Genomic DNA, 56,137 nt, shown 5'->3' with positions numbered 1-56,137 from the left:
CGGCGACTTCCCGGGCGTTTTCCACAGGAGTTGTGCACAGGACCGGCGGCGTGTCGGCGATTTTCTCCACACAGTTATCCACAGGCCGTCTTGCGGTGCGAATAAGGCGCCCCTAACGTGAGGGAGCGCACTTTCGGGGGGAGTACCGGGTCTGTCGATCCGGCGGGTGTCGGAGGCTGCTGCTGTGCTGGTGCGGGAACGCCGGCGGGGCGCAGTCGTCGCCCGGCGTCGAAAAATGTGCGCACGGCAGAGGTGCGCGTCGAAGCGCTCCGCGGAGCGTGGCAGGACCAGGCGCAACGAACAGCCGGCAGGCGGAAGGGAGTGCGGTGTCGATCGCGGACATCTCGGACGACCGACTCGGGGGAGCACCACGCTCCAGCGAGCGCACCCCGCCTCACGACATCCTCGCGGAGCAGTCCACTCTCGGCGGCATGCTGTTGTCGAAGGATGCCGTCGCCGACGTCATCGAGACGCTGCGCGGCGTCGACTTCTACGTGCCCAAGCACGAGGTCATCTTCGACGCGGTGCTCTCGCTCTACTCGCACGGAGAGCCCACCGACGTCGTCGCGGTCACGGATGAGCTGATCAAGAACGGCGACCTCCAGCGCTCCGGCGGCGTCGACTACCTCCACACGCTCACGTCCATCGTGCCCACCGCCGCCAACGCGGGCTACTACGCGTCGATCGTCGCCGAGCGGGCACTGCTGCGGCGTCTGGTCGAGGCGGGCACCCGCATCGTGCAGATGGGCTACGACGGCCAGGGCGAGGCGGCCGACCTCGTCAACAACGCCCAGTCGGAGATCTACCAGGTCACCGGCACGCAGACCGCCGAGGACTACGTCCCACTCACGGTCGCGGTGGATGCCGCGGTCGAGGAGATCGAGGCGGCCCGCGGCCGCGACGGCATGATGATGGGCGTGCCGACAGGATTCCAGGAGATGGACGACCTCACCAACGGTCTGCACCCCGGCCAGCTGATCATCATCGCCGCCCGACCCGCCCTCGGTAAGTCGACGCTCGCGCTCGACTTCGCGCGTGCCGCCGCGATCGGTCACAACCTGCCGACGATCTTCTTCTCGCTCGAGATGGGGCGCAGCGAGATCGCCATGCGCCTCATGAGCGCCGAGGGCGCCGTGCCGCTGCACACGATGCGCAAGGGGTCGCTCGACTCGCGCGACTGGACGACGATCGCCGCCACCCGCGGCCGCATCAACGACGCGCCCCTGTACATCGACGACAGCCCGAACATGACCCTCGTCGAGATCCGCGCCAAGTGCCGCCGGCTCAAGCAGCGTGCCGGCCTGAAGATGGTGGTCATCGACTACCTGCAGCTCATGACGAGCGGTAAGCGCGTGGAGAGCCGCCAGCAAGAGGTGTCGGAGTTCTCCCGCGCGCTCAAGCTGCTCGCGAAGGAGCTGCAGGTGCCCGTCATCGCGCTCTCACAGCTGAACCGCGGGCCGGAGCAGCGGCAGGACAAGAAGCCCGCGATCAGCGATCTGCGCGAGTCGGGTTCGCTCGAGCAGGACGCCGACATGGTCATCCTGCTCCACCGCGAGGCGGCCTACGAGGCCGACAGCCCGCGCGCCGGCGAGGCCGACCTCATCGTGGCCAAGAACCGTAACGGCCCCACGCGCACCGTGACCGTGGCGTTCCAGGGCCACTTCTCGCGCTTCACGGACATGGCGCCGGCGGTCTGACGCCAGTTGTAGGTTCCACGTGAAGATGGCCGTTTCTGTGTCAACTTGGCCCGCACTTGGCCATTCGGCCAAGTGCGGTGGATGGATTTGGCATCGACGTGATCGGGCGGCTCATCTCCGTCGACCCGGTCTGGCGTGGGGTCGCGGTCAGAGTGGGCTGTTCACATCCAACACGCGAGAATATTTCTGCACATGGATCGCGCGATTGTCGGAGGCGCTGACTAAGATGGGAGTCATGGCAGAGTTTGCTTCTGATCGCCGGACCGGCCGGGTGATGCTCGGCACGGTCCGAGTTGCGCGTGGGTGGACGCAGGGTGCGTTGTCCGAAGCCACGGGGATCTCGCAAGCGGTGCTGTCGAAGGCGGAATCCGGGCTGGTGGAGTTGGACCCCGACCGCCTGGAGAAGCTGAGCGGTGTGCTGCGTGTTCCACCGGTGCTGCTGACGGTCCCGGTGGATGAGGGAGCGGCGCCGTATGTGTTCCATCGCAAGCGCTCCACGTTGCCCCTGTCGGTGGCGAACCGGTTGCGGGCAGAACTGGAATTGCTGCACTTGCAAGTGACGGGGCTCGTCGCGGGAGACACGCCGGTGCGGCTGGTGCGGCACCCGCTTCCGCCCGATGGCTTCGATACTCCGGAGGAGATCGCGCAGGAGGTGCGTGCGTCGATCGGTATCGCGTCCGGTCCGCTGGAAGACCTCGTGCGCTCGCTGGAGGATGCCGGGGTTGTGGTGGTGAAGCGATCGTTGGGGTCGGAGCGGATCGATGCGATGGTGAGCTGGCCGGAAGGACAGCGACCAGTGGTGCTGCTGGGAGATCACATTCCGCCGGATCGGCAGCGGTTCTCGCTGGCGCATGAGCTTGCGCACGCGGTGATGCATCAGGTGCCGTCGGAGACGCAGGAGTCTGAGGCGGATCGGTTCGCGGCGGAGTTCTTGATGCCGGCGCAGGATGTGCGCATGGATCTGGCGGCGGCACCGGTGACGATCCCGGGCTTGGCACGGTTGAAGTCGAAGTGGCGGGTGTCGATCGCGGCGCTGCTGCGGCGTGCGGTGGATCTGGATGTGATCAGCGAGGGCCGTTACCGGCAGTTGAACATCGAGCTCTCCCGCGCCGGATATCGGAGCGTAGAGCCGGTAGCGATCGCCGAGGAACATCCTGGTCTGATCGACCGGGTGGTGCAGCAGCGGCTGAATGAGGGTGAGAGCGTCGCAGAGCTCGCGCGCGACGCGTTCCTGGTTCAGGACGAGTTCGAAGACCTTTACGTGAGGAGCGCAGCATGACCGATCGGGCCAACATCGAGGTGGTCGACAGCTCTCTGGTTTCGCGGACGACGCGTGAGTCGCTCGCCGGTGCCACGCTGGTCGAGCGCACTTTGGGCGGGCGAGTGTTCACGATGGCTGGCGGTGAGACGATGCAGACCGCCCCGCACGTGAACATGGAACACGGCGGCATGGTGTTGTCGGGGCCGACGGCTCTTCAGACCGCCTGGCGCCTGCGGGCGCGGCATCAGGATTTGGTTTTCCTTATCGAGCCGACTTCGGTGCTCGCTCCGGCGACGGCCGAGCGCCCGTTGATTATCGATGAACCGGTGGATGCGCTCATCGCGCCCACGGTGGAGGAGACTCTCCAGGCGCAGCGCGATGCAGGCGCGGCGGTCGCGGTGATCCCAGCGGGGTTTGTGGACGTCGCAGACCCGGGGGCGCTTAAGGCGGTCCTCGCGGCTGCGGACAATATCGACCGCGACGACGTGATCCTCCCGTTGGCCGTCCATCAGAAGTGGTCGACGCCGGATCACATCTCGCAGTTGATCGCGGTCGCCGCGCGGAGCCGTCATCCGGTGGCGTTGGCGCTGGGAGCGAAGGCGGGTGATCCTCTGAATCTCAAGGGGGCGCCGGAGTCGTATCGCCGGTTCTTCGGCGAGGTGAAGGGTGCGGTGCCGTGGCGGGCGGACTTCGCTGGCATCGATGCGTTCGCGTCCGGCGCTCGCGCGGCCGTGATCGGGCAGATCCCGAGCCTGCGGCGCCTGCCGGTGCCGGGCAGCCGACCGTACTCGAGTCGCCCTGGTGATCGCACGCCGCACGTGCTGATGCCGGAGCTGATGCGATTCGCCCGGTCCAGCGAGATGCACCTGAAGTGGTTCGCCAGCGCGACTCCGTGGCCGTGCCCGTGTCGCCACTGTGAGGGACGCGCGGTGGACTCGTTCACCGGCTCCGATGAGGATCGGCTCCGGGCTCACCTGCACAATCTGGCCGCGCTGGACGAGATCGCAGGTATCGTCACCTCGATGGGGACCTCTCAAGTGGCACGGTGGTGGAATCAGCGTCTGGCGGAGGCTGAAGCGGAGCATGTTCGGCTCGCCCAGCACACGGGTGTCATGATCTCGATGCCGCCGACACTTGCCCGGTGGCGGTCGCTGAGCTGAGCGCCTGGCCGTAGATGCGCTCAGCGAACAGCCAGGAGGCGCCAGTGAACCGGGCGGGCTGGAAGGGCGCCGACGCGGCGACGGTCCGCTCGCCGTTGGCGTCGGCCACCGTAACGCCGACACCGTAGAAGGTTGCTTCGAGCAACAATATCTCGTCGAGCCGTCCAGAGGGGACGACGAGTCGACGACGCCCGTAGGGGGCGAATGTCGTCGCCAACTGCAGGGTGCTGCGACGGAACGGGCCGAACACCGATATCAGCCGCACCGTCACGGGAGGCTCCGCTCTTCGGATGAGAGTGGACTGGCTGCGGGCGACGGCGCGCTCTTCGGCGAACCCGCAGCGGACGGCTCGCCGAGCCAGGCGCCGCTCGTACGCATCGAGGCCCGCGAGGGCGGTGGGCTGATCGACGGGGAGCGTCAGCAGGAACCGCAGAGTGTCCAGGTCTTGTACAGACCCCGCCGCGTTTGTGGCGCGGCGGCGCTGGATCTCCGGGAGGTGAAGCTCGAGGTCGACGTGGACGCGATGGGCACCGGTTTGCCAACTCACCCCGGACGTCCCGGCGACGGTCGTGGAGGGGCTAGCTGTCATAGGGGCCTCCGATGCCCAGGGTGTCAGTCACCTCGGACGTGAGTTGAGATGCCGCCTGCCATACGAGATGGTCGCGACGCTGGTAGGCGAGGGTGCGTTCTCCCTCGAGATGGCCCACGACCTCGATGAGGCCGGCGCGTTTGAGTCGTGCGAGCATGCCGTGCACGATGCTCCCGGCCAGGCCCGTGGCCCGTTCGATGGCGGGAGCGTTGAACGTTGCGTCCGGTGCCTGCGAGATCTGCCACATCACGGAAAGCATGTGCTCGCTGCCGAAGACCGCCTTCGACAGCTCGGCCGCGCGGGCAAGGGTTGGCACCTACCCAGTCTAGATCAAATTCAAGATTCATGAAACATGGAGAACGCACCAGTGTGTGCTCTGGACGCCGCACCTTGCGAATTCGGCAGCGGTGGCACGTGGTGGCGCGACGCACGTCGAACACGTCGCTCACCGGTCGTCGCGACCGAGCTGTGGGTCGATCCGGGGCGCCGTGGGTTAGCTGGCGGCTCGATGCTGCGGGATCTCGGGCGCAGCTTCGGCGTACTCGCGGGCGGCGCGCATGTAGGGGTTGTCGCGGACCTGGTACAGCGTGGTCTTCTCCCCGGGCACACGGCCCAGGTACTCGATGAAATGCCTGGACTTCAGCCTCTTGATGAGCGGGTGGATGATCCCGCCGGGCAGTCCGGTGGCGTCGATGATCTGCTTCGGGGAGAACGGTTCATCGCCGTGCCGGGTGATCTCGACCAGCACGGTGTGCATGTAGCTGTTCCCGAAGAGCGCTTTGGAGTCTTCGGGGGCAATCGGGTGGATCGCCGTCATGCTCCGAGTGTCTCATATGCGTCGGACGCCGCCGACTGGTCGGCGGAGGTTTGTTGTGTATCTGACAGGCGCAACATCGAGCTTGGTAGTGAATGTGACATTTACTAGTGATTAGCTGTTTAGTGATTTAGTACAAAGCTGCTCACTTCTTTCTGTGGCGTCGGTGAGTTCCGCTGCGCGGTCGCGGGGCAACAGCATGTGTTCATGCGCACGCACCGCTGTCAGGTTCCGACCGGGGACACGGGCGATGGTGAGCTGCGGGCCGGGGAGCCGGGTCGGGGATGATCGCGGTGGCGTCGACGATCCGGATCCGTATGATGCAGGATCACGTCGACGTCGTTTCGCTGCCGGATGCCCGGTTGGGGGTGTTCGCGGCGGCGGTGCCGTGGCGTGAGTTCCGCTGGTACCGCAAGCAGCGTCACTTCTCCGGCTCGTACTGGTCCGCGACGATGCAGGCGCCCGTGGGGTACGAGTCGCGGCTGGAGTACGCGAACCTGCTGCTGTGCGACTTCGACCCGCGAGTGGACTGGATCCTGTCCCAGCCGTTCCTGATGGAGGGCGACGATCACGGCACGACCCGCAGGCACATCCCGGACTATCTGATCTCGCACACAGACCGGTTGGTGTGCGTTGTCGATGTGAAGCCGGCGGCGAAGCTGCAGGTCCCGGCGGTGCGGGACTCGCTGGACTGGACGCGGCGGGAGGTCGAGGCGCATGGCTGGGAGTACCGGGTGTGCTCCGAGCCCGATCCGGTGCTGCTGGCGAATGTGCAGTTCCTCGCCGGGTACCGGCGCAGCTTCCAGTTCGATCCCGGGCAGGTCGATGCCGCGGCGACCGTGCTGGGAGCCGCTGTGACGTTCGGGGAAGCGGTGCGTGCCGTGACTCCGATCGCGGGAGAGCAGCGGTTCGCCCGTTCCCTCGTGCTGCACCTGCTGTGGACACAGCGTTTGCGCACGGACCTGTCCCACCTGTTGAGCACGACGAGCGTATTGGAGCTGACATGAGCGCACGAGACGACCTTCGACCTGGCACTCCCTCCCTGCTCTTCGAGGAGGCTGGCCCGGAGCGGTCGACGAGATCGGAGCGCGACCGCGAGGCCGACACGGCGCGAGCATGCGAGGCGCTGGGCATCCCCGTGGCCCTGCCGGTGCCCCCGCAGTCACCGAGAGCGGACAAGGAAGCGGCAGCCCAGCTGCTGCGCGCCGTTGAGGAGTACCTGCGGCAAGTGCTCGGTACGCGCGTCGTGCAGCCACCGGCGCGGCATCTTCGCGTGACGGCGGAGAGCGGCTCATCCCTCCGTGACACGGCCTGAGTCCCGGCACCCGATCCCCGACTACTCACTTTGAGAGGAAGCATGATGATGGATAGCTGGATGCTGCGACCTGGGATGGACTTCGTCTACGACGGGGAGGCGTGCACGGTCGCGGAGATCGCTGACGGGGCGGTGATCATCCGCGACCGCACGGGCCGGCACCGCCGACTCCGGATGGTCGACGTGCTGCGCCCCGCCGCCGAGGGCGGCAAGGCCCACATCCCTGGCCACACGCGGGAAAGGGATGCTACTCCGCTGGGGGTGCTGTGGGCGGACGCTACCGACTCCGCGAAGGCACGCACCATGGAGCGCGCCGACCACGTCCGCGAGGTGCTCACCGGATACAAGTCCGGCACTCCGCAGATCCCGCGGGAGGGTGAGCCGCGCCTGGAATACCACCCGCAGCACAGTCTGCGACAGCGGACTGCGGCGAAGGCGACCGAACTCGGGAAGGGCGAACGGACCGTGCGCCGCTGGGTGGCGCAGTACCGGGAGTCCGGGGAGGCGGGCCTGATGGACTACCGGTCCTCCCAAGCCGGAAACGCGCTGACCGGGTTCGACCCGCGGTGGATCGCTACCGCGCAGACGGTCCTGGATGAGCAGACCCCCGAAGCGAAGGTCTCCAAGAAGATCATCATCGACCGGATCAATGCACGCACCGAGCGCGTCCACGGCCCGGGGACAGTGAAGCGCCCCTCGCGCGCGAGCGCGTACAACGCGCTGGCTGAGCTGGATCGAGGCCGGGCCACATTCACCGGCCCCACCAAACGCAAACGGTCGACCGCGAACCGACCCTCCGCACCCTACGGGCGGTTGTCGGCGGTCCGGCCGGGCGAGTACGTGCTGATGGACACCACGCCGCTGAACGTGTTCGCCGTCGCCCCGGTGACCGGGAAATGGGTGTCAGCGGATCTCACGATCGCGATGGACCTGTACTCGCGGTGCATCCTCGGACTGCGGCTCACGCCGGGTTCGACGAAATCGATCGACGTCGCCGGCGTGCTGATGGAGGCGCTGCAACCGTTTGATACGCCCACGGATTGGGGCACGTCCGCTCGCTGGCCGTACCACGGTCTGCCCGACACGCTGCTGGTAGACCCGACCCGTACGAAGGTGTCCCGGTTCACCCGCGCCGGCATCCTGCCGGAGACGCTGGTCGTCGACCACGGCGCCGCCTACCTGTCGGAGCATCTCACCAGCGGGTGCGCCCGGTTGGGGATCTCGATCCAACCCGCCCGGATCTACCAGCCCACCGACAAGAGCCCCGTGGAACGATTCTTCCGCACCCTCGACGACCTGCTGCAAGAGCTGCCCGGCTACAAGGGCGCGGACGTCGCCGGACGCGGCGAGGACCCCGAAGCAGAGGCCGTCTACACGGTGCCGCAGCTGGAGCAGATCATCCGGGAATGGGTAGCCACCGTCTACCACCTTCGTCCCCACAGTTCGTTGGAGGATCCAAACCTGCCCGGGGTAAAGCTCAGCCCCGCGCAACGATACGAACAGGGCCTGGCTGTCGCGGGACAGCTGCGTCTGCCCACCGACCGGAACGTGCTGCTGGAGCTGCTGCCGGTGGTGAAGCGGCAGTTCAACCACTACGGGGTGGAGATCCACAAACTCCGCTACACCGGCGAGTCGGTCGCGAAGTACCGCAACCGGGCCCGGTCGATCCACCGCGACAAGGGTACGGAGTGGCCATTCTTCGTCAACCCCGACGACCTCACCAGAATCTACTTCCACGACCCCGAGGACCACACCTGGCACACCCTCGAATGGGAGCACAAGGGCAGCTTCGACACCCCGTTCAGCCTGGACGCGTTGGAGTACGCGAAGAAGATCGCAATCCGGCAGGGTCGCCCCTCCCAGGTTGACGACGTCGCCGCGCAGCTGCTGGAGGACTGGGGCGCCGGCCGTGGTCTGACGCCATCGGAGCGGCGGATGAGCGCCCGGATGGCCGCACAGCTGAACGACAAGGAACCGGACCCGGACGGGGTGTGGTCGCTACGCACCGTGCAACGGATGCTCGACGCGGAACTGACCGCCTCGTCTGATCTCGGAACCGAGCTCACCGGCTCCGTCCGCGACCCGCGCCGACGCGTCGACACGCCCGAGACCGGTGATGATGACGACGAGGACGACATCGACGAGCCCACCATCCGCGGCGACTACCACTTCGAACCGATGGAGATGCTCCGATGACCAGCCCGACGAGCGCCCCGCAGCAGCCGCCCCGCCAACGGAGCCTCTCCACCTACGAGGGCTGGACAGACTTCGCCGAACGGCCTCCCCGCGCTCGCCCTGAGGAGCTCTCGCGCGCCCAGCTGGAGTCGTTGCCTGCTCGCGATCGCGTCGTCTACGACTTGGAGCGGCGGGTGTGGCACGCGAACATCCTGCTGCGCACACGGCAGGTAGAGGACATCGAACTGCAGCTGGCGGACATCCTCGACTCCAACCTGCAGGACTCCGACCGGGTGAAGTCAGCCGCAGCGATCGACGCCCCGCCGGCGCTCGGGAAGTCGACCGTGGTGAACAACTTCGGCCGCGTGTTCCACCAGCAGCGGATCGCGGAGGCCGGGGGATGGCTGGACGCGGACAGGGACGTGCGGCACCTGCCGGTGTGTCATGTGACGCTGACGGGGCGGCTGACGATCAAGGGCCTGCACATGATGATCCTCGGCTTCTACGCCCACCCCGCCACCGCCGGCATCCTGCACCGCTCCATGGCCGGCCGGGACCTGGCCCGGGCGGCGGCGGAGTGCATCGAACGGCATGACACCCGGCTGGTGATCGTTGACGACCTGCACTTCTTGAACATGCGCACCCGCGACGGGGTCGAAGTCGCCAACCAGCTGAAGTGGCTCGCAAACGAATACAACGCGACGTTCTTGTTCGCCGGCGTCGCCCTCCGCGCCCGCGGCCTGGTGGGTGAAGGGGAGACCGGCCGGGAGGCGGCGATGGCGCAGACCTTCCGCCGATGGACCGTCCTCGGGCTCAGCCCCTTCACGCTTACCCACAAGAGGGGCAGGGAGGAGTGGGACCGGCTGCTATTCGGCGTCGAACAAGCTCTCGTCCTCACCGGTGCTCGCCCCGGGATGCTGGTCGACCTGTCCCGGTACCTGTTCGCCCGCACCACCGGCAACATCGGATCCCTCATGGACCTGATCCGTCGCGGCGCGTCCCGCGCGATCCGCACAGGGCGGGAGGTCATCGATCGGGAACTGCTCGACGACATCCGCATCGATGAGGGCGCGGAGACGGAGCGCCGCGAGCTTGAGGCGAAGCTGGATCAGCAGCTGCGAAACCACCAGGCACGCCGCCGCAAGAACCAGGACGGCGAGGCGGCCGCCGCATGACCACGACGTCGACGATTTCCTATGAGGTGCGGGTGCTGCCGTTTCGGGTGCGGCCGCTGCCTGATGAGCCGTTCGACTCTTGGCTGGAGAAGATGGCGGCCACCTATGGGGCGACGATGAACGAGATGGCCTGCGCGCTCGGCCTCATCGAGCAGCAGGAGGGTGTGGCGGTGTCGGCGACCGCGTGGATGGCGGACAGTTGGGCCACCGCGCTGACTGATGAGCAGGCGTCGCGGCTCGAGGCGTCGACGGGCATTCCGGCGGATCAGTTCCAGGAGATGACGAGAATGCGGTTCGCGCACCATGCGATCCGGTACACCCGGCGGGGGCGGATCAGTTCGCAATGCCCGGCGGCGGGGACCGCGGGACGCTACTGCCCGGAGTGCCTGGTCGATTCGGGTGGCCGGTGGCGGATGTCGTGGCAGTTCCCGTTCGGGTTCGCCTGTTTTCGCCACCGCCGCCTGCTCGTGGACCGGTGCCCCGTGTGTGATCGTCCTGCCCGGTACCGTGCCCACCCGCTCGCGCTTGTTCCCGTTCCTGGCCGGTGCCACAATCCCGTCCAAGGGCCGGGACGGGGCCCGCAAGCGAACCGGTGTCGGGCCGACCTCACGGCCGACCCGACCCGCACTCCAGTGTCGCGGGCGGTCCTGGATGCGCAGCGGGCGTTGATGCGGATCGTTTCCACCGGCGGGGCAGGGTTCGGGATCTATGCGGAGGCGCCGCAGCCGGCGGTCGCGGTGCTGGAAGACACTCGGTTGCTGTCCCGTACCGCCCGGCACGCGATTGCCGCCGGCGATCGCCTCGACATCAGTCCGCTTGGTGAGGAGCTCGTGGCGCTGTTTAGGGCGAGCGAGGATTGGACGACGGCAGTACGGGCACGACCGGATTCTGCCGTCGGGGCCGCCGTCGGCACCACCCTCGCCGTCACCGCACTGGCGAAGCCGGGCAGTGTCGCCGCGCTGCTGCAGGGGCGGCTGGCTCAGAGTTCGTCGTACACGGCGCACACGCCGCAACTGCAGACCCTGATCGCGGCCGCGCTGGGGCGTCGTCGCCGGCCGACGGTGTTCCTGCAGTCCGCACCACCGTCAGGGGTCAGCCCGGTCGAACGAGCGCGAAAGGTACCGGCACAGTTGTGGGGCGAGTGGATCACCCGGTACGCGCCGCAACGGGTCGGCAGTGAGGTGGTGGCGTCGGCGTTGGCGGCGGCGGTGGTGTTCACGGGCACGAGGCTCACACACTCCGCCGCTCTTGCATTGCTCGATCCGCAGGCGCCGGCCCGCCAGGTGACCCATGTGATGCGTGACCTCGGTCGCAGCTCTCATGACGTGGGCACCCTGCACGCGATCCTCCGGCTGGCCGCGTTCCTCGATACGCATGACGTGCCCGTTGACTACGCCCGACGTCGCGCCCTCGACTACAGCGGGATCCTCCTCGAATCCCAGTGGCAGGAGGTGTGCCGGGTGGCGGGGGTATCGGCTGGGGGTGGACGACGATGGCGTTTGGCCCGGGCGCTCCTGCACCGGACACTGTCGGGGAATCCGATCCATTCGATCCCGCCGGAGTGGGATCAGGCAGGGGTGACCGCGCCGGCCGTCGCCCGCTTCGCCGATGGACTGCCGTCAGCGGTGCGGACGGGACTCGACCAGCTCGCCGCGGACTTCCTTCTCGTCAACGGCATCGATGAGCCCGTCACATGGACACCCGAGCCTTCGGACGGTGTCCCGGACGCGCCTGCGGCGTGGGCGCGGAGCCGCCCAGCACGATCAACGGCCGCGGACGTGATGCCTCCCGATGTGTTAGCGCGGGCGTATGCGGCGGGGGCGTCGACGTACGAGATCGCCGCGGACGTGAACGTGTCCCGGCAGACCGTGGGCCGCATCCTCGCCGACACGGGCACCAAGTCGCGTCGCGGACGACCCCCCACCTTCACCCTCGATTCCGATTGGCTACGCGACCACTATGAGACGCAAGGGGGGACTATGGCACAGATCGCGCACCTTGCCGGATGCAGCGAGATGACCATCAACCGGCACCTGCACGCCGCCGGCATCACCGTCCGCCCCCGCGGGAAAGCAGGGACGTCATGACAACTGAGAAGCGAACCTCCCGTCGGCTGCAGCAAGCCGCCAGGGAACGCATGAAGGCGACCGGAGAGAAGTACACCACGGCACTGCAAGCACTCATCGATGCGGCGCCGTTGCCGAGCACATCCTCGCCGACCGCCCCACGCGAGACACTGACATCCTCCCCTGGCGAGGATCATCCTTCTGACGACGCCCGCGCCCCTGGCTGGGCTCGGCGGCGGTATATCTGGGATGACCGCTGAGGGGAGCTGCAGGGTGGTGTCGAACGACGGTGAAGTGTACGAGAAGCCGTGGTCGGCACCGCACCTCGTGCCGCTGTTCACTGAACTCACCGCTGATGAGACAGCGCCGGTGTGGGCGCGCCGCGCCGTGAGGTTCATCCACCGCCACACCCGCGAGCGTGGTCAGCCGCCGACCTTCCGTGAGGTGTTCGCGGAGCTCGCCGCCCACGACCCCGACGCCGCGGAGCGTCAGGAGGCGTGGTCTTCGGCGTCGGTGCGGTACCTGACGATGGTGCACTGGCGGCGTCGCGGATGGATCCGCTTCCGACGGGAACCGCGTACCCTCCGATCAGGTCCCGCGGCAGGCGAACTGTTTACACTCGGGCCCACGCGGTATACGCCGACGCGGAAGTCCCGCGCCTAGACAGTCCCCGGGGGCGAGTCGGGGTGGGCGGAGTCGAACGCGCCGAGGAGTTCTTCCAGCGCGACCCGTAGCTCGTTGTAGCCCATCGTGTAGAACAGCGCGTCGGAGTTTGAGGTTTCGCTGCCGTCGAGGTCGGTAATGGTCTGGCGGGCCTCACGGATTGCGATGTCGAGCCATGGTTCGGCGTCTGGGAGGCCGCGGATCCACGCGTCGATTTCGGTGAAGGGGACGGGCGTGTAGCCGTGGGCGTCGACGCCGACGTGGAACTGGTGCCCGTTCGGTCCGTGGTCGCGGGCGTGGGTGTAGCCGTGTAGGAGTGGGATCCCGTCGTCCCAGCGCGGTCGATGGGTGGTGTGCCGATCCGACTCCTGCGAGTCGCCCTTGTATGGGTAGTGAGAAGCGAGGATCCGATACCCGCGTCGGGTGCCTTCGATGACCTCCGGCAGAATCGTCCAACCGGCCGCTTCGTAGAGCGCCGCGAACCGTTCGATCGCCTTCTTCGACTGCGTCGCCGGTGACACCCGGTCGTGGTTTCCGGGGACCAGGAATCGGCGGCCGTGCAGTTGCGCGGTGATACCGATCGATTCCTCGATCGGGCCGAGCGCGACATCTCCGAGGTGGAGCACCACCTCTGTCGGACTGACCGTTTCGTTCCAGCGGCGGATGAGTTCAGCGTTCATCTCGTCGACCGTTGCGAACGGGCGATCCGCGAGTTCGCTGATCCGCGCGTGGCTGAAGTGGGTGTCCGCGGTGACGAAGTCGACCTGGTCGAAGTCGAACCGCGGATACAGGTTCACGACGACGCCCCTCTCGCAGGTGATCGGTGTCTCGCATGATCTGGTGTCTCTAGCGTGCCAGTAGGCGACGACAGGTATCGCTAGAGCTCGTCGAGATCGATCCCGAACTTCCGAGCGACATCGGCGAGCGGGACGTCCGGGCTGTCGGCGGGACGTTCCCGGGCGATGCGGGCGATCTCCTCCGCCTCGGCCGCGTCCTCCACCGCGGCGATCGCCGCCAGCTGCTCGACCAGCACCTCGACGGGCGTATCGTCGGCGGTCGCGCGGCGTCGGATCTCGGCGGCGGCGTGGCCGAGGGTGTACATCCGCTCCCACGGGTGGTCGCCGTGCCGGTCGATGGCGACAGTGTCGCGAGTGTAGCTGCGCTCGTCGCCGGGGACGAGCCAACTTTCGGTGCCGTCCGAGGTGCGGAAGAAGTCGACGTAGCAGTTCCCGCACGGCATCCGGTACACGCCTGGCTCGGTAGGTGCGGATTCGCTGCTCCGCGCGATCATGTCGCGGATGATCTGTTCCCAGTCGGTGTGGTCGTCTGTGTGCGGCACGGTGGTTCCCCTTCCAGCAGAACAGAGCAGTCTGTCATGCCGATGACGCGGTGTCCACGGCATCGGGGATCAGAGCCCGTCCACGTCGGGGTGTCCTCGAGGTGGTCTGGGATGGTGCCACACGAGCGCTAATCGAGGACAGCGGCCTGGTCGATCGCCAGGTTGATGGTGGTTTGCGCTGTGTGCCATGGAATGCGTTCTTGTTCGAGGCGGAGCGGCGGCTGTCCAGCGTCGAGATATTCCAGCGCGGCACGTTCATCTTGCGTGAGGACTGGTTCGGGTGGGTCTACGCGACCGCTCGGGTCGGCGTTCGCGAGTGGTTCGAACTCCCGGACAGTGTCGGCGTGCATGAGTAGGGAGGCGATCTCGGGCACCCTAGCCCGGGCACGCGACAGCAGTGTGATCCCGGCTCGATCGAGGTCTCCCCAGTACCAGGTGCGTGCGGACCGCAGCCATGGGAGCGCGTCGAGCACGTCGAGAAAGTTGCCAAGCGAATGAATCACTACAAGCCCTGCTCGGTCCTCTATTGGCGTCGCGGCCTCCTTGTTCTCGATGATCAGGACGTCATCGGGGGTGAGGGGGAGGCCGGCGACTTCTTCGACGGGTGCTCGGAGTTGGCGGATGCCGCCCACGAGTCGGCGGTCGGCGGGGTCGGCGAGGATGACGTCGACGTGGTTCGGCAGTCGCCGCAGTCCGAGTAGATCGAGGTCGTTGATGTCGAGTTCAGGGTCGACGGCTTCTGCGCCAAGATCAGCCACCCGGTTGGGGATGTCGGTTCGAAGCAGGCAGATGACGATCGCCTTGTGCCGTCCCAGCCACTTGGTGTGGAGACCTGTGACAGGGACTTGGCGGGCGGTGAGCCCGGATGCGGGGTTGTTGCGGAACCATTCCACGACGCGCAGGAGCAGTTCGAAGTCGTAATCGTCGAGGTCGACAATGCGGGGCAGGATCGGCCGCAGCTGGTCGGTGGAGACGTCGAGGTCTGCCAGTTGGGGGTAGCGGGAAATCGCGGTCTGCCAGTGGTTAGCGGTCGCGGGGTCGAGTCCAGCGAGCGCTGTTGGCCCAGGGATGTCGATGTGTGTGTAGACGACCTGAGCGCCAGCGGCCGTGCGGACGGTCGCGGTTCGCAGGCTGGTAGCGGGGTGCAGGTCGTGCCAGGCACGCCACGCATGTAGCCACGTCCGGACGGCCTCTTCTTGTGCGGGGATGGTTGACGCGGTGGGTGGCTGGAGGGGGAAGGTGATCTGTTCAGGGGAGGATTGTGTGAGCCAGGCGCGCCAGGACGACTTGTAGCGGGTGGTGATAAGACGTTCAACGTCTGCGGGGCTCCTCACGCGGCTTCCTCGATACTGAGCGCTTCGCTGATCGTCATCTCGAAGATGCGCACGCCCTGCGGGTTGGCTGGGTCGGAGTTGATGTATGCGACGGTTTCCACGTGGGACTCGAACGCCGTTGCCTTCTCACGCGGCGCGCCGATGATGAGCTGGAACCCGAGCGCGGACAAGGCGGCGAGGGCCCGTCCGGTGTAGTCGCTATCGGCTTTGACAAATCCTTCATCGAGCACGATCGACGCGTAGGTGGGAGGGGCGTCCGTTCCTTCGCCCAGCCGATATCTCAGGGCTGCGCCGAGGATGAATGCGATGAGTTCCTGCCCCTCCCCGCCGCTCATCCCGGAGACACCGTCGTGCACGATTTCGACGCCGTCGGCTCTCTTCTCGATTGCCTTGAACTCGACGTGTTCGCGCGCGTCGAATACGCGGCGACGCCAGCTCTCGCCGGTTCGGGTGAGGTCGTCGAGGAGGGCCAGTTTGCGGCGCAGCCGGTTGAAGTCGCGTTCGATCTTCTCCGCGTCGCGTTCGATGGATTGGTGGAGGGTGTTGCTGGTGTACTCCGAGATCGTGGAGCGGAACTCGTTGAGCTCACCGCTGGGTTTGTCGGAGACGTCGATCGTGAGGGTGGAGTCGACGCGGAACGCCACACGCTCGAGAACCCTATCGATGGGGGCGAGGCCTCGGACGATTGAGCGGCGATCGTCATCGATCTGGACGAGAAGTCCTCGCAGCTGTGTGTTCATGTCCTGGTCGACCTGCTCGAGCCAGCGTTGCTTGGTGCGGGGGAGGTCATCGGTGAGCAGCTGGTCGTGAATGGAGAGCAGCGCCGGCAGGCTGTCGATGCTCTCGTCGATTTCCCTCTGGTTTCGATCCTCCAGGCCGCGGAATGCACGGATGGTGGCGAGGACAGCGGTCTCGAGTGCTTCGCGTTCCTTCCTGAGTGAGACGAGCTGGTTCTGCAGATCCGTGGCCGCTTGCCCGTAGCTGGCTTCGATTGCCGCACGGAGCGCGCGACCCGTCGCCGTCGTGACATCGACGGGAGGTGCGAGGAATCCGAGTGTGCCGGTGGCCTCGCGTTCGTCGGCGTCCAACACGGCGGAGTCGTCGATGAGAAGAGATGACTCGTCTTCCAGGTCGACCAGCACTCCCCACGCTGCGTTCAGAGTCGTGAGCTTCGTCTCGATCTCGCGTGCGTGCAGCTCCGACTCGGTCATTTCTGTTCGCGCGTCGTCCAGTTGCTTCTGGAGTTCGGTGACTTCGGGGGTGTTGGCCTCGGCGATCTCCTCTTGGAGCTGTCGCACCTGGTCGGCTGCAGGTGCCGTATCGATGGATGACCAGTCGAGTTCTTCGAGGAGTGTCGTGAGGCGCTGTGCCCGATCGCGTGCGTCGTCGCGTGTGGCTTGAGCGGTGTTGGACGCGGCGTCAGCGGGTGCCAGTTCCGCGGTAAGCGACGCGAGGTTCTGCTCAAGGTCGCGGCGTAGATCGGCGGTGTCCCAGCCGATGAACGAGTACCTCTGTACCGAGTCGTCCTTCGCGAACCGTCCGAATGCTGCGGTGCGCATCCCTGCGCGGGTGACGGCGCCGTTGAGGTGTGACGCACGTTTGGTGTCCAGATCCGAGTCGCGTTCCACGAGCTGGTAGGAGAATCGGTCGACGAGCTCGTTGAGTACCCACGGGGCGAACGGTGAGTCCGCCAGTTCGACAATCGCCGGTACGGTGCCGGGTACCGGCTCGCGCTGAGAGCCCTGTTCGCGAACGGGAACGAGCGACACGTGCATCCGGGTGTCATGCTCATTGATGAATCGCCGAACGGTGATGAAGTGTTCCTGATCGACGACGAGATCCTTGGCGACGCCGCGCAGAACACTGAAGACGGCAGCCTCCCATGATTGGTGCTCGGCCTTGATCTGGATGAGTTCACCGAAGAAATGCAGCCGGTCCAGCGGCACGTTGGTAGCTGCGGCGATGTCGGCGCGCAGCTGAGCCGCCTCGGGAGAGATGTTGGATCGTCGGGAGCTGAGTTGATGCAGCTCGTGTGCGACCGACTTCCGTTGTCCGGCGATCATGCCCGCGCGGAGCACCGCAGCCTTGGCCTCGGCGTCAAGAGCGATCTGTTGGGTCTCCAGTTGGGTGCGCATATCGCTGAGGTCGTCCTGCAGAAGCAACAGATCACCCTGCGAGGCGGGCAGGGTGCGGTCGAACTCAGATAGGCGACGGGAGACGGCTGCGCGGTGAATGCCGATCCGGTCCAGGTTGTGCTGGGCGGTGTCGAGTTGGACCTTGAGGAGGGGTGCTTTGTCTCCGCCGGCCGAGGTGAGGCTGAGCAGGAGGTTGTCGAACGTTGTCTTCGCGTGTGTCCTTCGCGTGTTCGCTGCCTGCAGATCTTCGTTGGTCTCTGCCGTCGTCAGGCGATTGTCATCGATCCGTGCGCGCAACCAGTCGAGGAGCTTGTGGGCGTGCCAGATCCGTAGGCGCGCGGGGGTCCCTTCGGCCCGCTCCAAGAGGAGTGAAGTCTTGCGTGTGTGGTCTTTGCCCGCGTGCTGGTACTTCTCGGCGAGCTGAGGGAGGCGGGTGAGGGTCTCCAGCTGGCGTCGGGTGGCTTCGTACTCGTCATACAGACGTGACGCCTCTCGGTACGCCTCGAGCGCGGTTCCCCACCGGTCGAGCGCGAGCGGCTCGGTGAGCACAAACTCCTTGAACAGCGCGTTGATGTTGAAAATGCCTTTGGAGGCCTGGGCGCGGCGCAGCAGGTGCATGGCAAGGCGCTGGGATTCGTCGGACTTGCCCATCTCCATCACGGAGCGCATCTTCGCGTGGATCTTGCTCTGTGAGGAATCGACGAGATCACCGCGGCTGGTGTCGATCAGGCCGCTGAGCGTCGTCTTGGTCAGGGGCGATGAGCCGGAGCGGACACCGGTGAGCCCGTTCAGGCGGTCCAGGTCGAAGTCGCCGGAGACGAACCCGTAGATCGTATTCGCGTTGATCGCGTCGGCGCCGGTGGTGTCGCTGGCAACCCATGCGAGTCGAAACACCGTGACCCGTCGGCCATCGTCATGAGCCCACGTGATCGCAGCGCCGCTGGCGAACCCGTTTGTGCCGGGTGGACGCACGTAGGTGGTTGTGCCGGAGCGTCGGTTCTCGTCACGCCGCCGGTCAGTGAGCCCACGCGCGTACGTGTATACGGTGCGCTCGCGCTTCTGGCCTTTGTCGTCGCGTGCGGCCTGGTTGAACTCTTGCGGGTTGGGAAGGATGACCGAGGCCATCGCATCGAGCAGGGTGGACTTGCCGCGTCCGGACGGTCCGAGGATCGCGGTGCCGGCACGTTCGACATGCATGACCTGTAGGTCGGAGTATCCGCCCCAGTTCAGGACCTGGACCTTCTCGATGCGGAACTGCCCATTGATTAGCATCAGGACTCCTCGTCAAGGAGCTGGGCTGAGTTTTCGGTGCCATTCCCGTCATTTGCGGTGGCGCCTGCCCCGAGCCGGTATGCCGCTTCCAGCCGCGTCAGTTCATCGACACCGACAAGAGGTACCACGACTGGCGAGATCGTGTAGAGGTAGTCGGCGTCAGGGTCCTGGTTGAGCAGCCGCAGATCCTGCAGCTGCCGGATGGCGGCGGTGACGCGACGATCGAACTTCGCCTGGTCGCCGTCGTCATCCTGGCGGTAGGCGCTAAGGAACTCGTCGATCTGAGCCCGGGTGACCACGACGAGCTCGTCCTGGGGGTCGGCGTGGGCGCACTCCTGGCAGAGAAAGATGAGCAGGAACGAGGCGTCGCGACTGAGCGGGCGATCTTTGCGGAGGATGCGGGGAGTGTCCTCCTCCATGATCTGCCGTTTGAATGCGACGCCGTGGTCGTGGTCGATCTCCAGTGTCAGGTAGAGATCTGCGAGGCGGCCGCGGATCTCTTCTTCATACCCACGCAGGATGTCCCACACGGCGCGATTCCTCGTCCGGGTGATGAACCGGTTCGTGAGAAGCACGACGAGCGCGCGGCGGGCACCGTCAGGGAAATCCTCGGGGGCGTCAGGCGCTAGCTCTCCTGTATCGGTGGTGCCGTGTCCGTCGCTCATTCGTGCTCACCGATCATGATGGGTGTGTCGAAGCGTAGATGGGGGAGCGCGACGTGGAGTGCACGTTCCTGCGCGGGCTGGAGTGCGACGCGATCTCTGATGTGGTCTGATACCTGGCCGTAGGTGATGGCTAGATCAAGGAGGGAGACGAGTGCTCCCAGCCGTCGGAAGTCTGGCGGCGTCGCGTCGAAGACTTCGCTGCCGGTCACCGCACCGCGCTCACGGATCAGCCGGTTCACGGTCCGGGCGACGACTCTCGGGCTCGTCCCAGCCGCCAGCCGCAACGCCTCACGATCCGCAGTCGGGAGGTCTGCGTGCGGCGAGATCGCGCGGACCTGAACCTCTTGAGGTCCCCGGTCGATCCAAAACTGGGTCTGGGAGATGTCGGTGGTGTCGATCGTTCCGATGCCGAGCACGTCGCTGTCGATCACCGCGGGGCCGGGGTGCCGTTCGACCCATTCGGCGCCGGCGCTGAGCGCCCGGTCAGCGAGGGCGAGGAGGCGCCGGTGCTTCTCGTGTGTGCTCCTGGTGAGGAAGCGCCGCAGTGACGAGGTCCATTTGACGTAGCTCTGCTGTACGCGAAGTTGCGCGGCGAGCAGGGTCGAGAACATCGTCTCGAGCTGCGCCCGCTCGGTCACAGTCATGTGCTCGCGGGCGAACTCCTGGGAGAGGATCTGATCGATGTCGTCCGGGATGGATTGGGCCTGCTTGGACGTCAACAGCCTCGAAAACCCTTGGTAGGAGCGGCCCTCGGGGGTGTCGCCGAGGAGGTCGTGCTCGTGGAGGTAGTCCTCGACGAGCTCTGCTTTGGTAGGACCGTCGGCCATCGCTCGTCGGGCGACTCGCTGGTGACGGTCCTCGACAAGGGTGCGCAGTTGCCGGAAGTCCGCAGGCAGCGTGCGGGTCATCGCCAAGATCTCACGCAGCTGCTGTTGCTGCTCCTCCACGGTAGACAGCCGGGTCCGACCAGACTTGATGTCGTCCCGCTGCTTCTTGAGCCGGGAGATCTCCCGATCGATCCGACGAACCTGCACGCGCCGGTCGGGGTTGGTCATATCCGCGAGCGTGTGGACGGCATGCGCGATGCTCTCTAACCGAGCCGTGGTGACAGTGGTTTCACCGTCGACGATCTCACGGACGAACTGCAGGGCTCGCAGCGAGTAGGCGGAGAGCCGGTATCGCAGGCGGCCAGCGTCCATCTCCGTTTCCAGCCACCGGTCCTCGACCCACTTTTTACAGTGCTCGGCGGGAGTACGATCTCCCGTCATGCTCGGCAAGGCGTCGATGGTCTCAGCGACCCGCTCATGGAACCACTCCGCGGAGACGGAACCATCGATGGTCCCCAGGTGGGTGGCGAACAGCGGCAGGACCCAGTCGCGACTGTATGCGCCGAGAAGACGAAGAGTCGGGTTGGTGTCGACGGCTTCAGCCAACTGCTGTGGTGTTGCTGTCAACGGGTCCCCCCTGCCGGCCTCAGGTGTCGCCAGTATCTCCTATACCGACGACACGGTGCCGCTTTGGCGGGCGGACGGGGGCTCGAGGAGGGCGAGGATGCGTGCGCCTGGGCACCCTCATCCGCCAGATGCCCTCGGCGGTATGTGGTCGGGGTCGGCAGCCCGGGGTACGTAGCGTTCTTGTCGAGGCCGGGGTCTCCTCCCACCCGAACGACGGCCAATCACGCGCCGGCGCTGAGGTACGCGGCTCTGGCCTCGCTCAACTCTGCCCAGTGCGCCTCGAGGCCGGCCAGAGTGGGGCTGACGTTCAGGGTGGGGAGCGGCTGGGAGTGTCCGTCGATGTAGCGGCAGGCTTCTTCGAACACGCGGTTCACAGTCTCGATAGCGGCAGGCAGGGCGGCCGTCTTGATGTTCGGTAGCGCGGTCATCCGCACGTTGGGCTGGTAACGCTGCGTCACCCCCTGCAGCAGCTCAGTTTCGGTGAACACCTCGCACCAGGCCCGGATCCAGTCGTAGCCGGTGCGTACGAGCGCGGCGCGCGCATCACCCTGCTGGGACTTGGCGGCCTGGATGGTCTCGTTGATGTTCTTCTTCAGATTGCTGATGCTGTCCCAGCGGGGCCCGGTAGCTCGGGTGACCTGCCCCTTGCCGTCCTCGTCGGTGATGTGGAAGTACGAGCATCGTTTGGACGCTGCCATCAGGTTCAGCAGTGTGGTGGCGAAGAAGATGTCGTGGGTGAACACGATCACCTGGGTCGTGTCGGCGAGTGCCGCGACACGCTGCGCGACCTCGTTGATGCGGCGATGATCGAGACTGGAGACCGGGTCGTCGAAGATCACCGGTGCGGTGATGCCGGCGAGGCGTGCTTCGGCGAGAAAGTCCGCCATCGCGAGAACCTTCTGCTCGCCCTCGGAGAGGACCTTCGACGGCTTGTGCTTGCCGGTGAGGACCTTGCGGCGGTGCGCTCGTCCCTGACGGCCCACGAACTCGACTTGAAGTTCGGGTGCACGGAGCGCGGTGCGTTCTTCGGCGAACAGCGCGTCGAAGCTTTCGTTGATCATCTGGTCGCTCGCGGTTTTGGCAAGGCCAGTGACCGCGCGTAGTAGCGCAGGCATGGGCTTGGCGAGCAGTGCGAGGCGGTCGGCTTGTTTCGCGTCGCGCACCTGTTGTTCGATGATCGCCCAGGACCGGGCGAGTTCGGCGGCAGCTTCGAGTTCGACCAGTTCCTTCTTCTTCTCAGCGAGTGTTTCCGCGCGCCGCGCGGCTTGTCCTCGCAGTTCCACCAGGGCGCCGCTGGTGGTCTCGAGTGCTTCGGTGAGGCCATCTGCGTCGGCGGCCACGTGAGCCAGGAGGTCGGCTGTGACGGGGGTGTTGTCGCGGAGGTGGTCAAGGAGCGCGGTGGCAGTGCTGAGCGTGCGTTCCAGCAGTGGCAAGAACACGGGCTGCGGGTTGCTCGTGGCGTGGTCGCGCGCGTAGGCGTCGACATCGCTGGTCCGGATGCCGAACACGGGTGAGGTCAGGGCGCTGAGCCGCCCCTTGGCGGCTTCGATGTCGCCGGCGATCTTTTCCTCGAGGAACTCGGAATACTTTCCGATCAGCGCCCGTGCCGGGTCACTGAGCGGTTGGCGGCAGTAGAGGCACCGGTCTGCGTCGTGCGCGTCGTGTGCGCTCAGGTGTGCTTCGTACTCCTCACCGGCCTGGATGAACCGGGTCCAGGTGTCGTCGGGGGCGGCGGGCAGGTCCGCCGCTTCGAACAGCGCCGCGCGGAAGGCTCGATACTCCTCCTGCAGGTACGCCAGGGCGGTGAGCTCGCTGCTGTACGTGGCGGGGCTGAACCGACCGAGAATCTGTGCGGCCGTGCTCGCCTCGGCTAGGACACGCTCGGCGCGTTGTTGCAGGGTGATCTCGGCGCTGATCGTGTCGGCCTCCAGCGCGGCCACGGTGCGGCGCAGTGTCCCGATGCGGGTATCAGCGTCGGTGTGGTGGTCGGCCATCGCCCTGAGCTGGTCCAGGTCTGTCGCGGCGCCGAGCGTCTCGATCAGCGGGTACACCGACGCCGCTCGCGGGAATCGGCCCAGCAGTCCTGTGGGGCCGGATCGCAGGTCGCTGATTGCCGCATCAATGCGGGCCTGGACGGCCTTGATTCCGGCGATGACGTGGTTGAACAAGGCAAGCGCGGCGGGGACGTACACATACTCGAGGTCTTCGTCGACATGGAAGCTCACCGATGGGCTGTCGAAGATCGAGATGCGCGTGAACGGGGCAACCCCCCGTTGCCCTGTCCAGGCGTACGTCTTCGCTTCCGCTCCGAGTTGGTAGCCGATCGTCGCGGACGGGGATTGCGGCGCCGTCGCCTCGATATCCCCGAGGATGACGTCCGCGGTGCGGCTGGCAGCAAGCGCTTTGAAGATTCTCGAGTACCCGGTCTTGCCGGTGCCGTTCTCACCGAACAGAATGGTGAGGCCCTGATGCGGTTCGATGACCCCACCACCGATCAGAGCGTTCACCCCCGCAACCTCTGACAGTGAGGTCACGGTCAAAGGTTCGAGCGCCTCGTCCTCCCCGTCGATCATCGCGAGCTGATCCTCGGTCGACAGTTCCCGGGCGTCCAGCGCCTTCTCTTGCCGGAACAGCGTGTACGCGTGGTCCTCTTCGTCGGAGTTGAGAGGGCCAGCTCCGGTGAGTACGACGCGCACGATGTACCGCACCCATTCGTCGGAACTGTTCGCCCACGCGCCAAGAAGCTGACGGGGGTCCACCCGTGTGTCCGCTTGCACCGCGTCCGTCATCGACCGACCTCCGTCGCGACAGCGGTGTCCATGGAACGCGCTGCTCACCGCCGACTCTATCGTCGCCCTGACAGGACGCCGAGCTGTGCGTCGCGCGGGCCGCTGGAGTTGGTGCGGGAGATGGGGCACGCTGATCGGATGACTGAACGAAACACCTGGCCACGCAACCGGTCGACGCTTCCTGGCGGTGGCCTGTCGACGCTTCCTGGTGGCGGCTTGTCCACCCTGCCGGGTGACGGGGCCTCTACGCTTCCCGGCGGTGGTCTGTCGACACTCCCAGGTGGTGGCCTGTCGACCCTTCCTGGTGGCGGTTTATCCACGCTCCCTGGTGGCGGTATGTCGACGCTTCCTGGCGGTGGTCTGTCGACGCTTCCCGGGGGCGGCTTGTCTACGCTTCCTGGCGGAGGTCTCTCCTCGCTGCCTGGGGGTGGGCTGTATGACGGTGCAGACCCGAACCCGTACCGCTCGAATCAGCCACCCATGACCCACTTCATCCCCTACCTCCGCCATCAGGGGCTGAACGATGTCGCCGATCTGCTGGCGCGTGCTCACGGGCTGAACCTGTAACGAATCACGAGCTCTGCTTCATCGGAGCGGCCCCACGTTCACCTTGACACTCCACCGGGTACCGTCGAGCTGTGTTCTTGCTGCTTGACGCCAACGTGATCGTCGGCAATCCGCTTCTGCGCGGGCGGCAGTGGGACGCCGTCGCGGATGCGGTCGCTTCCGAAGCGCTCGATCTTTATGTGCCCGAGCTTGCGGTCGATGAAGCCGTGGCACGGTACCGCGACAGTGCAGCATTGCGTGAACGCGAGGCGAAGAAGGCTCTCAAGACATGGCCGCCGAGGTCACGGGAACTCGTCCAGGAAGCCATCAACGCTTCAGAGTCCTTCGCCGCCGAGTACGAGAGTCTTCTGCGGGCGCGCCTCGAACAGATGGGTGCAGAGATCGTCGGCTACCCGGAGGTAGAGCATCGTGAGGTCGCGTTGCGGGCGATCTCACGGTCGGCACCGTTCGACAGGGAGGGCAACGGATACCGTGACGCGCTGCACTGGTACGTCTTTGTCGATCTGCTTCTCACGTGCGAACCCGAAGATCCGCACGCGTTTCTTCTGTCGGCTGACAAGCGTGCGTTCGGACCAGCGCGACGGCGCGAACTCTTGGCCGAGATCGAGAAACTCGATGTGGAGTGGGAGGTGAAGATCCTTGAAAGCATCTCCGATTTCAAGGTTCCCGGGCAGTTCCTCGATGACGAGGGCTCATTGGACTACGAGCAGGAGCGACAGCTTCACGACGCGGTACAGGATGCGGTGCTGGCAGGCGGAACACCCAAGGACTTCACTCACTCGCTGGCAGCGAAGACCGAGTTCGACGTTGCTGATGTGCTTGAAGTCTTGTTACTGGATGTGAACGTGGAAGGGGTGCAGATCGAGCGAAAGTCGCGCGATCTATGGATCAACTACACCGCCCAGGCAACGTGCCTCGTGAAGCTCGAGAGCGTCGAGATCCTCGACGAGGACGCCGGCGACTACGCCACCCATCGGGACACCGCCGTATGGGTCCTGGATCTCAGCGGCAATGCTTACTCGTCAGGGAACCGCATCGACGAGGTCGCCTCCCTGCGTCTCGACACCATCGAAGGAGACGCACCGGCATAGATCGAAGGAGACGCACCGGCATAGATCGAAGGAGACGCACCGGCATAGACAGTGGGCGGGTAGGAGCTACCTCGAGGGCCGCCGGCGCGGCCGCCGCTGTTCAGGTGGGGCGTGCATCTGATCGGCACTCGGCTGTCCTCGCTTTATGTCGGCGGCCTTCGCGGTTCGGCGGTGACGCTCGGCAAGTCATCATGGACTTCGTGTACCGACGCCGAGTGTTCGAGGTTGCAAATGAGCTCGGCGTTGACGTGCGCACCGTGCTCGACGCGCTGCGGAGCCTGGGTGAGGCGGAAGTGCGCCCTGAGGCGCAGCTGAGTGAGTCGCTCGCTCGCAAGGTGCGAGTGCATTTGAATGGTGGCGGGGCTGTGCCGGAGCGGCGGCGGGGTGTGGAGCCAGCGCGCCGCCGGTCGAGGTTTGCTCAAGGCATTCGGGAGCAGCATGACGACGCAATCCGTCGCGTCATCCCCACCATCGCGGCGGGCTTGACCGTTGCCGCTCGGCTGCCCGAGGGTAACGAAGTCATCGTCGCATTCCACAACCGTGACGCCGTCGCGCGGTACGGGTTCTGCACCCTGTCGGGCGGGCCGCTGCCACCCACTGTGCTCAACGCTTCGGATGCACGGAGGCTGTTGGCGCCGTTGCGGGACGTTGACCGCGACTATGTCGCTCGCGGGTGGACGCCACCCAATCTCTACATCGCCTTCGACCTCGCCCATCAACACGTCTGGCTAGGAAGGTCGCTGAAGACGATCGGGCATCCTGGTGAACGATTGGCTGCGGACTCGCTCGTGCGGGTGCCACCCCCTAGCGCCGGTGAACCGCCCCGCATCAACCCTCGCGCACAGCTCTTCACCGCCAACAAAGTGCCGTCCGTCGTCGCGGCGGTCGGCGAGGGGTCGGATCGTCCCGAAGAAGCGTTCCTCCTTCACGAAGAGCTTCTGCGTCTGGCTGTCGACAGCCTCGTCGACGCGGACGTTCTCGATCCGCTGCCCGTGCATATCAACGCGATCTGGTTCTTCGCGCGCCCGATCGTGATGCAGCGGGCGGGCGACAGCGACCGCCATGTCCGCGCGGTCTGGTACCGGCAGGGCGGCTCGATGTGGCGCATACGCACATACGTTGCTGGCGTTGCGGGATCCGGCGCGGTCAATGTCAAACAGGTCGGGCCGCAGCTGTCCGGCCGCGTGCCATTCGTCCCGGTCTGGGATGACACCCGACCGGAACAGAAACTGCTTGCCGCGGTGTGGGCGTTAATGGCCCAGGGCGGCATAACTGAGTCGGAACGCGTCACAGGCGTCGTCGTGCCCAGCGGCGAGCCGCAGGGCGAGCTGACGATCGTGCGCGTGCAAGCGGGCAGCGATCACGTATCCGTCTATCGAGAGGGGAGCGACGGCGAGCCGCCCGATCGTGCGGCCTGGTCGGTTCGCGGCCACTGGCGGCGACAGCCCTACCCCTCACTCGGGCTCGACGACGACGGCCACGTGCGCACCCGACTGATCTGGATCGCGTCGTATGTGAAGGGTTCCCACGGAGCACCAGTCGAACCCAAGGTAATCGTGGTCAGTTCAAGGCCGGGAGAGGCCTGAGGGCCGACACGACCGGCAGTTGAAGGTTCTCGATACGAGATGCCAATTCCACGAGGTCTTTCGAGCGAGTTGCGAATTGCAGTGTCGTGGGGACGTAATCGCCGCCGCCGCCGCTGCCCGCCGCCCGCCGCCGCTGGCGCGCCAGCCAAGGGGCCGCGTGTAGATACGCTCGAAGTGGGCGTATTCTCCGACGAACGGGGCCGCGGTGCGGGAGTCTGGTCTAATCGGTGGATGGTCGCAGCTTCGTTGAAGCCGTTCCCAAAGTCCGTCCGGGTGATCGTGTCGCCGTGATCTCGCCGGCATTCGCCGCCCCAGCGATTTCGCCCGTTCTCCACGAGCAAGCGATGCGGCGTCTGAAGGAGGCGACCGGGTTCATCCCGGTCGAGTACCCCACGACGCGGCAACTCGGCGCGAGCGCGGAAGCCCGTGCGGCAGACGTGAACGCGGTGTTCGCGGATCGGAGCATTCGCGCGGTGCTGGCCGCCATCGGTGGTGATGACCAGATCACTGTCATTCCGCACTTCGATGCCGCCGTGATCGCGGCGAACCCGAAGCCGTTCCTCGGGTACAGCGATAACACGAACCTGCACAACCTTCTTTGGAACCTCGGCGTGCGGAGCTTCTACGGTGGATCCGGTCGACCTCGTCTACCCGTTCACGGGGAGGTGGCTCGTGCAGAACAGTCCGGCGAACCACGACCGACTCTGACCAGTCGCTCGCCTGTGCGCATCACGGAAGCATGACGTCCCCGGTTCGGTTCACCGAGCTCGCTGGGTGGACGCCGCAGCCCTACCGCTCCGTGTTCGTCTGGGTCGCGTTCGAGGAGCGCCTCGTCGCGACCGGCGAGAGGTACGGTCCCGACGATCACGCGGGAGTCTGGACGGCGGACGGGTTCCTGTCGCGGTGGTCCAGTCGGCTCGTCGATCAGGGATGGGAATGGATGGCTCCGCTCATCCGCCGACTCGCGGACGGCGAGGACCCGGAGCACGTGCGCACGGACGCGCTCCATGAGTACGCCGCTCGCCACGACGGCGCGGAACCGAACGTGACCATCTGGAACCTGGGCGTCGACCGACTCCGGTGAGGGCGAGTCAGCCGCGTTGCCGCCCCGCTCGTGGAGCCACGGCATGCGACGTTGGTGCCGTACTTTCCCCGGCGTCGGCGCCTTCCTCGAGGAGGTCGAGAGGCGTAGTTCCGTTTCTGAGCGGGCCAGCGGGAGGCGACGATGCCGCTACCGGCGTGTGGGATCCGGTGCTGCTGGCGATGAGGCTCATTGCGATGTGGGTGGCCGGGCGTAGTCAGGTCTCCATGTTCACGCGTGTCGCGCGCGGTGCCGACGTACTGCAGCGCGGTTGGCGCAGCGGACGCTGCAGTACCGCTGGCGGCCGTTGCGCGTGACGTCTACCACGACGTTGTGGCACGGGTCACCCGGGACTTTGCCGGCGTCGCATCGGTGAAGGCGGTGCATTCCCCGCGTTGTCAGGTGGAGTGCGGTGCCGACGCTGATGACGGCCTCCAGCACATGCGGCAGGGCTTGGTCTTGGTCTCGATAGTGGAGGTGCCAGCCTTCATCATGGTGGTCGGTTAGGCGCGGGTAGGCGGCCGCCTCTGCGAGGTGTTGGTTGAGGAGGTCGGCGCGTCGTTGCGGCAAAGGTTCATCAACGACTTCGAGCCATCGGTCGATTACCCTGCGGACACCGGTGTAGTCGTCCGCTTGCGGATTCGCGAACGGCGTCTGCATCCCATAAGACTCCGCACGGTCGACAATGCCCGCTCGATCTTCGGGCCAGTCGTTTGCCAGTGACGCGGCGAGCAGGACCGCGTACTCGCCGTAAGGGTTGAGATGCATAAGGGCATTACATCACACTGGAACGTGAATCGTTGGAAGGAACTGACTATGACGGTGCTGGGTACTGGACTCCCGTGGGCCGCGGTCGGCGGGATGGGGTTGGCGGCGTTGGTGATGGTGCTCACGCCTGGGCCGAACATGATCTATCTCGTGTCGCGCAGTATCGCTCAGGGGCGAATCGCAGGTCTGGTCTCGCTGGCGGGGACGGGCGTGGGATTCCTCACCTACATGACGATGGCGAACCTGGGGCTCAGTGTCGTGTTCGTTGTGGTTCCGTGGCTCTACATCGGTCTGAAGGCCGCAGGAGTGCTGTACCTCGCCTGGCTCGCGTTCAAGACGTTCCGCCCAGGAGGGACAGGACTGTTCGAACCCGGACCGCTCACCCGCGATACGCACGGGAAGCTCTTCCGGATGGGGCTGTTTACCAACCTGCTGAATCCGAAGGCGGCGGTGATGTACCTGGCGATCATCCCGCAGTTCATCGACACATCGCACGGCAACCCGATTGCGCAGGGGTTCACGCTCGGCACAGTCCAGATCACTGTCAGCGTGATCGTCAACGCAGCAATCGTGCTGGCCGCCGGGACGATCGCAGGATTCATCGGAACCCGCCCGTCCTGGCTCAAGTGGCAGCGCCGCATCACCGGCAGCCTTCTTGCCGCGGTCGCCGTCATGCTGGCCAGGGAAGTTCCCCAGGCTGCCCGCGCGTAGACAACCTGCAGGTGGTCGCGCGCGTGTGGCCAGCGCGCCAGCCATCGCAGCGCCGATGTAACCTGAAATGGACGAATCCGTTCAACCGATTCGTTGCGACATCGACTGATCGCTCTCGCGGCACACGTCGTGAGTGCCACGTGCGCACGAGCGCCGACGACGGCAACCCCGTACATCAGAAGCCGAGGGCGTGGACAGCTGAGCGTGTATGTCAACGGCCGCAGAATGGGAGCGAGATGAACCTGCGGGAAGAGCTTCTGCGTGTCTACGAGGACGCGCGGTCCAACCGGTCCTCCGAGGAGAACGAGACGACGGATCGTGCGGCTGCGGAGCTCTTCGACGCCGGTACGGCAGACCGCGCGAAGGCCGTCGGAGATGTGGCGCCGGTGTTTTCTCTCCCCAGCGCCACTGGCGAAACGGTGACCTTGAGTGATCTGCTTGAGGATGGCCCCGTGGTGCTGAGCTTTTACCGAGGCAGCTGGTGCCCGTATTGCAATCTCGAGCTGCGGGCGCTTCAAGCGAACATCATGGAGTTCAAGGCGCGCAACGCGCGGCTCGTTGCGATCTCGCCGCAGGTGCCTGACGAGTCATTGTCGACCGCTGAGAAACACAGCCTCACTTTGACGTTCTGAGCGACGTGGGGGCCACTGTCTCCCAAAGCTACGGCCTGTCCTTCGTCATTCCTACGGAGCTGGCTGCGCTCTACGAGCGACGAGGTCACGATCTCATCCGTCGAAACGGTGGCGATGGTCGAACGCTTGTGATCCCCGCGACCTATGTGATCAGGCAGAGCGGGTCTATATCGTGGTCGTTCGTGGACAGCGACCACACCAGACGTGCGGAACCGCGGGACATCATCGCAGCGCTCGATGCGATCCGCTGACTGCTGCAGAGGCGACGGACGGAGGAGTCACGCGCCTCTCGTGCGACCGTGCGCGCTGCGACGCAACTCCCGGCTGGTTGTGGACGGAGATCGGTCATGCAGCGCGGCGATCTCCGTTGGCCGCGCACCTCGGCTCGCGAGATCGCGATCAGAACGCGCTCCTCTTCGAAAAGAAGCCTCGAGGAGATGGGGAGAAGCGAAAGCGGGCCAGGGCTGTGGCACGACCTTCACCGCGCTATCCTTGCGCCGCACCGCGGTGCCATCGCGCCGGGGGTACGCGGCCGTCCGCATCGCGCCGACCTCGCGGGCGGCGGCCGCCAGCGGCTGCACTGAGCGAGCAACTCCGTGAACCGGTTCCACGTCAACGAGTTCGGCCTACGCCCGGGGCCCGGACGGGCAGATCGATCGTCGCGTGCCGGGGTGATTCCGGCGCTGACATCTGGCTCGACCGTTCCTGCCGACCGAGGGTGGTCAATGGCTTAAGACCGTTGCCGTGACGGTGGTGATGCCGACGATGACGACGAACCCGCGGAACAGGCCTGCGGGGAGTCGTCTTGCGAACCTGCCGCCGACCAATCCTCCCAGGATCGAGCCGAGAGCAACGAGGGCGACGATGGGCCACGAGATCAGTTCTGGTGAGACGAAGATGAAGACCGTGGCGGCGATGATGTTGACCGCGGCGACGCTGGCGTTCTTCACGGCGTTGAGTTCTTGCATCAGCAACGTCGTCGTGATCCCGAGCAGGGCGACGAGGAGGATCCCCTGCGCTGCACTGAAGTAGCCACCATAAACTCCGAGCAGGAACGCGCCGACCACGGAGGCGACTTTCGAACCTCGGCGAGGGAATGGCGTCGCGTCGACGTCGTCGGTTGCCGCCACGCGGCCGATGCGGTTCTTGATGGCGGGTCCGCTGAGTACCAGAAGCGTACCGATACCAATCAGCCAAGGGATGACGGCAGCGAAGATGTCGGCGGACAAGTGCAGGAGGAGGAGCGCGCCGGTGACGCCGCCGGCGCTGGATGAGGGAAGCAGTAGGCGAGTAACGCGGTAGTGTGCGCGCAGCTCGCGTCGGTAGACGAATACCCCCGACAGGCTGCCGGGCACGATGCCGACCGTGTTCGCCATCGTCGCCGTCAACGGCGGAAACCCCAGCAGAACGAGGATGGGGAAGGACGCCAGTGTCCCCGCGCCTACGACGACGTTCAGACCTCCTGCAAGGAAGCCTGCGCCGACGACCGCCGCTCCTCGCAGAAGCGGCGCGATTTCTATCAGCACGTTGGCCTCCTCCTCGCCCGGGTCACAAGATGTCCCGGAGGCCTTCAAGGCTTCCAAAAGTGCGCTGGACGCAGGTTGATAGAATCGGAAGGGATGTACGCGAAATCCGAAAGCTAGTTCGTGGCGCCCAACTTGCGGGATCTGGAGCTGTTCGTCGCGATCATCGACGCCGGCTCGATCACGGCGGGCGCCCGCGCCGTGGGGGTCTCGCTGTCGTCGGCCAGCAGCCGGATCGCTCTACTGGAACGGCAAGAGCGAGTCGAGCTGTTGTCGCGTCGACGAGGTGGGATCGTGCCGACCACGGCCGGCACGACCCTGGCGATACATGCCCGTGCCCTTCTCGAACGTGCTGATGAACTGCGGCAGGCGATGGACGGGCTGCGCGGGGACTCTGCCCACGAGATCCGGCTCGCCAGCAACACATCAGCCGTCGATACCTTGACCGAGTTCCTGGCCGCGACTCTCGCACGATTCCCTACGATGCGGATCGCGGTGGTCGAGACAAGCAGCGTCGAGGTCGCGTCTCGGGTCCGCGAGGGGGGTGCTGACCTCGGGATCGTTTCCCTCCCACCGACGGGCGACGGTTTGATCGCTCGTGAGTTATGGGCGGATCCCCTTGTCGTCGTTCGTGGCTCGGTGTTCCGCGGAGACGACGTGGCTCCTTCCTTCGAGGAGGTGATGCGGGGGCCGCTGATCGGGTTGCCAGCGGCAAACCCGCTTCAGACACTCATCGACGAGCAGGCGCGCATCCTCGGTGTGTCACCGGCGTACCGCGTGCGGTTGCCAACCCTCAACGCGGTGTACGCCGTCGCCAGCACTGGGGCTGGCGCGGCGATCGTCCCGTATGGGACCGTCAGCCGCTCTCCCACACTGCCTGCTGCCATACATCCGGTGGCAGAGGAATGGGCCGACCGCCGCGCACTCCTCATCACTCGGTCTACCTACGTTCCGTCCCCCGCGCAGCAGGAGTTCATCGACGCGCTTCTGCGCTACCGGGATGAAGTCGATGTCACCGAGCCGCTCGGAGTCGTCATCCTCGGCTCGCCCCCTGAGCAAGCCCGCCGCGGGTAGCGAACCCGATACGAGATCCACCCCGGTCGGTGATAGAGCTGTACGCCAAGCTCGGAAAGGACCTCGGCACCAGTTAGTGAGCGTTGCCGAGCGTAACGACTCGCTGGCGCAGCGCGGCAAGATTCCGGCTGGCCCAAGCAACCCAGACCGCACCGAGAGCGTCTGTTACTGGAATGCAAGGTCGGCTACCGATCGGCGATCCTCCCCTCACCCCCTCCGAACGGGAGCAGATGCTCAGCGCACCGATGTTGTTGACGACCACGAGTGCATGGAACAACGCGCGTAGGCAGTCTGCCGTGGCCCGTGCCAATTCCACTCATCGTGGCCGGATTCATATCCGGAGCCCGCGACGATGATCGTGAAGCAAATGGCCGACACCACGAGCGCCACAATGACGGGCACGAGCGCCCTGAACTATCGATAACAACTCGTGGGCGCAGCGAGGACCCCGGCGTTCACGTCCGGCGCTGTCAGAGCTCGATCACGTACTTGACTCCGCGTGAGCGGCCGCCGGCGCCAAGCCGTCGGGCACGCGCGCGACGTGGGCACTGGTCACGAGAACCTTCTCCGCCCAGGTGCCGCTGCCACCGGGCAGGGGCGCCTCGTGGACGAGGTCGAACACGGCGATGGGAATCGCGTAAGCGAGTGAGACGGCGTTGCACAGGTCGACGAGCGGGTGGATCGAGGGCAATTCCCCGTCGCTCTTGAATCAGCGTGGCAGCGCTTCCGACGCGCACCGGTACTGGGTGGGTTTGAGTCCCATCTGACTGAATGCGCGCCGCCAGGCGACGATCTCGGGGAACTCGCTCTCCGGTCGTTCGGAGAGGCGCATGGAGGCCCGCTCGCGGAATGGTGCCGCGGTCGCCGAGACGTCCGCCGTGTCGGTCACGCCATCGAGGGTGAGTGTCGCGACGGCGAGCTGAGGGAAATGAGCGCGCAGCGCCGAGTCATGAACTGAGCTGCATCAGCGGGTTTCGAGGGCGAGACGGCCGGCGAGCAGCCCATACGTGCCCGCGAAGGTGCGACGCAGCCACGCCATGACCTTCGGGCGCGTGATGACCTGGTTGCGCATCCCCGCGGCGAACACCCCATACAGCGCAAACACGACGAACGTCAACGCCATAAACACAAGGCTGAGCCAGATCATGTGCCACGTGCCTTTCGCCTCGCCCGCGGGAACGAACTGAGGGAGGAACGCGAAGAAAAAGATGGTCAGCTTCGGATTAAGCAGGTTGATGAGCACGGCGGTACGGATGACCCGCCAGAACGAAACCGGGGCGGGGTTCGCGTCGCCGTCGATCATCGTCTTGTCGCGGAATGTCTGCCAGGCGAGGTAAAGCAGATAGGCGACACCGAGCCACTTGATCGTCTGGAACGCGATCGCGGAGGCATTCAGGATCGCGGCCAGTCCGGTGATCGCGGCCACCATGTGAGGGATGACCCCGAGGGTGCAGCCGAACGCCGCAATAATGCCAGCCTTTGCGCCGCGGGAGAGCCCAGCGGCGATCGAGTAGACGGCGCCGGTGCCGGGGGTGGCGACCACCACGAGGGTGGTCAGCAGGAATGCAATGCTCATCGTCGTCCTTCGAGAGTCGTTGCTTCCGCACAGTACCGCGTCCGCGTAATCCCGAAATACACGAGCGATCAGCCGAAGACGAGCGAATCGCCCAGATGGACACCGTGTAGACATTCGTCCGCGAGATCGGGATGGCATGAAGTCGCGCCCCTCGGGTAGCGAGGTCATGGTCGTGTCGCGGTTACACGTCATCACGCTGGCGGACGATCGGCAGCCACAACTCCGTCGTCGCGGAACGGAAGTCTTCAGCGCGATCGAGGATCGCGACGATCGAGGGGCCTGGTCGCAGCAGCCACGGGTTCGACGGAAACCACTCGGATGCCGATGCCGCATACGTCTCCTGCAGAGCCGCGGGATATGGTCCAGATGCCCGGAACACAGCCCACGTGCCGGCAGGAACCTCGATCACGTCGAGTCCTTCCGGCGTGGTCGTCGCGGCGTCCCGGGCAACGCCGTGCAGATAGGTCAGTGTGCTTCCCTCGGTGTAGTCGGAATCGACATCTGCGCTTTTCTGAAGCAGTCCGTGAGGATCCGTGTTGCCGAGCGCCGTCAGTCGCGCGTGCTCGTGCGCCGGCAGAGAAGCGACGTGCGCTTGGATGTGAGGATTCGCGCTCCGGTGGATGAGCGGAACGCGTGCAGCATGGCCGACGAGCCGGAACGCGGGTCGATCCACGATACGCGTGTCCATCGACGTGGCGCCGTGGACAGTCAGTCGCAGCGTGAGTTGCGGCTGTGACCGAAGCGGGCCGCCGTTCGTCCGCACCTCGATAGGCGCCGCACCGTGGACCGCCCGGAACGCACGTCCGAATGCCTCGGCCGAGCCATAACCAAATCGAACCGCAACCTGGAGAAGCGGATCGCCCGCGATGACGTCGGCCGCGGCGACCGTCATCCGCCGACGCCGCACATACTCGGACAACGGCATGCCGACAAGCGATGCGAACATCCGCCGCAAGTGGTACTCCGTGGTGCCGAAGGAAGCAGCCAGCGCACCGATGTCGAGGTCGTCGGACAGATCCGCTTCGACGACCTCGATGAGCCTGTTGAGCTCACTGATCACACAAGCCTCCCTTCATTCCAATTCTGCTTGCCGGGGTGCAGTGGTTTGTCCGAACGTGCGACTCCGATCCGAGCGGGCCGGCTCGTGACGGCCGGCGACGTCCGACGACACGCAACACCACACACCATCAGGCGTCCCGGGCGCCTTCACCCGACTTGATCGGTCTCCAATTGTCGGGCGCTGGACCCGGCGTGACGAACACCCTGGAAATCGTCTCGCACCACGAGAGTCCAAGCTGAAGGGAAGCATGTTAGACGCCCGTATCGTCGAGCGGACGGCCTTCCGCCTGATCGGTTACGCCGCGTGCGTCCCGGTCGTGTCGGAATTCCGGAATCCTCATGTCGAGGCACACATCACGGCGCTGTCTGCGGAGAACGTGGAGCGGCTCCGAGCACTGGGCTGCTCGGAGCCCTCGGGTCTGCTTCAGGTGAGTACGGAGGTCGACGCCGACTACGCAGTGAACAGTCGGTTCACGTTCATGGTCGGTGTCGCCCTCGATGCGGCTCCGCCCGCACCTGAGCGCCTCGATGTGATCGAGGTTCCTGCCGGCAAATGGGCGGTGTTCCGCACGGGCGCTCCTTTTGCGTCGGCCTGGATGGACATTGTCAGCGAGTGGTTTCCGTCACACCCGTGGCGCCTGCGTCCGGGGCCGTCGATCGTCACTGAGCGCCGACCAGGCGAGCAGCGCGCCGCAACCGCCGAGGTCTGGATTCCCGTTGAACGCGCGTAAGCCAACTCTGCGCGTCTCCCGGCCGAACGCAAGATTCCAACAGTGGGAAGCTCTGCTCCACAACCGCAACAAGCGCCAGCGGGCCGGCGAGTTCATCGTGCAGGGTGTGCGCCCCATCAGCCTCGCACTCGAGCGGGGCTGGCCGATCCGCGCAGTCCTCTATGACGCGGATCGGCCGCTGTCGCGGTGGGGTGCACAGGTTATCGAAGGATCAGGAGGCGAGCGGGTAGCCGTCGCGGCTCAGCTGCTGCATCAGTTGAGCGACCAAGACGACGGCTCCCCCGAGCTGATCGCCGTAGCCGCCGTGCCGGACGATCAGCTGTCTCGCATACCTATGGGGCCGTCGTTCCTCGGGATGGCATTCGACCGCCCCTCCCTGCCCGGCAACATCGGCACGATCATCCGTTCATTGGATGCCTTCGGCGGGTCGGGCCTGATCGTCACCGGACACGGCGCAGATCCGTACGACCCCAGAGCCGTCCGCGCCTCCACTGGGTCGCTGTTCGCGGTGCCGGTGATCCGACAACCATCTCATCAACCACTGGTGACCTGGGTACGGGAGCAACGCGCTGCGGGCATCCCCCTCACGATCGTCGGAACCGACGAGAACGGGTCCGACGACATCGCCGACGTGGATCTGACAGGCCCCGTCCTGCTCGCGATCGGCAATGAGAACGCCGGACTCAGCGCGGGATGGCGCGATGCGTGCGATGTCGTCGCACGCATCCCCATCGGCGGCGCCGCCAGCTCGCTGAACGCTGCCAACGCGGCATCGATCGCTCTCTACGAGGCCGCGCGCCAGCGCGGACGGGCATAGGCACGCGAATGGCCTACCGCTACGCCGTCACGCGAGAGAGTTACGCCGACCTCTCCGGCGGCGTGCTCCACTCTGCCCCCGGGTTCCCCGCCTTCCCCGCACGCCTCGCCAGCGAGATGTTCCAGCGAGCATTGGCGCTCACCCCGAACCCCACCGCCCAGGTATGGGATCCATGCTGCGGCAGCGGCCACCTCCTCACCACTCTCACACTCCTGCATAGAGACAGAATCACCAGCGTCCTCGGCTCCGACGTCGATCACGCGGCGCTGGAACTCGCCCGGAAGAACCTCGCCCTTCTGAGCAAGCACGGCATGACCGCCCGCGCGAATGAACTGCAGGCCCGCGCCGAGCGCCTGAGCAAACCCGCCTACCTCGATGCCGCCGCCGCTGCACAGCGACTCGCTCGCCGGCTCGCGTCAGGCGACGGCTCATTCGACTACAACATCGCACCAGCCGACGTCTTCGACCCCGCACAACTCCGGCGCGCGTTGAACGGGCGACGCCCCAATGTCGTGGTCACCGATATCCCCTACGGCGAGCAGACAGCGTGGCACGGACCGGATGCTGCACGAGGCCTCGACGGCATGCTGAATTCGCTGGAAGAGGTACTCGACGAGGGAACCGTGATCGCAGTGACGACCCGCGCCCGCAAGGTGCGCCTAACCGGCCCCCGGCGACCTCTCGCATGGTTCCGAATCGGAAGCCGAGCAGTCATCCTCTGCCGCATCGCCAGCCGACTCCAGCATCGAGTTTGAATCTTCCGTGTAGCTCGTCAGCATTGTTCCTTCGGGCAGAAAATTCGTGGGGCTGCATAGAGCCCGGTTACAGCGTTGAGCACTGTCTTGGTTCCGACCGTACTGGCCGGCGACGTTGTTGGAAGCTAGCAGCGATTATCGCCCAAGCACCATCGGACCACGGATCAGATCGGCTACGCAGCGAAGTGTTCTTCGTAAAGGATCCCCTCACGGCCGAAGCGGCGTTTGCAGATCTTCCCGAAATGCGCGAGGGCGTCGACGCGATGGCAATCGGGCCGGGTGTCCTGTACTTCTCGCGGGTAGCCGCGCAAGCGACCAAGACCCGCGTTCAGCGCGTACTCGCTATGCCGATGTTTCAACAGATGACAGTCCGAACCTGGCGCGTAACTACACGGCTGCTCGAACTGCTCGACAACGGTTAGCCTCCGCACGCATCCCGAAATTGATCGTTTCCGGATTCGACGTGATCGCTCGGCCCCTGAAACTTGAAACGCGATCGAGTCAGGGAGAAACGCGCTAATGTCCGTTCTCTTTTGAGTCGGAATCTCGTGCCGCTGATTCACCGCGATCGAGGTTCCTCAGCTCCGCAAGGTCGTCGTGAGTGAGGTTGAAATCGAAGATCTGCGCGTTCTCCCGCAGCTGTCTGGGGTCGTCCGCGCGCGGAATCGGGACGATGTTGTGCTGCACATGCCACCGCAACAACACCTGCGCGGGGGTGCGACCGACCCGGTCTGCGATGTCTACCACGACGGGATGTGTGAGCAAGGGGCCGCCGCGCCCGAGCGGACTCCAGGCCTCGGTCACGATGCCCCACCGCTTGTGCAGATCACGGATATCGTCGCGCGCCAGGTCGGCACTCAGTTGGATCTGGTTGACGTCGGGCACGCGTCCGGTAGCGGCGACGATCCGTTCCAGATGTGGTCGTTTGAAGTTTGAGACGCCGATCGCCCCGACCCGCCCCTGCTCGACGAGTCTTACAAGACCCCGCCAGGCCGCAACGTAGGTGTCGAGCCAAGGCACTGGCCAGTGAATGAGGAATAGATCGAGGTAGTCGAGCCCGGTCCGTCTGAGGCTCTCGTCATAGGCGCGCTGGACACCATCTACGCTGTGATTCTCCTTGTTGAACTTGCTGGTGACGAAGATCTCCTCGCGAGCGATCCCGCTCTCTCGGATCGCCGCGCCAACCGGGGCCTCGTTGAGGTACTTGTGAGACGTGTCGATCAGTCGATAGCCGATGTCGAGCGCCAGCGCGACCATCTCGTGCACCGCGTCGCCCTTGAGCGGCCACGTGCCGAGACCCAGACGCGGAATCGAGTGTCCGTGGAGGAGCGGGATCGGGGCGGGGTTCACTGGAGCACCCCCGTGATTAGCCCAACGCCTCGCTCAACCGCATCGAGGCGTCCTTGAGTGCTCGCCCGAAGGTCGCGACTTTCGAGACCGGAAGACGATGGACTGGGGCAGCGAGGTTGATGGCGAGATTGATGCCTGCTGAGTTCGCGACCGAGACTGCGACCGATGCCACACCGTCCTCGCTCTCCTCGCGGTTCGTCGAGTAGCCCTGGCGCCGAACGGTTTCGAGTTCCTTCTCGAGGTCCGCAAGGGACTGAACGGTATGCGAGGTCACCGCGGGGAGTGAGTCCGTTGGAAACAAGCGCCCGAGCTGTTCTGTCGGCAGGCTGGCAAGCATCGCCTTGCCGGTCGAGGTCGCGTACGCCGGGATCTCCCGTCCGAGGCGTGAGGCGACGCGGACTGCCGCCGCCGGCTCGGACGCCGCGATGAAGCGGACGTTCGCGCCTTCGAGGGTGCCGAGATGGCTCGTCTCGCCCATCGAGGAACTGAGATCCTCGAGGATCGGCTGCGCCAGGCGCGGAAGATCCATGCGCCGGAAAATTGAGAAGGCCACGCTCGTGAGTGTCGGACCCGGACCGTAGGTCTTCGTGCGCGGATCCTGACGGGCGAATCCGCGCCAGATGAGCATTGCGAGGATGCGGTGCGCCGTCGAAGACGCCACCCCGAGTTCGGCGCTGACGTCGGTCAGCCTTACCTCCGTACGCTCGCCAAGAAGGATGAGCAACCGCAGTGCGTTGTCCACTGACTCGATCGGGTATTGGGGCGCTACACCGTCGCCGGGCGATTTCTGCACAACAGAAATCGTATCGCCTTGTGGTCACGGGGACCATCCTCAGACCGCGGGCGTGACCGACCGCGCGCCGTCGCCGGTCAGGCGCGCCGCGACCTCGGCTCGATCGGTTCTCGTAGCCACCGCTCGCCGCGTGCTAACGAGCGCCCGCGGCCAGTTGACGACGAGCGCGCCGGTCAGTGAGTCGTCACTCTCCGAGTAAAGTACGGCGAAGCGCTGGTCCTCCTCGGACCCGATGATGACGATGTCGTCGGCGCCGGTGCGCCCGACCACCTGGATCTTCCAGTCGTACTGGTCGCTCCAGACATACTCGGTCGTGTCGTAGTCCTCGCAATCATCAGGGTGGACGATGTTGTGTGCGACGACGCGAGCCTGATCAACGGCATTGGTCCAATGTTCGAGGCGCAGCGAGACGTTGCGCGACGCACTCGCCCAACGTGCGATATCGCCGACGGCAAAGATCTCAGGATGCCCGATGGCCCGCAGCCCAGAGTCGCAGGTCACCCCGTTGTCGAGTTCGATGCCGGAACCCTCGAGCCACTCTGTGTTGACCACAGCTCCGATACCGACGAGAGCTGCATCGGCCTCGATGATCTCGCCGCCATCGAGCACCACGCGCACCCCGTCTGCCGTCTGTTCGACGCCTTCGACTGTCCTTCCGAAGTACTCCTCGACGCCCTCCTGGGCATACTTGCGGCTGAAGATCTGGCCGACTTCGGCATTGAGCACCCGCGACATCGGCGCCGGGAACGGGTCAACCATGCTGACCCGTACGCCCGCCGTGATCGCGGTTGCGGCAGCCTCCCCCCCGATGAAGCCTGCGCCGATGACCACAAGGTGCCGCGCTGTGGCCAGCTCATCCCGCAAGCGCTCGGCATCGCCGCTGGTACGCAGCAAGTGAATATGCTCACCTTCACCCCACGGAGAGCGACGGGCGCGTGACCCGGTGGCGATCACGAGTGTGTCGTATGAGACGGCTGTACCGTCCTCGAGCGTCACAACCTGGCCTTCGAGGTTGAGGGATGCCGCGGGCGTGCCGAAGATTGAGATGGCTCCGATCCCCCGCGTCTCGTGCTCGGAGAGAAGCTCGATCTCGTGTCGCGCCGTCTCACCGGTGAGGTACTTCTTCGAGAGCGGAGGTTTGTCGTAGGTGGGATGGCGTTCCTGGTCAATCAGGACGATCTCGCCCTCGAATCCCTCGCTTCGAAGGGCTTGGGCGGTCTTGAGCCCACCAACAGAGGCGCCGACGATGACGACCCGCGACACGTCAGTCCTCCACAACCAAGGCGGAGACGGGGCAGCTGCGCGCCGCCTCCTCTACTCGCTTGCGGTCACTGTCGGGCAGGTCCTCGCGCAGAACGATCACTAGGGCGTCGTCATCTAGGTCGAAGTAGTCGCCCGCGGCGACAACGCAATTGGCGTAGCCCTGGCAGGCGCTGCGGTCGGCGATGATCCGTGCCATCGGTCTCTCCTTTTCTACTGCGGTCGCATTTCGGGAAACATCGGCTGGTCAGGCCGCGCGATCATCTCGGAGAACGTCTGCGTGGTCTGCCAGGTCAGGGCCTCGAGTTCCATGGGGTCGATCGCGATCCACTGGCCAGTTTTCGGGGCGTCGATCAGTAGCCTCGTGCCGTTGTGAGTTTCCACGCGGCGCACTTCGATCTCCGAAAACTCGTTGGCGATGACGAGCGGCTCTCCGACGGTGCGGGCGACAAGACGCTCGCGCTCCGCCGCCGCAGCCGCCGCGGCATCACGATCGACGTCGGCACCCTCCCAGTCGAGGCCGCTCACAGGAAGATCGCCAGGTTCTGGGTGCGGAGCACCGACTCGTCCACCATGATCACCCGACGTGCCAACTGCAGGTCGTCACCGACGCGACGCAATACGTCCTCGCGGTGAGCGGAGATGATTGACGGCTCGTTGACGTCTCCCCGGCTGCGGAACAGCAGGACGGCGGAGTCGACGATGAGCTCGTCCTCGACCGAGGACAGGAACACACGCACGTTCGTCACGTAGTGACGCAGGCGTGAGGGAGGGTCCTCCGTCCAAGCGTGTTCAGTCAGGAATCGCGCGACCCGGCGGCTGAGCGAGTACTTATTCTCGTCCCAGTGCGACATCCCCCTCGCCGTCGTGAAGGAAGACCCGAGAGCCGTCGTCTGACGCACCGGCATGATGTAGTGAATATCCTCTGTAAGCGTCTCAAGCCAGTGCTCGTACCGTTGCTCGTCGAGGGTGTAAGCCTCTTCAATCAACCAACGATGCGCCTCGAGATGCAGTTCGTCGGAGAACAGTAGGGACCGCCCGACTCGATCGGCGCGCGTGGCGTGGGCGCCGAGAGGCGATTGCCCGGAAATCTGGACACCGGTCTCGGTGTTCATCATGCGGGTGCCTCCCCGTTGTTGGTGATGCCTGTACCGATGCTCGCGACCTGCACCTCGACTTCGTCATCGGTGTCGAGGTAGTCGGCCCAACGATCGAGCAGATGACGCTGGTTGTACTCGCCGTAACCAACGTGCGCGACGCCTGGACCGGCGAACTGTTCAGGCGTCAGCGCAGCGACGACCGGAGTGTCGTCTTTGAGAGTCCCCATCCGACTGTTGAGCAGGAGCCGTCGAGCCATCGAACCCTTGGCAGTCGTGGTCAGCGAGACCCAGTTCTCGACATCGTCCTGCTCGAACATTCCCGTGCTACCGAAGCACATAAGGTAGGCCTTGTACGAGAGCTCCTTGAACTCCTCCGGCGCCTCGGCATCGACCGCGAACCAGGAGTAGACCTCCGTCTCGTTCTCGCTAATGGGCTGCCACGAACGGATCGAGATGAAGGGCAGCACGTCGTCCCCGTCCTCCACCTTCGGCCAGTTGTGCACGAAACTCATGTTCGGGAAGAGCGATGCCGCTGAGATCATAAACCCGTCACGGCCAATCACATCGAGCTGCTCAGGCGACCATTGCTCCTTCATCCGCTCGATCATCGCGTCGGGATATCCGACGTAGCGCAGCCGCTCCTCGAGGCTGCCCGGCGGGAGCTTGTAGGTCGTGCCGCCGCCGTTGCCGGCCCAGTACGTGTTGCCGTCCTTGCGCTTCTCCGCCTTCGGCTCACGGAACAACCCGATCTCGACGACCGAGGTGTGGGTCTGGGGCGTGTGATACATGTCGCCGGCGAAGTTCTCGGCGCCGATCTTCCAGTTCGCGTTGACGCGCCACCGCTGCGGGCCACGCAGCTCGATGCCCTTGGCGCTCTGCCCGGTGTAGTAGTCGAGGTAGAACGCGAAGTCGCCGATGTATTCCCGCAGGGTCGGCGCGTTCGGGTCCATGCTGATGAAGATCAGACCGTTGTATGTGTCCAGGTTCGGCGCCGGGAGCAGTCGTGCACCCTTCTTGTTGAACCCTGCCTCACCCCCGTAGGCCTCCTCGTGGAACGGGAGGCCCATAATCCGGCCGTCGTTGCGGTATGACCACCCGTGGTAGGGGCAACGGAAGTGGGAGGCGTTGCCGACCTCGGCGCGGCATACCTGCATCCCGCGGTGCAGGCACATGTTGAAGTGCGCCCGAATCTCACCACTCTCGTCGCGCACGACGATAAACGAGTCGTCGAGCACATGCCGCACCACGTAGTCACCGGGCTGAGGGATCTCGGATTCATGTCCGACGAAAATCCACGCGCGGCTGAAGAGCTTGCTCTTCTCCTGCTCGAAGATCTCCTCGTCGTTATAGATGTGCGCCGGGATCATGCCGCGCCGCACGTCCTCGAAGATCGTCGTCTTGCTCGCCATTGGGCCGCTGCTTCCTGATGTCAGAGTCCTATTCCGCGCCTTGAAGATGATGTCGGTCGAGACCGGTTTTCTTTAAGACAGAATCTGATTCTGCTAGATTTTCCAGGAATTCGCAATCGGAGATCACGCCTCGAAGGAGAAGTGGATGATGAACGACTACGTCGACGAACGCATGCTCGTCGCCAATGCTTGCCGCGTGCTCGCGGTCCGGGGGCTCGTGGACGACATCCTCGGGCACGTCAGCCTGCGGGTCGACGACGACACCGTCCTCATCCGAGCCCGCGGACCGCAGGAGCGAGGGCTGCGTTTCACCACCGCCGACGACATCCTCGCCGTGCCCCTCGAGGGATCGTTCGAGCTCGCCGGCGGGTACCGGGCGCCGAACGAGCTGTCTCTGCATCTTGAGCTGCTGCGCCGCAATCCTGCGGCCCGATCCGTCGTCCACGCGCATCCGCCGGCTGTCGTCGCGTTCTCGCTAACCGGACGGACACTGCTACCGATTGTCGGTGCCTTCAACATCCCCGCTATGCGGATGGCGCGCGACGGCATCCCCGCGCACCCCTCGTCTGCGCTGATCCGCAACCACGCACGCGCGACGGCCATGGCGGACGATTTCGGCACGCGGCCGGTCGGCATCCTGCGCGGTCACGGCCTCACGGCCGTCGGCGAGAGCGTCCCGCAGGCCGTCATCCGCGCGATCAATGTCGACAGCCTCGCTCGCGTGCACCTCGCCGTTCTGCAGGCAGGGGCCGAGCCTATACCGATCGATGACAACGACCTCGCCGACCTGCCCGACCTGGGTGACGCATTCAACGACGGGCATCTCTGGCGATTCCTGCTGCAGGAACTTGCTGAGCAACGGCTCCTGCTGTAGTCAGGCCATCACAGATGTCCGGAGCCCGGGTCGCGATCAACTGCACCATCCTCACCGCCGCGGGCGTACATTTGGACCGAGCCACTCCGTCACCAGGTTGAGCACCGCATCGCTGTTCGACTCCTGCATCAGCATGTGGCCGTTGCCAGCCACGTTCGCTGCCGTCAACGCGACGAACCTGACATCGCCGCCCCGCTCGGCGAGCCAGTCTGCAGTCGCGCGGTCCGACTCGATCGGATGATCGGTGTCGTGGGTACCGACCATCACGAGGGTCGGTAGGCCGTCCAACTCCCTGTCGCCGATGTGGACCTGCGCACCGCGGACGTTCTGCCGCTCGAGGAGGAGCCCGGCTGGGATTGGCACCAGCTGTGAACGGAGCTCGTCCAGGTGACCGGGTGGGAACTGCTCGCTCGCACCGACCAGCTTCGCCTCGATGAACTCTGGTCCGGGATGCCACCAGCCGCGACGGGGAAGCCTCCAGGTGAGCGGGCGTCCCTGGACGACGATGTGATCGGCGTCCTCTTCCAGCACGGCGGGCTCGGGCTGGATATCCCCGGGGGGAGCGGGCGCCAGCGCGACTAGGGCGATCAGTGAATCCCGATGGTGGAAAGCGACCCGATAGCCGAAAGCGGCGGACATGGAGTGGACCACGAGGACAACCGGGCCGCCGAGCGCAGCGATTAGCTCCACGATCGCGCCGGCGACCGCCGCCCCATCCAGCGGCGTGTCGGGGTCCCATGCGCCGCCAGCCGACAACCCAGGCCACGTCATCACGACCGCGCGGTATCCGGCCTCGGCGAGACGGGGCGCCCACCCGGGTCGCCCGCCGATCGCTCGACTCCAGCCATCGGGGCCCACCCCCCCGCCGTGAACGAGCAGCACCGTCGCACGGGCGGGGCCGCCGGGCAGCCATTCGGCGTAAGCGACGGTCCCAGCGGAAGTCGCGAAAGAGCGAAACGTCGTCACGACATGACGGAGACGATGGCTGCTGCCAGTTCCACAGGGCGCGTCAACATTGCCTGGTGGCTCCCCGGCGAGCTCGCGGTCGTGGGGTTCGTGAGCCGGTCTGCTGATGCGCGGTACAACTCCTGCGGCACAGCCCGATCCTCTTGCAGGAAGATGTAGCCGCTCGGCACGTCACCGGTGCCGGCCGTCCGAAGACGGATCGGCTCGTCGAGCCAACCGCCAGGCGACGGCACCAGACGAGGCTCGACCTGCGCGTGAAGCTCCTCCGATCCGTCCTGCAAGAAAGCCGTCATGAATAGCTGCGGCGGGATCGGCACGCTCTGGTCGGGCGAGGACGCGGCTGTGCCACGGGCGAAATTCGCCAACTCGGCGGGGAGGATCGCATTGATCGACTCGCCGTCGGCGAGTACCCACGCGTCGATGAAGATCGCCTGCTCCACCTGCTCCGGCATCGCCTCAGCTACGAGTTGGATGAGCGGGCCGCCGCCACTGTGGCCGACTACGACGAACCGGTCCCACCCCTTGTCGGCGATCCGGCCGATGAGATTGTCCGCCATGGTCGAGAGCGTGACACCTGCACGGTCGTCGTTGTCACCGTGACCCTGCAAGGTTGGGGCCCATACCTCGTGGCCTGCCTTCGTGAGCTCAGCGACAACGCCGTCCCACGCCCAACCACCCTGCCAACCTCCATGAACCAAGACGATGCGCATTCTGGAACTCCTTTGTTCACCGACGGCGGGTTCCGTCGGATGGAATCCCACTCTACCTAGCAGAATCTGTGCAGAACAACAGTCCTGTTCAATCCCTTCAGAAAGGGTCATTCGTACTCGTCGAGCTTCCGGAGGACGGTCTATCTGAGCGGCGTCTCACGGAGGTCCTGCAGCATGATCGCCCGGTTCAGGGGCGAGATGCATTGCGGGACCTCTCTGGCCAGCGTGACCGCCACTGCGCCGAGCGGGGTGCCGGATCCATGTGAGTCGCGTCGACACGAATCCGGAGATTGTGCCGGCGCCCAGCACGATGAGGGAGTTGACGATCATCCTGACGATGATCTGAACTCCGCCGAGAACGAATCCCTGAGCGGTCGTGTTTCCCTGCCCGTGATCTATGAACTGCGGGATGATCGCGAGTTACATGACAGCGGCCTTGGGGTTGAGCAGGTTGGTGACGAGCCCCATCCGGAACAGCTTCGACCGGGAGTCGCGCGCGTGGGATTGTGTCTCGAATAGCCCGTTGCCGCCGGGGCGCAGGGTTGCGGACGCCAGCCACGCGAGATAGAGCACTCCAGCGGCTGTCCCGGTCCAGCTCACCTTGACAGGGCTCTCAGGGGTGAGTGCTCGACCGGACGATCCCCCGCGGACTCGCCATGGAGCCACGGCCAAGGAATGCGGAGATCGAGGACGCCGGTCGCGCTGAGCAACACCGGGATGAGGAGAAGAGTGAGCCGCCCCGTCGGCGATCGCCCTCGCCTCTGAACGGCGCGGCTGCTCACTCGTTAACACACTCTAGGTCGATCTGCCTGCCGCAAGCGGGCATCTGAGTTGAGTCGGACCAACTGTAGGAAAATGCCATTTCGCGTGGAATCCTGGCCCTGAAACCGTTGCCAACTACCGTGGAATCGCGAGGGGTTCATGCCATCTCGAGCGGGAACCCACACCAGTTGTAGGTATTTCTTGGAATGTACATTTCGCGAATGAAATGTCCATGCGATGTCCATATGGACATTTCGGGGCATTGAGCCGCGTGTATGTTCCGCGCCGAGATGGCACCCTCCCGACGGTGGTTGGCGTGAACCTCGTTGCAGTGGTGCCCGCCGTTTGGGTGAACTCATCGGTGAGCGTATGCGTGCGCATAGGGACCGACTACCGGGTATCGAGTGGACGGGTCAATCGCGCACCGCTCGCGAACGTTGACGTCTCTGCGTGTCACGCAGCTTCTTCCGAACGCACAGCGACCGGCAATCGCACGTGCTCCGGCCCGTACACGACAGGCCTCAACCGAGCATCGCTCTCAAGTGGACCGGGTTGCGCGCAGGAGTCGGTGGCTCCGCCGTGCTGCCGCGATGTCGGACGCTTCTGCCACGGTGGACCCGCCCTCGCAGCGAGTGAGGACGGAACGATCGGAGAACGTCGTGGCAGATGCCGAGATCAAGAATGTCCGGAAAGACCGGAGCGGTGACATCACACATGTCGGCGTGAGGGGGCAGTGGGATTGGCCCGTTGCACAGGTCGTCGCAACGATCGAGTCGCGCACCAACACGTTCTACGTCAACTGCCCGCAGCGCGCCGACGTCTTCGTCGCCCAGACTTCCGCTGGAAGAAAGTTTCTGAAGACGACGGCGGATACCACGACGAAGAACAACCTGGACAATCTGCCACCGCTATAGAGGGGATCGGGCCGCGTGCGGACCGGTAGCCGTGGGCACTGACTTCCCGCGAAGCGCTCCGCCAGGGGAGAGAGCCAGAATCAACATCTGGCGTGAGGTGCGGGAACAGAGGACTCGGGGACCCGAGGGCCTCCGGATCCAGGGTTGCACGCTCTTGGGCGGGCCTGGATTGATCCTGAGCGCTGGCCCCATGTTTGCCATGCGCGAACCGTGCGGGAGCGTGTCGGACTCCCGCCAGACGCCTCGAGATGTCAACGTCCGTCTACGTGAGTCCAGGAAGGAGGTGATGGAAATTGACGAAGAGCAATGACCGACATGTCGTGCCCAATCCGAATGGCGGATGGGATGTCGTGAAGCCCGGAGGAGCTCGAGCCTCCTCTCACCACCATCGACAATCCGACGCGATCGACCGTGCACGAGACATCGTCGGGAATGCCGGCGGTGGCGAACTGAACATACACGGCCGAAACGGGGCGATTCGGGCCAAGGACACGATCCCGAAGGGAAACGACCCTCGGAACGTCCACGGCTAACTTAGGGCGGGGTCGGCAACCAAGGGGAAGTGGTGCCGGCCTCGCTCACTCGCCAGCCGTTCGGGATGTCACCCCGCCGATACCTCTCGTAGGAGCCGTTGCAACCACGCCCGAAGCTAGATCAGCGGCGATGTCGGCAGCGGTCGGGAAGATGAGCCTGTGTCCACGACGCTCGCAGCAAGAACATCGAGGCCGACGGTCTATCTCGACCAGTGGGTCTGGATTCGTCTCGCACTGGCGCAAGCGGGACGACCTCGCGCTGTGGCAGACACCGTTGCGCTGAACACGATCCGGGCGGCGAGCGCCGCCGGCGTCGCGTTTCCACTGTCGGCCACACACTACGAGGAGACGCTCCGGATCACGGACCCAACCCAGCGCGGTGATCTCGCTGCGGTCATGGCGACCGTCAGCCAAATGCGCACGTTGCGTTGCCAGACGGACCTCGTTCGTCAGCAGTTCCTATCTGCGCTTCACGAAACGGTCGGACGACCGACGTTCCGTCCTCCTGCCATCGAGCCATTGGGCGTCGGGTTCAACTGGGCGTTTCGAGGCGTGCACGCATTCCTTCGTGTCGTCGACTCCGACGGCCGCGTCGTCGCGTCAGTTGACCCGATCTGGCTGCGCCAGATCAATCAGCACGCGGAGGCTGCGATGCTGGCGGGTCCCGCCGACGAGGACCTGGCAATCCTGGCGGAGGACGGCTACAAACACCCGCGTGCACACGAAACCGAGGCGGGGAATCGGTTGGCTTGGGAGCAGCTGCTCGAAGCGAGGCTTGCTGAGGATCAACGACCGGCACCGTCAGAGTTGCGGGTGTGGTTGCTCGCCCGCGAACTGAGCCACGAGTATCTCGACTTGCTCAACTCTTTGTTCGCTGAGTACCGACTCTCGTTCTCAGCGATCAGTCCGAACGCCGACGGCATCAAGTCTCGCGAGCGGGCCGTGGCCTTCGTCGAACGTGTTCCGACCTTGAGGATCTCGGCAGAAATGAAACTCGAGATCTATCGAAACTCCAACCGCCGCTGGGACTGGAACATGCTGCGCGATGTCGACGCGCTCAGTACTGCGATCCCATATTGCGACGTCGTTGTGGCGGACAAGGACGCCGTGGACCTGGTGCGGAGAACGAAGGCTCCCCAACGTCACGGGACCGCAGTTATCAGCCGTCTGGACGAGTTGATGGCCTTGCTTCCAGACTTAGCCGCGAGGGCGTCCTCGTTGGACGAGGACGCGAATGGGTGGGATCAGCTCGCGCCGGGGAAGGGTTATAGCCTCGCGCCCCCAAGACATCTCACACTTGACGACGTCAAAGCGGGCTGTGTTGTTCGGATGTTGGATGCGGACGGCACACCGACGGGTTCGCGCCTGAAGAGCTCCCGCGACGGAGGGTGAGTCGCGAACGGCCCGAATTTGTGCGGTGAGCGACCGGCCGTCCGAGCGGAGGGTCGACCATGGGGCGCCGGTGAGCCACGGTAGTTTCGCATCGGGAGGTGCCGTGCTCAATTGGCTCACTTTGGGTGAGGAGGAGTTCAATCGCATTGCGGAACATCGATGTCGTGGCTGCAGATGGTCGCGCCGGAATCCTCATCTGGTCGCCATCCCGCATCGGTGACCTGGAGGTTCTGACACCCACGCCCTGGGGACTGTCGGGAATCCGCGAGCACCGGCAGCTCCGCGAGTCGACAACCTCAGTCGAGTGATGTTACCTAGACGCACTACCGGACGACGTGAATGCACCGGCGACCACGCCAGGGCACGCATCGGCCCCGTCATTTAGCCTGCCCGCTAGGGGATTACGAGCCCGGCGCGTGCAAGGACATGCGACGATGGCGCCATGATCATCGAGGTGACCACGACGCCGCGGGAGACACTGCTCTGGACCGGGACGCCGGCGCTGGCTGATGAGCTTCGTGCGTTGCTTCGCGATGCAGGAGTGCTCGTCTTGCCGGCGGATTCGTGGGAGTTGGAGCTCTTCAACCGCATCCCTGCTGACAAGCAGCATCTGTTCGATCCGGCCAGGATCATCGACGTCGAGATCGGCGCGAATGCCTACGACGCTCTGCATGCCGCGGTGGCAGCAGGCCACCGGCTGCGCTGGCATCCGTGGGAGAACGCAGATCCTGCCGATTCGAAGTTCGGGGGAGTGACGGTGTCCTGTTCGCTCGAGGAAGATCTGGACGTCGGCCGCTCATCCGAAGCGCTGCACGGCAACGCCCCCTGATCGCGCTCTGCCCGCACATGGATCCCGTACCGGGCCGCCGGCGACGAGCTCGAACTGACCATCCGTGAAGGCTAAGGAGCCCTGTGGGTGGCTGACCATATGATGAGGTCATGACCGCTACGGGGACTGAGACAGGCGTCATTGATCTGACCACCACCGTGCGATTCGCCAGTGTCGATGCTGATGCTGTGGCTGGGATCGCGGAGCACCTGGACGCGGCTCTGCGCTCTGCGATTGATGCACAGGGTGCTGGAGCAGTCCGCGGGTACTTTGTGCGGCCTGTCGGCGCCACCGTGCAGGTCGGCCTGAGGTTCGTCGGCATGGATCCGGAGCATGTTGAAGGCACCGCCGACGAGCTACTACAGGCAGCCCTCGAGGAATTGAACGGGATCCAAGCGAACGAATCGACGCGGGGGAAGAGGACTAGCACCCTGCTTGTCGGCGCGTAAGCGATGAAGCACGAGCGTCGGCCCGCAATCACGTCCGGCGAAGCCAAGACGCACTGGTTCCTAGTCGAGCTGCGCAATCTTGCAAACCCCGCGCTCGGGGCCGCCGCGTCTGTTCTCTTTACGTTGTGGACAGTGCAAGACCGTGACTCTCTCTGGTCGCTTCCTTCGGTGTTGCTCTTGCTCGGCGCGGTGGTGCTGATTGCGGTGTGGATGTGGGGCTACTTCACATGGCTGCGACCGCGCTACTCCGAACTCGCGAAGGATCAGGCGCTCGCCGAGGACGACCTACGCCAAGCGCAGGCCGCGCTTCAGGCGGCGCTCGACTCCCTATTGATGCATCTCCTCAAGGACCGCTCAATCGCAGATCCTTCCTGCAGAGTCTCCGCGTATTCCGTAGAACAGGATCGCTTCGTCTTGCTGTCTCGTCGCTCCGTCAATCCCACCCTGGAGCGTCGCGGGCGACGGACCTATCCCCTCGAGAAGGGCGTGATCGGCCAGGCTTGGGCGCGCCAGAGTGCACGGAGCAACTTTGATGTGGAGTCCCGAGAGGAGTGGGAAGCGGAGCTGGTCAGCTCCGAGGGATTTACCGCAGAGGAGGCGCGTGCACTCACTATGCTCTCGCGCAGCATCCTGGCGGTTCGAGTCGATTCCGCCGCCGACGACAAGATCGGCATGCTGGTATTCGAGTCCGAGAGCAAGGATGCGTTTGCAGCCAGCAGTGCGGAAGCCCTTCGCAGAAGGCCGCTGTTCAGCGCGGTTGCCGACCTGATCTCGGGCTGGCATGAGCACTTCCCCCGAGCTAAGGAGTGGAATCAGGAACGCGATGGCGGTCCTGCTGTCCGCTACCTGGCAGAACCTGCCTGGAAGAACCCGCGGTAGCGCGAACGATCGGTCGTCCGAGCGCGGCGGTAGACCTCGGCGTCAGGCAGACTGCCCCATGGCCAGCGACAGCCTCCGAGTCATCACGCGGAATGCCCGCGAACACCCCGGACACGTTCATCGCCCGCTCGGGGATCCGTTCGTGTATTCGGCGGAGTCTCGAACGCGGCGTCGCCGGTCACAGGTAGGTTCGGCGCATGAGTTCCTCGGTCTATCGCTCCCAGCTCGAGCGCAAGCGTGCCCAACGTTTGGACGCGGAGAAGAGGTCAGCTGCCGCACGGACCAAGGAAGCTGACAAGCGAGCCATGGCGACGCGCGAGCGCGCTGCTGGTTTGGGGAGCAAGTCTGAATCCACCGCCCGGATGAAGTTGCGAGACGCCGCTCGCCATGAGGGCGAGGCGAACACTGCTGCCAAGGAGTCGGCCAGCTGGCAGGCGAAGGCTGCCGCATATCTGAAGGAGGAGACGACACTAGCTAAGCGGCTCGCCGACGCGGAGGCGTCTGAACGAAAGACAACGGAGCGAAAGCGTGAGGCTGAGGAAAGGAAGCGCCTCCAGCAAGCTACGCAGGCCGAGCGGGAGCGCGAGCGCCGCGCCGCTGAGGATGCTCGCGCCACGGCTCGACTACACGCCCAACTTACGGCTCAGATCGGTGATCACGAGCGCCAGCTCGCAGCCCTTCGCCAACCGCGGCAGGAGAAGTTGCGGTTGCTGATGCTCGCCTCGTCCGGCGAAGGAGAACTTCGCGTCGCCCGTGAGCAGAAGCGGATCAAGGATGCGGTTCAGTTCGCTTCTGGCCGGGAGTCCGTCAGTCTCGATCTCCGTCCCGCCGCCACCGGCGAGGATCTGCTCAACGGACTGACCCAGGGGCGTCCACATGTTGTCCATTTTTCCGGTCACGGCAACAGCGCAGTAATCGTCTTCGAGCAGGACACGGATGGAACCAACGCCGGGGAGGTCGTCGCTGCCGACACGCTTGCAGCGGTGCTGCGCGCCGTCGACGAACCACCCCTTCTAGTCGTATTGAACGCCTGCTCCTCTGCAGCTCAAGCACGACAACTGGTCGGAGGTATCGCTTCGTTCGCGATCGGACACGCCGACTCCATCGCGGATGGGGACGCGATCGCATACGCCGCTCGGTTTTACGCCTCGCTGGCCGATGGCCAATCAATTCAGGCGTCCCATGACATCGCCAAGGCGGCTCTGCTGTTGCAAGGCACGCCCGACGCTGACTTGCCCCAACTCTACGCGGCAGCCGGCTTGGACCCGGCGGCCGTGGTCCTCGTTCTTCCGCTAGAAAGCACCTTGGCGTAGCTTCGGGTCGGCGCTGAGCGCTTCGCCAATGGACAGCACCCCCTGAAGGGTCAGACTTGGGAGCCGTCAGTCGTCGGTGAGGCCGTCGATGAACGTCCGAAGCTCGAAGGTGAGCACTTCGGACGACTCGCCTGTCGCGGATTGAAGACGTTCCATCATCCATTGAAGGGCCACTCCCGTCGCCAGCAGAAGGCGCGTGAAGTCCAGCGTGAGCTCGCCGTCCGCGTTCATCGTCGCGATAAGCGCATCGCCCTCGTTCAGCGCCGCCATGGAAGTTGCGAAGGCGGCACGCTGCTCCGCCTCGTCGTCGCTCGCAACGAAGCCGGCGTAGAAGTCGATGAGGGCCTGGGCGGTCTGTCGAGTCGCAGCATCCATGTGCCCATCATCGCGTGTCGTTAACCACGGTGCATGCTCTCCTCGCTCGTGCGCGGTACCCGGAAGGGGATACCGACCGCGCGCACCAATAGCCGCTCGCGACGGCTCCCCTACCGGGCGATGCCCGCATGTGGATAGCTTGGGTGCGCCTCTGCGCTGACGGTGGCACCGTCGGCGGCATGAACGGAATACGGATTGGCTACGCCAGGGTCTCCACAGCGGATCAAGACCTCACTTCGCAGCGAGACGCACTGCTGCGACTGGGGATCCTCGATTCGAACATCTACGTCGATCATGGGCGCACCGGCACCAACCGGGCCAGGCCCGGACTGCGCGAAGCGCTCGCCGCCGTCCGGGAAGGTGACATGCTCGTGGTCACCAAACTCGACCGGCTCGCCCGATCGGTGAGGGACGCACGGGACATCGCCGACGAACTGACTGCGAAAGGCGTCGCGCTCAGTCTCGGCGGGAGCAGGTATGACCCCACAGACCCGGTGGGGAGGCTGCTTTTCAACGTGCTCGCCATGGTCGCCGAGTTCGAACGCGACCTGATCAGCATGCGCACGAAGGAAGGGATGGCGGTGGCGCGGGCGAAGGGTCATCTGAAGGGCAAGCAGCCCAAGCTGTCGGCCCGAGGCCGCGGCCCGGTCCGATCTGCCACAGCTCTACTGATCAGGTCGGAAGTCCCCTAGGGTGCCACGTACTCCTGCCGGACCGCGCCCCGTGTGGCGATCTCGATGAACCCAAAGTCGCGGTCGGAGTTCAGGATGACAGCCTCGTTGACGACCGCGTACGCCGCAATCAGGCAATCGAACGCCGCTGCCGCTCGCATGAGCCCGGTGTCCCACAGCGCCTGCTGAACGTCCAGGGCTTGCTGCTCGTGGGGGTGTTCCCATGCGGGCAGTAGCTGCTCCATGTCCGCGCGGAGTTCTTGGTACTCCTGCGGGCTCCGAGCCGAATCGCAGTACTCGAGGACTTGCGGCGGGCAGGTGATGATCAGGTGAGTGGGCGAGAGTTCCCGGAGCCTTGTCGCAATCGCTTCGCTCGTCGAGGCCTTCTGCCAGATGCTGTTGTCGACGAGGTAGGCCGTCACTGGCCGGCAATCGCCGTCGCCGGCGGGATCGTCGGCGCGTCGATCTGGTCGGGCTCGAACGTACGGGCGATGATCCGCTCGACGGCTGCCGGCTGGCGACGGACGGCGATGAGAGTGCGCAGGGCGAGATCCACCGTTTCGCGATTGGAGGTCGTGCCCGCGAGCTCCTTCGCTTGGCGCAGCTTGTTCGGGTCGATGTCGATTGACGTGACGGTCATGACCCCTCCTCCGGTCTATATAGAGCACTATATAGACCTTTTGCCCGCCGCCGCATCGATCTCAAGCGCATGCAGCTTCCATCGAGCCCATACCCAAGAAGCCCCCTCCTACGCGCGACGCACGCAAGCAGGTCCTCGATCGACCACCGCCGGGTATTTGGAGCTCGCCGCTTAGGTTTCGCGCGGTCGACGCAGTCCACCCCGCACAACTGCGTCGGAGCCTCCGGGCCTCTGATGGTGGCCGCCGGCATCCGGATGGTGCGGTCGCCTACCGGCCTACCCAGCCGAGCTTCGGGATACCGTTGCCCAGCCGTCGTGATCCGGGCTCAGTCACGGAGGATCGAGTGCTGCTCACCCTTCGCCGGCGGCGTGTAGGTGCAGGTGTCACCCGCGCACAGCTGCGGCTTGCGACGCGCGAAGCGCTGCGCGAGGACGCATCCCACACAGATCCCGAAGGCCGCCTCCAGGTACAGCAGCAGGAGACACATCCCGCAGATCACCTGAGCGATGATCGCCGGCAAGCCCAGCCACCCCAGGCTGAAGCATCCCGCGAGAGACATTCCGAAACCGAGGCGCCAGGCAAGGAGCTTCGACCGCGACTCCACCCACTCCGGGCGCTGCGGGCGCGTGATCAACGCACCCAGCACGAGCGTCGGCGTGAAGGCCGTTCCGACGAACAGCCGCAGCATCATCTCGATGGCGAACGCCATGCCGAAGATCCGCATCGGCTGCAGATCCCCCGTGATCACGCTCCACAGCCACGCCGAGAACCCACCCAGAAACAGGATCCCCGCCGATGCCCGCACCGTGCGTTCGTTCACGACCGGGACATCGAGCCCCTCGACCCACCGACCGACGACAGGCGGTTCCTTCACCGACTGAGATGAGTGCATATGCTCTATAATACCCCTGGGGGTATTACGCCCATTGAATCCGATCCGATGAAAGGCGCAGGAGATGTGTGCTCGTGTGACGTGTGGGCAGTGCGGCAAAGCAACGTGGGAAGGTTGCGGTCAGCATGTGGAAGAGGCACTCTACGGAGTC

General features: G+C 65.3%; 59 protein-coding genes. 29 read left to right on the top strand and 30 right to left on the bottom strand.

The genetic code is table 11. The features are described from left to right. Positions 1–326 precede the first annotated feature (326 nt). The 3 genes from dnaB (at position 327) to ACIGCK_RS12195 (ending at position 4,118) form a co-directional block, all read left to right on the top strand. On the top strand, positions 327–1,697 hold the full coding sequence (dnaB, locus tag ACIGCK_RS12205; RefSeq protein ID WP_330170745.1) for a replicative DNA helicase: 1,371 nt from the start codon (positions 327–329) through the stop codon (positions 1,695–1,697). Positions 1,698–1,932: 235 nt separating this feature from the next. After that, entirely contained in the window at positions 1,933–2,976 is a 1,044-nt protein-coding gene (locus tag ACIGCK_RS12200; protein WP_171024262.1) for an ImmA/IrrE family metallo-endopeptidase, read from the top strand. Then, the gene (locus ACIGCK_RS12195) at positions 2,973–4,118 is read left to right on the top strand and encodes a hypothetical protein (protein ID WP_138174616.1); all 1,146 of its coding nucleotides are present in this window, start codon (positions 2,973–2,975) and stop codon (positions 4,116–4,118) included. The genes ACIGCK_RS12200 and ACIGCK_RS12195 overlap by 4 nt, the downstream gene beginning before the upstream one ends. Here ACIGCK_RS12195 and ACIGCK_RS12190 read toward each other — a convergent pair. The 3 genes from ACIGCK_RS12190 to ACIGCK_RS12180 form a co-directional block, all read right to left on the bottom strand. Continuing rightward, positions 4,069–4,665, bottom strand: coding sequence for a hypothetical protein (locus ACIGCK_RS12190; RefSeq protein WP_138174614.1), 597 nt, complete (start codon positions 4,663–4,665; stop codon positions 4,069–4,071). The genes ACIGCK_RS12195 and ACIGCK_RS12190 overlap by 50 nt on opposite strands. A gap of 31 nt (positions 4,666–4,696) precedes the next feature. Next, complete coding sequence (locus ACIGCK_RS12185) at positions 4,697–5,023, bottom strand: helix-turn-helix domain-containing protein (RefSeq protein ID WP_138174612.1); 327 nt, start codon at positions 5,021–5,023, stop codon at positions 4,697–4,699. Positions 5,024–5,200: 177 nt separating this feature from the next. Then, positions 5,201–5,524, bottom strand: a complete 324-nt coding sequence (locus ACIGCK_RS12180) for a hypothetical protein (protein WP_138174610.1) — start codon at positions 5,522–5,524, stop codon at positions 5,201–5,203. A 290-nt stretch (positions 5,525–5,814) separates the two neighbouring features. On the opposite strand from ACIGCK_RS12180, the gene ACIGCK_RS12175 reads away from it, so the two are divergent. The 6 genes from ACIGCK_RS12175 (at position 5,815) to ACIGCK_RS12150 (ending at position 12,915) form a co-directional block, all read left to right on the top strand. Next, positions 5,815–6,528: a TnsA-like heteromeric transposase endonuclease subunit gene (locus tag ACIGCK_RS12175; RefSeq protein ID WP_212743498.1), complete on the top strand. Its 714-nt coding sequence runs from the start codon at positions 5,815–5,817 to the stop codon at positions 6,526–6,528. Then, a complete protein-coding gene (locus ACIGCK_RS12170; protein WP_138174608.1) occupies positions 6,525–6,836 on the top strand; it encodes a hypothetical protein in 312 nt (103 codons plus the stop codon). The genes ACIGCK_RS12175 and ACIGCK_RS12170 overlap by 4 nt, the downstream gene beginning before the upstream one ends. Before the next feature lie 42 nt (positions 6,837–6,878). Then, on the top strand, positions 6,879–9,032 hold the full coding sequence (locus ACIGCK_RS12165; RefSeq protein WP_138174606.1) for a DDE-type integrase/transposase/recombinase: 2,154 nt from the start codon (positions 6,879–6,881) through the stop codon (positions 9,030–9,032). Next, entirely contained in the window at positions 9,029–10,186 is a 1,158-nt protein-coding gene (locus tag ACIGCK_RS12160; protein WP_138174604.1) for an AAA family ATPase, read from the top strand. The genes ACIGCK_RS12165 and ACIGCK_RS12160 overlap by 4 nt, the downstream gene beginning before the upstream one ends. After that, positions 10,183–12,273 (top strand): TniQ family protein, encoded by a 2,091-nt coding sequence (locus tag ACIGCK_RS12155; protein ID WP_396666376.1) that lies wholly within the window; start codon positions 10,183–10,185, stop codon positions 12,271–12,273. The genes ACIGCK_RS12160 and ACIGCK_RS12155 overlap by 4 nt, the downstream gene beginning before the upstream one ends. 252 nt (positions 12,274–12,525) lie before the next feature. Then, positions 12,526–12,915 (top strand): hypothetical protein, encoded by a 390-nt coding sequence (locus tag ACIGCK_RS12150; protein WP_175987719.1) that lies wholly within the window; start codon positions 12,526–12,528, stop codon positions 12,913–12,915. On the opposite strand, the gene ACIGCK_RS12145 is transcribed toward ACIGCK_RS12150, so the two are convergent. From ACIGCK_RS12145 to ACIGCK_RS12115, 7 genes are all read right to left on the bottom strand, one after another. Beyond that, positions 12,912–13,712: a metallophosphoesterase gene (locus tag ACIGCK_RS12145; RefSeq protein WP_292871150.1), complete on the bottom strand. Its 801-nt coding sequence runs from the start codon at positions 13,710–13,712 to the stop codon at positions 12,912–12,914. The two genes, ACIGCK_RS12150 and ACIGCK_RS12145, sit on opposite strands and share 4 nt — an antisense overlap. Positions 13,713–13,792: 80 nt before the next feature. Beyond that, a complete protein-coding gene (locus ACIGCK_RS12140) occupies positions 13,793–14,254 on the bottom strand; it encodes a zinc ABC transporter ATPase (protein ID WP_138174597.1) in 462 nt (153 codons plus the stop codon). A 128-nt stretch (positions 14,255–14,382) separates the two neighbouring features. Next, the gene (locus ACIGCK_RS12135) at positions 14,383–15,588 is read right to left on the bottom strand and encodes a Wadjet anti-phage system protein JetD domain-containing protein (protein ID WP_138174595.1); all 1,206 of its coding nucleotides are present in this window, start codon (positions 15,586–15,588) and stop codon (positions 14,383–14,385) included. Next, on the bottom strand, positions 15,585–18,995 hold the full coding sequence (locus ACIGCK_RS12130; protein WP_138174593.1) for an ATP-binding protein: 3,411 nt from the start codon (positions 18,993–18,995) through the stop codon (positions 15,585–15,587). The genes ACIGCK_RS12135 and ACIGCK_RS12130 overlap by 4 nt, the downstream gene beginning before the upstream one ends. After that, positions 18,995–19,660, bottom strand: coding sequence for a DUF4194 domain-containing protein (locus tag ACIGCK_RS12125; protein ID WP_138174591.1), 666 nt, complete (start codon positions 19,658–19,660; stop codon positions 18,995–18,997). Before ACIGCK_RS12125 ends, ACIGCK_RS12130 begins: the two co-directional genes overlap by 1 nt. Further along, entirely contained in the window at positions 19,657–21,093 is a 1,437-nt protein-coding gene (locus ACIGCK_RS12120; RefSeq protein WP_171024258.1) for a DUF3375 family protein, read from the bottom strand. Before ACIGCK_RS12120 ends, ACIGCK_RS12125 begins: the two co-directional genes overlap by 4 nt. Positions 21,094–21,335: 242 nt before the next feature. Continuing rightward, entirely contained in the window at positions 21,336–23,903 is a 2,568-nt protein-coding gene (locus tag ACIGCK_RS12115) for an AAA family ATPase (protein ID WP_138174587.1), read from the bottom strand. Positions 23,904–24,541: 638 nt separating this feature from the next. Between ACIGCK_RS12115 and ACIGCK_RS12110 the strand changes: the two genes are divergently transcribed. From ACIGCK_RS12110 to ACIGCK_RS12095, 4 genes are all read left to right on the top strand, one after another. After that, positions 24,542–25,561, top strand: a complete 1,020-nt coding sequence (locus ACIGCK_RS12110; protein WP_138174582.1) for a PIN domain-containing protein — start codon at positions 24,542–24,544, stop codon at positions 25,559–25,561. A gap of 191 nt (positions 25,562–25,752) precedes the next feature. Then, positions 25,753–27,147, top strand: coding sequence for a hypothetical protein (locus ACIGCK_RS12105; protein WP_138174580.1), 1,395 nt, complete (start codon positions 25,753–25,755; stop codon positions 27,145–27,147). Positions 27,148–27,374: 227 nt separating this feature from the next. After that, positions 27,375–27,890, top strand: a complete 516-nt coding sequence (locus ACIGCK_RS12100; protein ID WP_138174578.1) for an LD-carboxypeptidase — start codon at positions 27,375–27,377, stop codon at positions 27,888–27,890. After that, on the top strand, positions 27,887–28,231 hold the full coding sequence (locus ACIGCK_RS12095) for a hypothetical protein (RefSeq protein WP_138174576.1): 345 nt from the start codon (positions 27,887–27,889) through the stop codon (positions 28,229–28,231). The genes ACIGCK_RS12100 and ACIGCK_RS12095 overlap by 4 nt, the downstream gene beginning before the upstream one ends. A gap of 228 nt (positions 28,232–28,459) precedes the next feature. Here ACIGCK_RS12095 and ACIGCK_RS12090 read toward each other — a convergent pair whose 3' ends face one another. After that, positions 28,460–28,996 carry a CGNR zinc finger domain-containing protein gene (locus ACIGCK_RS12090; RefSeq protein WP_138174574.1) on the bottom strand — a complete coding sequence of 179 codons (537 nt, stop codon included), beginning with the start codon at positions 28,994–28,996 and terminating at the stop codon, positions 28,460–28,462. A gap of 48 nt (positions 28,997–29,044) precedes the next feature. Between ACIGCK_RS12090 and ACIGCK_RS12085 the strand changes: the two genes are divergently transcribed. Continuing rightward, positions 29,045–29,707 carry a LysE family translocator gene (locus ACIGCK_RS12085; protein WP_228480872.1) on the top strand — a complete coding sequence of 221 codons (663 nt, stop codon included), beginning with the start codon at positions 29,045–29,047 and terminating at the stop codon, positions 29,705–29,707. A 236-nt stretch (positions 29,708–29,943) separates the two neighbouring features. After that, positions 29,944–30,339 carry a peroxiredoxin-like family protein gene (locus tag ACIGCK_RS12080; RefSeq protein WP_212743497.1) on the top strand — a complete coding sequence of 132 codons (396 nt, stop codon included), beginning with the start codon at positions 29,944–29,946 and terminating at the stop codon, positions 30,337–30,339. A 722-nt stretch (positions 30,340–31,061) separates the two neighbouring features. Here the strand turns inward: ACIGCK_RS12080 and ACIGCK_RS12075 are convergent. Then, on the bottom strand, positions 31,062–31,865 hold the full coding sequence (locus ACIGCK_RS12075) for a sulfite exporter TauE/SafE family protein (RefSeq protein ID WP_138174624.1): 804 nt from the start codon (positions 31,863–31,865) through the stop codon (positions 31,062–31,064). A 120-nt stretch (positions 31,866–31,985) separates the two neighbouring features. Between ACIGCK_RS12075 and ACIGCK_RS12070 the strand changes: the two genes are divergently transcribed. Then, entirely contained in the window at positions 31,986–32,936 is a 951-nt protein-coding gene (locus tag ACIGCK_RS12070) for a LysR family transcriptional regulator (RefSeq protein WP_138174572.1), read from the top strand. A 481-nt stretch (positions 32,937–33,417) separates the two neighbouring features. Here the strand turns inward: ACIGCK_RS12070 and ACIGCK_RS12065 are convergent, their stop codons facing one another. From ACIGCK_RS12065 to ACIGCK_RS12050, 4 genes are all read right to left on the bottom strand, one after another. Further along, the gene (locus ACIGCK_RS12065; RefSeq protein ID WP_212743496.1) at positions 33,418–33,627 is read right to left on the bottom strand and encodes a hypothetical protein; all 210 of its coding nucleotides are present in this window, start codon (positions 33,625–33,627) and stop codon (positions 33,418–33,420) included. An 18-nt stretch (positions 33,628–33,645) separates the two neighbouring features. Continuing rightward, positions 33,646–33,825, bottom strand: a complete 180-nt coding sequence (locus tag ACIGCK_RS12060; protein WP_212743495.1) for a hypothetical protein — start codon at positions 33,823–33,825, stop codon at positions 33,646–33,648. A 75-nt stretch (positions 33,826–33,900) separates the two neighbouring features. After that, positions 33,901–34,512, bottom strand: a complete 612-nt coding sequence (locus tag ACIGCK_RS12055; RefSeq protein ID WP_138174570.1) for a LysE family translocator — start codon at positions 34,510–34,512, stop codon at positions 33,901–33,903. A 181-nt stretch (positions 34,513–34,693) separates the two neighbouring features. Further along, the gene (locus tag ACIGCK_RS12050) at positions 34,694–35,572 is read right to left on the bottom strand and encodes a GyrI-like domain-containing protein (protein ID WP_396666371.1); all 879 of its coding nucleotides are present in this window, start codon (positions 35,570–35,572) and stop codon (positions 34,694–34,696) included. A 247-nt stretch (positions 35,573–35,819) separates the two neighbouring features. Between ACIGCK_RS12050 and ACIGCK_RS12045 the strand changes: the two genes are divergently transcribed. The 4 genes from ACIGCK_RS12045 to ACIGCK_RS12030 all read left to right on the top strand — a co-directional run bounded on the left by ACIGCK_RS12045 (position 35,820) and on the right by ACIGCK_RS12030 (position 38,296). Further along, entirely contained in the window at positions 35,820–36,302 is a 483-nt protein-coding gene (locus tag ACIGCK_RS12045; RefSeq protein ID WP_138174566.1) for a GyrI-like domain-containing protein, read from the top strand. Continuing rightward, positions 36,289–37,119, top strand: coding sequence for a TrmH family RNA methyltransferase (locus tag ACIGCK_RS12040; RefSeq protein ID WP_212743493.1), 831 nt, complete (start codon positions 36,289–36,291; stop codon positions 37,117–37,119). Before ACIGCK_RS12045 ends, ACIGCK_RS12040 begins: the two co-directional genes overlap by 14 nt. Before the next feature lie 8 nt (positions 37,120–37,127). Continuing rightward, positions 37,128–37,874 carry an rRNA methyltransferase gene (locus ACIGCK_RS12035; protein WP_175987716.1) on the top strand — a complete coding sequence of 249 codons (747 nt, stop codon included), beginning with the start codon at positions 37,128–37,130 and terminating at the stop codon, positions 37,872–37,874. A 185-nt stretch (positions 37,875–38,059) separates the two neighbouring features. Then, positions 38,060–38,296, top strand: a complete 237-nt coding sequence (locus ACIGCK_RS12030; protein ID WP_138173441.1) for a hypothetical protein — start codon at positions 38,060–38,062, stop codon at positions 38,294–38,296. Positions 38,297–38,390: 94 nt separating this feature from the next. On the opposite strand, the gene ACIGCK_RS12025 is transcribed toward ACIGCK_RS12030, so the two are convergent. From ACIGCK_RS12025 to ACIGCK_RS11995, 7 genes are read right to left on the bottom strand one after another with little or no spacing between them, the layout of a single operon-like run. Continuing rightward, complete coding sequence (locus ACIGCK_RS12025) at positions 38,391–39,224, bottom strand: aldo/keto reductase (RefSeq protein ID WP_138173439.1); 834 nt, start codon at positions 39,222–39,224, stop codon at positions 38,391–38,393. A gap of 16 nt (positions 39,225–39,240) precedes the next feature. Next, positions 39,241–40,017, bottom strand: a complete 777-nt coding sequence (locus ACIGCK_RS12020; RefSeq protein ID WP_252370903.1) for an IclR family transcriptional regulator — start codon at positions 40,015–40,017, stop codon at positions 39,241–39,243. A gap of 39 nt (positions 40,018–40,056) precedes the next feature. Continuing rightward, entirely contained in the window at positions 40,057–41,280 is a 1,224-nt protein-coding gene (locus tag ACIGCK_RS12015) for an NAD(P)/FAD-dependent oxidoreductase (RefSeq protein WP_138173435.1), read from the bottom strand. A gap of 1 nt (position 41,281) precedes the next feature. Continuing rightward, positions 41,282–41,476 carry a ferredoxin gene (locus tag ACIGCK_RS12010; RefSeq protein ID WP_005050734.1) on the bottom strand — a complete coding sequence of 65 codons (195 nt, stop codon included), beginning with the start codon at positions 41,474–41,476 and terminating at the stop codon, positions 41,282–41,284. A 14-nt stretch (positions 41,477–41,490) separates the two neighbouring features. Then, positions 41,491–41,805, bottom strand: coding sequence for a hypothetical protein (locus ACIGCK_RS12005; RefSeq protein WP_138173433.1), 315 nt, complete (start codon positions 41,803–41,805; stop codon positions 41,491–41,493). Next, positions 41,802–42,395 (bottom strand): 3-phenylpropionate/cinnamic acid dioxygenase subunit beta, encoded by a 594-nt coding sequence (locus ACIGCK_RS12000; RefSeq protein ID WP_138173431.1) that lies wholly within the window; start codon positions 42,393–42,395, stop codon positions 41,802–41,804. Before ACIGCK_RS12000 ends, ACIGCK_RS12005 begins: the two co-directional genes overlap by 4 nt. Then, positions 42,392–43,786: an aromatic-ring-hydroxylating dioxygenase subunit alpha gene (locus ACIGCK_RS11995; RefSeq protein ID WP_005050729.1), complete on the bottom strand. Its 1,395-nt coding sequence runs from the start codon at positions 43,784–43,786 to the stop codon at positions 42,392–42,394. The genes ACIGCK_RS12000 and ACIGCK_RS11995 overlap by 4 nt, the downstream gene beginning before the upstream one ends. A 145-nt stretch (positions 43,787–43,931) precedes the next feature. On the opposite strand from ACIGCK_RS11995, the gene ACIGCK_RS11990 reads away from it, so the two are divergent. Next, on the top strand, positions 43,932–44,660 hold the full coding sequence (locus ACIGCK_RS11990; protein ID WP_138173429.1) for a class II aldolase/adducin family protein: 729 nt from the start codon (positions 43,932–43,934) through the stop codon (positions 44,658–44,660). A gap of 51 nt (positions 44,661–44,711) precedes the next feature. Here the strand turns inward: ACIGCK_RS11990 and ACIGCK_RS11985 are convergent, their stop codons facing one another. The 3 genes from ACIGCK_RS11985 to ACIGCK_RS11975 all read right to left on the bottom strand — a co-directional run bounded on the left by ACIGCK_RS11985 (position 44,712) and on the right by ACIGCK_RS11975 (position 46,936). Beyond that, on the bottom strand, positions 44,712–45,542 hold the full coding sequence (locus tag ACIGCK_RS11985) for an alpha/beta fold hydrolase (protein WP_289508574.1): 831 nt from the start codon (positions 45,540–45,542) through the stop codon (positions 44,712–44,714). Between the two features lie 80 nt (positions 45,543–45,622). Then, positions 45,623–46,336: an alpha/beta fold hydrolase gene (locus ACIGCK_RS11980; RefSeq protein ID WP_005050723.1), complete on the bottom strand. Its 714-nt coding sequence runs from the start codon at positions 46,334–46,336 to the stop codon at positions 45,623–45,625. A gap of 420 nt (positions 46,337–46,756) precedes the next feature. Next, a complete protein-coding gene (locus ACIGCK_RS11975; RefSeq protein ID WP_005050722.1) occupies positions 46,757–46,936 on the bottom strand; it encodes a LysE family transporter in 180 nt (59 codons plus the stop codon). An 821-nt stretch (positions 46,937–47,757) separates the two neighbouring features. Between ACIGCK_RS11975 and ACIGCK_RS11970 the strand changes: the two genes are divergently transcribed. From ACIGCK_RS11970 to ACIGCK_RS11940, 7 genes are all read left to right on the top strand, one after another. Further along, positions 47,758–48,012, top strand: a complete 255-nt coding sequence (locus tag ACIGCK_RS11970; RefSeq protein WP_396666365.1) for a DUF3892 domain-containing protein — start codon at positions 47,758–47,760, stop codon at positions 48,010–48,012. 320 nt (positions 48,013–48,332) lie between these two features. Further along, on the top strand, positions 48,333–48,545 hold the full coding sequence (locus tag ACIGCK_RS11965; RefSeq protein ID WP_396666477.1) for a DUF2188 domain-containing protein: 213 nt from the start codon (positions 48,333–48,335) through the stop codon (positions 48,543–48,545). A 159-nt stretch (positions 48,546–48,704) separates the two neighbouring features. Next, positions 48,705–49,937, top strand: a complete 1,233-nt coding sequence (locus ACIGCK_RS11960; protein WP_396666363.1) for a hypothetical protein — start codon at positions 48,705–48,707, stop codon at positions 49,935–49,937. Between the two features lie 442 nt (positions 49,938–50,379). After that, positions 50,380–50,766: a hypothetical protein gene (locus ACIGCK_RS11955; protein ID WP_396666361.1), complete on the top strand. Its 387-nt coding sequence runs from the start codon at positions 50,380–50,382 to the stop codon at positions 50,764–50,766. Positions 50,767–50,876: 110 nt separating this feature from the next. Beyond that, positions 50,877–51,215, top strand: coding sequence for a hypothetical protein (locus ACIGCK_RS11950; RefSeq protein ID WP_396666360.1), 339 nt, complete (start codon positions 50,877–50,879; stop codon positions 51,213–51,215). A gap of 3 nt (positions 51,216–51,218) precedes the next feature. Further along, on the top strand, positions 51,219–52,094 hold the full coding sequence (locus ACIGCK_RS11945; RefSeq protein ID WP_396666358.1) for a hypothetical protein: 876 nt from the start codon (positions 51,219–51,221) through the stop codon (positions 52,092–52,094). 197 nt (positions 52,095–52,291) lie between these two features. Next, positions 52,292–53,407: a hypothetical protein gene (locus ACIGCK_RS11940; protein ID WP_396666357.1), complete on the top strand. Its 1,116-nt coding sequence runs from the start codon at positions 52,292–52,294 to the stop codon at positions 53,405–53,407. Positions 53,408–53,473: 66 nt separating this feature from the next. On the opposite strand, the gene ACIGCK_RS11935 is transcribed toward ACIGCK_RS11940, so the two are convergent. Beyond that, positions 53,474–53,782, bottom strand: a complete 309-nt coding sequence (locus tag ACIGCK_RS11935; RefSeq protein ID WP_396666355.1) for a hypothetical protein — start codon at positions 53,780–53,782, stop codon at positions 53,474–53,476. A gap of 179 nt (positions 53,783–53,961) precedes the next feature. Between ACIGCK_RS11935 and ACIGCK_RS11930 the strand changes: the two genes are divergently transcribed. After that, positions 53,962–54,474 carry a recombinase family protein gene (locus ACIGCK_RS11930; RefSeq protein ID WP_396666354.1) on the top strand — a complete coding sequence of 171 codons (513 nt, stop codon included), beginning with the start codon at positions 53,962–53,964 and terminating at the stop codon, positions 54,472–54,474. Here the strand turns inward: ACIGCK_RS11930 and ACIGCK_RS11925 are convergent. The 3 genes from ACIGCK_RS11925 to ACIGCK_RS11915 form a co-directional block, all read right to left on the bottom strand. Continuing rightward, a complete protein-coding gene (locus ACIGCK_RS11925) occupies positions 54,471–54,875 on the bottom strand; it encodes a VapC toxin family PIN domain ribonuclease (RefSeq protein ID WP_396666352.1) in 405 nt (134 codons plus the stop codon). The two genes, ACIGCK_RS11930 and ACIGCK_RS11925, sit on opposite strands and share 4 nt — an antisense overlap. Continuing rightward, on the bottom strand, positions 54,872–55,093 hold the full coding sequence (locus tag ACIGCK_RS11920; RefSeq protein WP_396666350.1) for a type II toxin-antitoxin system VapB family antitoxin: 222 nt from the start codon (positions 55,091–55,093) through the stop codon (positions 54,872–54,874). Before ACIGCK_RS11920 ends, ACIGCK_RS11925 begins: the two co-directional genes overlap by 4 nt. A gap of 326 nt (positions 55,094–55,419) precedes the next feature. Continuing rightward, entirely contained in the window at positions 55,420–55,968 is a 549-nt protein-coding gene (locus tag ACIGCK_RS11915; protein ID WP_396666348.1) for a DUF4395 domain-containing protein, read from the bottom strand. Positions 55,969–56,137 lie beyond the last annotated feature (169 nt).

It is taken from the genome of Microbacterium sp. NPDC078428 (assembly GCF_044542535.1).
In the GTDB taxonomy this organism is placed as follows: Bacteria; Actinomycetota; Actinomycetes; order Actinomycetales; family Microbacteriaceae; genus Microbacterium; species Microbacterium limosum.
Note: the sequence above shows the minus strand (reverse complement) of the source record. Positions and strands in the feature narration are given on the sequence as shown.

What these genes read in the sequence shown, in the direction of transcription:
- ACIGCK_RS12000 (WP_138173431.1), bottom strand. Translation starts at nt 42,395, where the DNA reads ATGATGAACACCGAGACCGGTGTCCAGATTTCCGGGCAATCGCCTCTC.
- ACIGCK_RS11935 (WP_396666355.1), bottom strand. Translation starts at nt 53,782, where the DNA reads ATGGATGCTGCGACTCGACAGACCGCCCAGGCCCTCATCGACTTCTAC.
- ACIGCK_RS12090 (WP_138174574.1), bottom strand. Translation starts at nt 28,996, where the DNA reads ATGCATCTCAACCCTTACGGCGAGTACGCGGTCCTGCTCGCCGCGTCA.
- ACIGCK_RS11930 (WP_396666354.1), top strand. Translation starts at nt 53,962, where the DNA reads ATGAACGGAATACGGATTGGCTACGCCAGGGTCTCCACAGCGGATCAA.
- ACIGCK_RS12095 (WP_138174576.1), top strand. Translation starts at nt 27,887, where the DNA reads ATGACGTCCCCGGTTCGGTTCACCGAGCTCGCTGGGTGGACGCCGCAG.
- ACIGCK_RS12125 (WP_138174591.1), bottom strand. Translation starts at nt 19,660, where the DNA reads ATGAGCGACGGACACGGCACCACCGATACAGGAGAGCTAGCGCCTGAC.
- ACIGCK_RS12195 (WP_138174616.1), top strand. Translation starts at nt 2,973, where the DNA reads ATGACCGATCGGGCCAACATCGAGGTGGTCGACAGCTCTCTGGTTTCG.
- ACIGCK_RS12155 (WP_396666376.1), top strand. Translation starts at nt 10,183, where the DNA reads ATGACCACGACGTCGACGATTTCCTATGAGGTGCGGGTGCTGCCGTTT.
- ACIGCK_RS11950 (WP_396666360.1), top strand. Translation starts at nt 50,877, where the DNA reads ATGACCGCTACGGGGACTGAGACAGGCGTCATTGATCTGACCACCACC.
- ACIGCK_RS11995 (WP_005050729.1), bottom strand. Translation starts at nt 43,786, where the DNA reads ATGGCGAGCAAGACGACGATCTTCGAGGACGTGCGGCGCGGCATGATC.
- ACIGCK_RS11945 (WP_396666358.1), top strand. Translation starts at nt 51,219, where the DNA reads ATGAAGCACGAGCGTCGGCCCGCAATCACGTCCGGCGAAGCCAAGACG.
- ACIGCK_RS12055 (WP_138174570.1), bottom strand. Translation starts at nt 34,512, where the DNA reads ATGAGCATTGCATTCCTGCTGACCACCCTCGTGGTGGTCGCCACCCCC.
- ACIGCK_RS11955 (WP_396666361.1), top strand. Translation starts at nt 50,380, where the DNA reads ATGATCATCGAGGTGACCACGACGCCGCGGGAGACACTGCTCTGGACC.
- ACIGCK_RS11940 (WP_396666357.1), top strand. Translation starts at nt 52,292, where the DNA reads ATGAGTTCCTCGGTCTATCGCTCCCAGCTCGAGCGCAAGCGTGCCCAA.
- ACIGCK_RS12080 (WP_212743497.1), top strand. Translation starts at nt 29,944, where the DNA reads ATGAACCTGCGGGAAGAGCTTCTGCGTGTCTACGAGGACGCGCGGTCC.
- ACIGCK_RS12085 (WP_228480872.1), top strand. Translation starts at nt 29,045, where the DNA reads ATGACGGTGCTGGGTACTGGACTCCCGTGGGCCGCGGTCGGCGGGATG.
- ACIGCK_RS12115 (WP_138174587.1), bottom strand. Translation starts at nt 23,903, where the DNA reads ATGACGGACGCGGTGCAAGCGGACACACGGGTGGACCCCCGTCAGCTT.
- ACIGCK_RS11980 (WP_005050723.1), bottom strand. Translation starts at nt 46,336, where the DNA reads ATGCGCATCGTCTTGGTTCATGGAGGTTGGCAGGGTGGTTGGGCGTGG.
- ACIGCK_RS12165 (WP_138174606.1), top strand. Translation starts at nt 6,879, where the DNA reads ATGATGATGGATAGCTGGATGCTGCGACCTGGGATGGACTTCGTCTAC.
- ACIGCK_RS11920 (WP_396666350.1), bottom strand. Translation starts at nt 55,093, where the DNA reads ATGACCGTCACGTCAATCGACATCGACCCGAACAAGCTGCGCCAAGCG.
- ACIGCK_RS12035 (WP_175987716.1), top strand. Translation starts at nt 37,128, where the DNA reads ATGGCCTACCGCTACGCCGTCACGCGAGAGAGTTACGCCGACCTCTCC.
- ACIGCK_RS12200 (WP_171024262.1), top strand. Translation starts at nt 1,933, where the DNA reads ATGGCAGAGTTTGCTTCTGATCGCCGGACCGGCCGGGTGATGCTCGGC.
- ACIGCK_RS12170 (WP_138174608.1), top strand. Translation starts at nt 6,525, where the DNA reads ATGAGCGCACGAGACGACCTTCGACCTGGCACTCCCTCCCTGCTCTTC.
- ACIGCK_RS12010 (WP_005050734.1), bottom strand. Translation starts at nt 41,476, where the DNA reads ATGGCACGGATCATCGCCGACCGCAGCGCCTGCCAGGGCTACGCCAAT.
- ACIGCK_RS11990 (WP_138173429.1), top strand. Translation starts at nt 43,932, where the DNA reads ATGATGAACGACTACGTCGACGAACGCATGCTCGTCGCCAATGCTTGC.
- ACIGCK_RS12045 (WP_138174566.1), top strand. Translation starts at nt 35,820, where the DNA reads ATGTTAGACGCCCGTATCGTCGAGCGGACGGCCTTCCGCCTGATCGGT.
- ACIGCK_RS12130 (WP_138174593.1), bottom strand. Translation starts at nt 18,995, where the DNA reads ATGCTAATCAATGGGCAGTTCCGCATCGAGAAGGTCCAGGTCCTGAAC.
- ACIGCK_RS12160 (WP_138174604.1), top strand. Translation starts at nt 9,029, where the DNA reads ATGACCAGCCCGACGAGCGCCCCGCAGCAGCCGCCCCGCCAACGGAGC.
- ACIGCK_RS12180 (WP_138174610.1), bottom strand. Translation starts at nt 5,524, where the DNA reads ATGACGGCGATCCACCCGATTGCCCCCGAAGACTCCAAAGCGCTCTTC.
- ACIGCK_RS12105 (WP_138174580.1), top strand. Translation starts at nt 25,753, where the DNA reads ATGGACTTCGTGTACCGACGCCGAGTGTTCGAGGTTGCAAATGAGCTC.